The organism is Mesorhizobium sp. B2-3-7 (genome assembly GCF_006442695.1).
Classification (GTDB): Bacteria; Pseudomonadota; Alphaproteobacteria; order Rhizobiales; family Rhizobiaceae; genus Mesorhizobium.
Map to the genome: position 1 here is coordinate 57,188 of NZ_VFVV01000013.1, position 57,170 is coordinate 114,357.

A 57,170-nucleotide genomic window follows, 5' to 3' on the forward strand; every position below is an offset into this window, starting at 1 on the left:
GACGACATGGCGCCCATGGCATCGAACAGGTCCGACATCGTCCAGTCGAGATCTTCGTGGCCGCCGGCGAACACCATGTCCTGCTTGCCCCACTGGATCAGTTCGTAGCCATTGCCGATGCAATGCGCCGAGGTCGAACAGGCCGACGAGATCGAATAGTTGACGCCGTGGATCTTGAACCAGGTGGCCAGCGTCGCCGACGCGGTCGACGACATCGCCTTCGGCACCGCGAATGGGCCGATGCGCTTGGGGCTGCCATTCTTGAGCGTGGTTTCGGCCGCCTCGACGATGGTGCGGGTGGAAGGCCCGCCCGAGCCCATGACGATGCCGGTGCGCTCATTGGTGATGTCGCTCTCGCCAAGGCCGGCATCGGCGATCGCCTGGTCCATGGCGACATGGTTCCAGGCCGCTCCCTGGCTCAGGAAGCGCATCGCGCGGCGATCGATCATGGCGCTGGGATCGAGCGTCGGCGCGCCCCAGACCTGACAGCGGAAGCCGTGCTCGGCGAAGGAGTCGGAGAAGCTGATGCCGGATTTGGCGTCATGCAGCGAGGCTTGCACCTCGTTGGCATTGTTGCCGATCGACGACACGATGCCGAGGCCTGTGACTACGACACGTCTCATTCGCAACTCCTTCCAGGAATGCTGGCCACGAAGTCGGCCAGGGCGACGGTCAAGCGACCGCCGACTGCTTGGACAGACCGACTTTCAGGTCCGTTGCCGCGTATATGGGTTCGCCGTCCGCCTTTAGCCAACCATCGGCGATGCCCAGCACCAGCCGGCCACGCATCACACGTTTGAATTCCACGCCATACTCGACCTTTTTAACCGAGGGCGTGACCATTCCCTTGAACTTGACCTCGCCGGTCGACAGCGCCATGCCTTTGCCGGGTTCGCCCAGCCAGCCGAGATAGAAACCCGTCAGCTGCCACAGGGCATCGAGGCCCAGGCATCCAGGCATGATGGGATTGCCGATGAAATGGCAGGCAAAGAACCACAGGTCCGGCTTGATGTCGAATTCGGCGCGGATGAAGCCCTTGTCGAAAGCCCCGCCCGTTTCGCTGATCTCGGTGATGCGGTCAAACATCAGCATCGGCGGGTAGGGCAACTGGGCATTGCCCGGTCCGAACAGCTCGCCGCGGGCGCAGGCCAGCAATTCTTCGTAGTCGTAGCTGGATTTCGAACCCGCCATCAATCTCGTTCCCATATGTCCCGGGCGCTGGCGCGCCCTTGTCGTTGGTGTCCTAACACAATCTGTTTCAGGCCGGAAACCGGCGTTTGCGCTTAACCCGCCAGTCTTGCCGGGTCAATGCGCGCTATTGATCGCATCCGGACGACAGAATATATGTCGAAAGGGGTCCGGTTTCGGCAGACATCCATTTTTTTGCCATTCTGGACGTGTCTTGAGGCGGAACTGTGAGCTTGGACGACCAGATGGACCGGGGCTGCCGGAAGGAAAATGTCGCTGTGGACAAGCGGGTTCGTGAAGCCGGCCTGAGGCCGACACGGCAGCGCATTGCGCTTGCCGACCTGCTTTTCGCCAAGGGCGACCGCCATCTGTCGGCCGAGGAACTGCACGAGGAGGCCGTCGCCGCCGGCGTGCCGGTGTCGCTGGCCACCGTCTACAACGCCCTTCACCAATTCACCCAGGCGGGACTCCTGCGCATTCTGGCTGTCGAGGGCGCCAAAACCTATTTCGACACCAACACCTCCGATCATCACCATTTCTATATCGAAGGCGAAAACCGGATTTTCGACATCGCCAATGGTCCGGTCACCGTCACCAACCTACCGGAACCACCCGAGGGGATGGAGATCGCCAATGTCGACATCGTGGTGAGGCTGCGCCCCAAACGCGCCGAATGACCGAAGGCCAAGCACGTATGCACGGCCGGGCACGTATGAACGGCCAGGAATGAAACCCCTCGATCTGGCTGTCCGGCTGGAATGGGCCGCTGTCGCGGTGTCCGCTATCGTCTTTTATGCACTCGCCGGTGCGTCCTGGTGGTTGTTCGCCTTGTTGATCCTGGCGCCTGATCTGTCCATGTTCGGCTATCTCGCCGGGCCGCGCGTCGGCACCGCCTGCTACAATGCCTTCCACATCTTGGTCCCACCGGTGTTTTTGGTGCTTGCCGGCAGCCTGTTCGGCAATGCAGCCGCTATAGCGGTTGCATTGATCTGGATCGCCCACATCGCTATCGATCGCGCGCTGGGTTACGGCTTGAAGCTGTCGAGCAGCTTTCAGGATACCCATCTCGGCCGCATCGGCCGCTAAACGGTCCGGCCTGCGGTTCAAACGAATCGGGCAAGGCCAAAAATCAGTCCTTGACCCGCTCGCCGGGATAGGCGCCCCAGACGACGGATTGGGCGAGCCAGCCGGTATGGCCATCGAGCGTCATTTCGCACCACTGGCCGTCGCAGGATTTGATCGTGCCCATGACGCCCGGCTCGACGATCGCCACCACGCTGGCGTCCTTTTCGGGGCTCCTGAGGAGATTGATCTGGGCGCCCTTGCCGCGCTGCCACGGCGCCACGATCGCCGTGCGCCGGCCCGAAAGCAGCGACTGGTTGATCCAACCTTCCGAACCGTCGGCGTCGCGCACGCGGCGCCATGTGTCGAACTCCTGGATGATCTCCATCGGCAGGCCGGCCTTCAGATACATCCAGTCGACCGAGTAGTTGGCGCCCGGCCCGACACGCGAATTGACGCGGCCGGATTTCAGGCTGACGAATCGTGGCAGCGGCAGGCCGCTCGGCCCGAGCGTGACGACGCTCTGGGCGGGAGCCGCTGCACCTTGCGCGCACAGTTGGGGTGAATAGAGCAGAGCGCCGAGAAATGCTGCGCTGAGGGTCAGGCGAAGCGACGCGAAACCAGACACTTTCGTTCCTTTCGGCGCTGGCCTGCCGGCCCCGGCGCCCCTTTTTCTTTGTCTTCGGCGGCACCGCTTGGTACATGGGTAAATCGGCTACCGCGACCGGCTTCCAGTTTCGCCGGTCTTGGTTAAAGAGGTCTCAACGAGGGAAGCAATGGCAGGCAAAAAGAAGCCTCTCGTGGTCATCACGCGAAAACTGCCCGACCCTGTCGAGACCCGCATGCGCGAGCTGTTCGACGCAAGGCTGAATGTCGAGGACAGGCCGATGACGCAGCCGGAACTGGTCGCGGCGGTCAAGGAGGCCGACGTGCTGGTGCCGACGGTGACCGACCGCATCGACGCGGCATTGATCGCCCAGGCCGGCGAAAACCTCAAGCTGATCGCCAATTTCGGCAATGGCGTCGACAAGATCGACGTGGCGGCCGCGGCCAAGAAAGGCATCACCGTAACCAACACGCCCAACGTGCTGACCGAGGATACGGCCGACATGACGATGGCGCTGATGCTGGCGGTGCCGCGCCGGCTGGCGGAGGGCGCCAATGTACTCACCGGCGACAAGAAATGGGCCGGCTGGTCGCCGACATGGATGCTTGGCCGGCGCATCTGGGGCAAACGGCTCGGCATTGTCGGCATGGGGCGTATCGGCACCGCCGTTGCCAGGCGTGCCAAGGCTTTCGGCCTCTCCATCCACTATCACAATCGCCATCGCGTGCTGCAGGCGGTCGAGGACGGGCTGGAGGCGACCTATTGGGAAAGCCTCGATCAGATGCTGGCCCGCATGGACATCATCTCGGTCAACTGCCCCTCGACGCCGGCGACGTTCCATCTGCTTTCGGCGCGGCGGCTGGCGCTGCTTCAGCCCACCGCCTATATCGTCAACACCGCGCGCGGTGACATCATCGACGAGGAGGCTCTGGTCAAGCTGATTCAGGATGGCAGGATCGCCGGCGCCGGCCTCGACGTCTACGAGCACGAGCCCGCATTGAACGGAAAACTGCTCAAGCTCGCGACCAAGGGCAAGGTCGTGCTTTTGCCACATATGGGGTCGGCGACGCTCGAGGGCCGCATCGACATGGGCGAGAAGGTGATCATCAACATCCGCGCCTTCGTCGACGGCCACCGCCCGCCGGATCGCGTGCTGCCGCTCAGGACCTGAGCGGCTTCGCAACGTAATGTAAGTGAAGACTTATTAAAGAGTCTTGCGCATGGTGACCGAAGTCGGTCGCGCATAACCTTCATGCGCCGTTCTCACGGTCTCGCGAAAACCGAGCCGGGCAAAGGCTGCCTGGTTCCCAGCCAGCTCGATTCGCGTCTGCAGCTCGATTGCGACCTTGCCGCGGCTGCGGGCAAAATCCTGGACGGCTTGCATCAACAACCTGCCGATGCCCTGGCCCTGACAGTCCGGCGTGACGGCGAGCTTGCCGACATAGAGGTGGTCGGTTCGTTCCAGGGCGAAGATGCAGCCGACGATCCTGTTGCCGCTGAGCGCCAGCAGGCCGGTCTCGCGGCGGGCTTTGTCGCGCATAGTTTCCGCAGTGAGCAGGTGCGCCGAGGACGGCGGGTCGATGATGCCGTCCATGAAGGCGAATGCGCGCAGGATCAGGGCGAGCACTTCGTTCCAGCGGTCGAAATCGGCCGGAATCCGGATGATGGCGATATCGGCAGTGCGCTTCAACGTCAGTTTCGTCTCTTGTAGCGGATGGTCTCGAAACGCGCGGCCAGCGCGTCGTAGAGCAGCAGTCGTCCGATCAGCGGCTCGCCAATGCCGGTGATCAGCTTGATGGCTTCCATCGCCTGCAACGTGCCAATCACCCCAGTCAGCACGCCAAGCACCCCGGCCTCGGCACAGGACGGCACCAGACCCGGCGGTGGGGCCTCCGGGAAGAGGTCGCGGTAGCCGGGGTTGGAGGTGCCGTCCCTATCGGCTTGGAACGGCATCAGCACGGTCACGGAGCCATCGAAACGGCCCACGGCGGCGTGCACCAGCGGCTTTCCCTCCGCCGCGCAGGCATCGGCCACGACATAGCGCGTCTCGAAATTGTCGGACCCGTCGACGACCACGTCGTAACGGGCGACGAGGGCTTGGGCATTGTCCGCGGTCAGGCGCAATGTGTGGATTTCGACAGCGGTGTTGGGATTGATGCGGGCGATTGCCGCCTTGGCGCTGTGGGTTTTCAGCATGCCGACAGTGTTCGTGCCGTGAATCACCTGCCGCTGCAGGTTGGAGAGCGAAACCGTGTCGTCGTCGATCACGCCGAGCGTGCCGACGCCGGCTGCGGCAAGATATTCAAGCACTGGTGCGCCCAATCCGCCGGCGCCGATGACCAGCACCCGCGCTCGCTTCAGGCGCTGCTGGCCGGCGCCGCCAATTTCGGGCAGCACGATGTGGCGGGCATAGCGTTCGAGTTCTTCGTCGGTGAGGGCGGTGGCGATCATGGCTCGATCATATAGCGGGAGAAAAACCTTGTCAGGTGCTCACACAGCCATCGGCGCGACCGTGCCGTGATCCACGATCAGGAACTGCGCCCGGCCCGCCAGGCTGGAAAACAGCGCAGCATCGGTTCCCGTCATGAAAGCCTGGCAGTTCAATTCCTCCAGGATCGAGAACAGCGCCGCACGCCGGCCACCATCGAGATGTGCCGCGATCTCGTCGAGCAGCAGGATTGGCGTCAAGCCGGACATCTCGCCGGTCAATCTGGCATGCGACAGGACAATGCCGACAAGCAAGGCTTTCTGTTCGCCGGTCGAACACAGCTCCGCCGGCATCGCCTTGGGTCGGTGCCGGACCACGAGATCGGAGCGGTGCGGGCCCTCGAGCGCGCGCCCGGCGGCGCGGTCGCGGTCGCGGCCCCCGGCGAGCGTGCGGCGGAACCGCTCCTCGACGTCGACAGCCGGCATGGTGGCGATCTCGGCTTCCAGATCGCCCGACAGGCCGATATCGGCCTGCGGAAACGGGCCGCTGTCGGGCAGCCTGTCGATCATGGCGGCCAGAAGGCGCACCATTTCGGCGCGCGCCGCGGCGATCGCCACGCCCGTCTCGGCCATCTGCATCTCGATCGCCTCGAACCAGCTCAAATCCCGCGAACCTTCCGTCAGCAACCGGTTCCGGCCGCGCATCGCCTTTTCATAGTCGAGGGCGCGCTGTCCGTGGCCTGGATCGATCGCCAGCACCAGCCGGTCGAGAAAGCGCCGGCGGTCCGCGGCCGGTCCGGTGAACAGAGCGTCCATGGACGGCGTCAGCCACACGACGCGCAGCCATTCCAGCATGTCTTCGGCCGATCGCGCCGTGGCGCCGTTGATACGCACCCGCCTGCCGCCCTCGCCAAGACTGTCGCCACTCGAAATGCCCGTCCCTATCTCGACTTGGCCGTCAGGTCCGTCGAGCCGTGCGTGCAGCGCAAAGCCGCCGTCACCGCCCTCACGCGCGACGTCCGCGTAAGGCGCGCGGCGCAGGCCGCGGCCCGGCGTCAACAGGGAAATCGCTTCCAGCAGATTGGTTTTGCCAGCGCCATTGTCACCGGAAAACACCACCGCGCCCGGCTCAAGCTCGACCGACAGCGCCGCATAGTTGCGGAAATTGGTAAGTGTAAGCTTACTTATATGGGTTTGTGCCGGCAACCGCTACTGCTCTACACCCGCATCGGCATCAGCACATAAAGCGCGGTTTCATCGGCCATGTCGTGGATCAGCGTTGGCGAACCGGCGTCGGCCAACATGAACCGGGCCTCTGAACCGGTCAATTGTGCGGCAACGTCGAGCAGGTACTTGGCGTTGAAGCCGATCTCGATCGGGTCGGCTGAATAGTCGGCGGCCAACTCCTCGGTGGCGCTGCCCGAATCCGGATTGTTGACCGCAAGCGTCACCTGGCCCTCACTGATCGAAAGCTTCACCGCGCGCCCGCGTTCGGAGGAGATGGTCGAGACGCGGTCGACGGCGGCCGCGAAGCTCTGGCGGTCGATGATCAGCTTCTTGTCGTTGCCGGTGGGAATGACCCGCTGATAATCGGGGAATGTGCCGTCGATCAGCTTGGAAGTCAGGATGACGCTGCCGATGGTGAAGCGGATCTTGGTGTCCGACAACTCGGTGGTGACCGCCACGTCGGGATCATCGACCAGCTTCTGCAATTCGCTGACCGTCTTGCGCGGTATGATGATGCCCGGCATGCCTTCGGAACCCGCCGGCGCGTCGATCTCGGCGCGCGCCAGGCGATGGCCGTCGGTCGCCACCGAGCGCAGCTTCAGCTTGCCGCCGACCTCATGTGTGTGAAGATAGATGCCGTTGAGATAATAGCGCGTCTCCTCGGTGGAGATGGCGAACTGGGTCTTCTCGATCAGCCCCTTGAGCGCGACCGAGTCGAGCCGGAAGATATGCGAGAAGGATCCGGCCGAAAGCTCGGGGAAGTCCGATTGCGGCAGGCATTGCAGTCGGAAGCTCGAGCGGCCGGAGGTCACCGTCATGGCGTTGCCGTCCTCGTCCGTCTTCAGCATCACCTCGGCACCGTCGGAAAGCTTGCGCACGATGTCGTAGAGCAGATGCGCCGGAACCGTTGTCGCGCCACCCCGCTCGACCTTGGCCGGCGTCGCTTCCGTCACCTCCAGGTCGAGGTCGGTGGCCTTCATTTCCAGGCTGGCGCCTTCGGCGCTGAGCAGCACGTTGGACAGGATCGGTATGGTGTTGCGCCGCTCGACCACGCGGTGGACGTGGTTGAGCGACTTCAGGAGATTTGACCGTTCCAGGATAACACGCATGACGAACCAGGCTCGCTTGAATGAATGAGCGGGTCTCCGGCTGGCGGCGTCCCGCGAAAGGTCTGAACAGGCTTCAGAATCTGCGTAAACTGACAGGAAAAAACCAGCAAACGCAAGCCCGCGCGACCGGTTCGGGCCGGCTACGCGGGCTTTCTGGGGATAAAGGCGGCGAAGCACGCCGCCAGGCGTTTTCGAACGGCTCAGGCCTGGTCGTTGATCAACCGTCTCAACAGTTCCAGTTCCTGCGCCAGCGTGTTGTCGCCGCCGGAAAGATCCTCGATCTTGCGCACTGCGTGCAGCACCGTTGTGTGGTCGCGGCCGCCGAAGCGCCGCCCGATCTCGGGCAGCGAGCGCGGCGTCATCACCTTGGACAGATACATGGCGACCTGCCTCGGCTTGACGATGGTGCGCGTGCGCCTGTTGGACAGCAACTCGGTCTTCGACACATTGTAGTGCCGCGCGACGATGCGCTGAATATCCTCGATACGGACCCGCTTCGGCTCGCCGGTGCGGTAGATATGGCCGAGGATCTCGTCGATGCGATCGATGGTGATCTGCGGCTCGAACGACTGGCGGAACAGGAGTTGATTGAAGGCGCCTTCCAGTTCGCGGCCGCTGCCGGTCACCGTGCGGGCGACGTGATTGAGGATCTCGTCGGAGATGTCGAGGGAAGCGTCGTCGTGCCTGGCGGTGGCGAGGCGCAGCTTGAGCATGCCCAGGCGCATGGCGAAATCGGGGGCCGACATTTCGAGCGCGACGCCGCCATTGAGGCGCGAGCGGACCCGCGGTTCGAGGGATTCCAGTTCCGACGGGGGCCGGTCGGCGGCGACGACGACCTGCTTGGCGCTGTCGAGCAGCATGTTGATCAGATGGCAGAATTCGTGCTGGATCGACTTGCCCTGCAGGAATTGCATGTCGTCGATGATGAGCAGGTCGATATCGCGAAGCTGTTCCTTGAGCGTCAAGGCATTGTTGTCGCGGATCGCGGTGGCGAAGCGCCACATGAAATATTCCGCCGTCAGGTAGACGACGCGCGATTTCGGGTTCTGCTTCAGCGATTCCGCGGCGATAGCCTGCAACAAATGGGTCTTGCCGAGGCCGACCGTCGCATGAAGGAAGAGCGGGTTGAAGCGCACCGCGCTCGACTGCGATTCCGCCACGGCCTTGGCCGCGGCGAAGGCCACCCGGTTCGACGGCCCTTCGATGAAAGAGGCGAACGTGTAACGCGGATCGAGCGGCGATCCCAGCACATTGTGGCGGAACTCGCTCTCGGCCGGCATGCCCGGGCGCGGCGCCGGAGCCCGCTCCAGCCTGCCGGGGCTTACGGTGCCGGCGGCCAGCGCCGTCTGCGTTTGTCGCGTCATCTTGCGCGCCGGCGCCAATTCCGGTTCGGCATGGCTGCGCCCCTGGCGGGTGGCTGTGCGCACGATGATCTCGATCTTGAGGATCTCCGGATCCTCGTGCTTCCAAAGCTCGCAGATAAGGTCGAGATAGTGGCCGTTGATCCACGAGCGCAGGAAGGCAGTGGGCACCGAAATGCGAACGATGCCCTTTGAAGCCTCCGCGACCTTCATGCGCCCGAACCAGCTCGAATAGACTTCGGTTCCCAACCGCGCCTTCAACTGGGCCTTGACCCGGTCGAACTTCTGTTCCGCGTCGCTGGAAGCCGCCATCTCATCAGCTCCGATCAGATTTCCTGAAAATGGGATGTCATTGGTAAGCTCCCTTTCGACGCCGCTCTGCATGATCGAGTTCCTTGTCTCTGTACCTGTTTTTCCGCCGGGGATGCGCCTCCTGCATCCGTGTTCCAGCGACTGCGCTTTGCTACGACGCCCGCTGCCGCCGCCGGCAGATGAACGTCGCCCATTGTCCAGGGAACCGGTGCCGGCCCATGGAAGCCAGTCCGTGTTGGGTATGTCAGGGCAATGCAACACCGTCCGGCGAAAATCGCCGGCGCTGTCGACCTGCCATGTATAGTTACGCCAGTCCCCTACCGTATCGAAAAAGAGCAAACCAAACCTGTTCGCGGACTTGATCCGCGCCACAAACCCCGCCAATTTAAGCTGGCCCATTCAGGCTGGGTCAGGGCCACCCGGCCCATCCCTTTCGATGGACCGACATTACCGAAATCGCTGTGGATAGGGCAAGGCCACGTCTAACGGATTTTTAAGGAATCTGGTTAGGTCCGGCGCGCCGAAGCGCCATGCGGCAGCACTATAGTTTGACAAAGCCATTGTGATTCAAACCCTTTTCCGGCGAATATGAAAAAGCCGGGCTGGCGCGAAATTTTGTGAAATAAATCGCTTGACAGCCAGTTGTTCTCCTGGCGCTTCGCCGCGCTGTGGACAACGTGTGGATGACTATCTGTAACTAGCTGGGAAATATTGATTATTTCTGCGGAGGGAGAATTTTTTTAGCCGACACTTTTCAAGTATCTGGACCATCAGCCGGCACGCATATGCCGGCAAAGCATTTCGGACCGCAAACTCCGCTTTCGACGCCGTTTCCGAGTATTCTTTTTAAGTGCTTGCCGGCAAACGAAAAAACCCGGCACTATCGGCCGGGTTCTCAGAAGATCAGTCCGGAAAGGGACGTCAGGCCGACAGCACCTTGAGGCGCTGGGCCAGCCGTGAAACCTTGCGGGCCGCGGTGTTCTTGTGGATCACGCCCTTTGTCGCGGCACGCATCAATTCCGGCTCGGCGGCCTTGAACGCCGCCTGCGCGGCGGCCTTGTCGCCGGAGGCGAGCGCCTCCTCGACCTGGCGCACATAAGTGCGGACGCGCGAGCGGCGGTTTTTATTGATCGCCGCGCGGCGGACGATCTTGCGCGTTGCCTTTTTGGCCGAGGATGTATTGGCCATGATGCCTCTCTTCTGATCTGGTCGGCGCATGCGGCATGCCGCAGGGCACAAAAAACAAACGGGCAGCCACAGGGCCGCCTCGGTTGGTGCGGCTTATAGTTCAGCTTTCCCGGCGCGTCAACGCTGGCTGGCGTTCTTTTTGGCTGTCGTCGCGCCGGAGCATTTTTTCAGCCACGCCGAAGCATTTCGCGCCCCGGAGGTGCGCTGTCAGCGATTGGTGAAATTCGGCTTGCGCTTCTCGGCGAAGGCCGCCATGCCTTCCTTCTGGTCGTCGAGCGCAAACAGCGAATGGAACAGTCGACGTTCGAACCGCAGCCCCTCGGCGAGCGTCGTTTCATAGGCTCGGTTGACGGCTTCCTTTGCCATCATCACCGACGGCAGCGAAAAATCGGCGATCTTGGCCGCCGCCTTGACGGCCTCCTCGACAAGCTCGCCGGCAGGCACGACGCGCGAGACCAGCCCGGAACGCTCGGCCTCCGCGGCATCCATCATCCGCCCGGTCAGGCACATGTCCATCGCCTTCGACTTGCCGACGAACCGGGTCAGGCGTTGTGAGCCGCCCATGCCGGGAATGACGCCGAGCGTGATTTCGGGCTGGCCGAATTTTGCCGTGTCGGCGGCGATGATGAAGTCGCACATCATCGCCAGTTCGCAGCCGCCGCCCAGCGCATAGCCCGCCACCGCCGCGATGATCGGCTTGCGCGCCCGGGTCAGTTCTTCCCAGCCGACGAAAAAGTCCTTGATGTAGGCATCGACGTAGGAAATCGACAGCATTTCCTTGATATCGGCGCCTGCGGCGAAGGCCTTCTCGGAACCAGTGACGACCATCGCGCCGATGCCGTCATCTGCCCCGAACACGTTTACCGCGGCCACCAATTCCGCCATGACCTGGGAATTCAGCGCATTGAGCGCCTTCGGCCGGTTCAAGGTGATCAGCCCGACCTTGCCCCTGGTTTCAACGACGATCGTTTCATAGGCCATGGCTTCGGCTCCTCTTCCAGGCAATTGAAGATCGATCTAGCTCACCGCTGACAGGTCCGGCAATAGAAGGTCGAGCGGCCGCTCTGCGTGATGCGCTCGATATGGCCGCCGCAGCCAGGCTTGGAGCAGGGTTCGCCCTCCCGGTCATACACCGCGAAGGAGTGCTGGAAATAGCCCAGCGAACCGTCGGTCTGCATGTAGTCGCGCAGCGACGATCCGCCGGCCGCAATGGCATCTGCGATGACCGAGCGGACCGCCACGGCAAGCCCCCGGCTTTGCTCACCCGCTTTCTTGCCGGCTTTGGCTATCGTGCCCGCCTCGCGCAGCGGCGACAGCCCGGCGCGCCATAGCGCCTCCGAGACATAGATGTTGCCGAGCCCGGCTATCAATCTCTGGTCGAGAAGAGCGGCCTTCAGCGGCGATTTCCGGCCCTTCAGCAGTGAGGCCAGCAGCACTCCGTCAAGCGCATTGCCGGTGGGTTCGACGCCGAGCCCCGCCAGCATCGGATGGGTGTCCGGCGGCCCTTCGCAAAACAGCATGAAGCCGAAGCGACGCGGATCGTTGAAAACCACGCGCGAGCGGGTGCCGTCCCGAGAGGCGACGTCGAAGATGACATGGTCGTGCGTCGAACTCTTCGACCGCTCGTGATGGAACACGCCGGGCATTTCGGCAGCGTCGGCCGTCTCGATGCGAAACGAGCCCGACATGCCGAGATGGCAGATCAGGGCGGGACCGCCTTCGAGATCCATCGTCAGATATTTGGCTCGGCGTCCGAGCGCCGTGATCGTCTTGCCGGTCAGCCGCTCGGCGAATTTTTCGGGGAATGGAAAACGCAGGTCCGGCCGGCGTGCCTCGGCGCGGATGATGCGGGCACCCTCCAGAACCGGCTCCAGCCCGCGCCGGACCGTCTCGACCTCGGGCAATTCAGGCATGGCCGCCCATATCCGGGTAAAAGGAAGTGCCGTAGCGGCCGTGCGCCAACCCGAGATGTTCGGCCACGGTTTCACCAATGTCGCAGAATGTCGTTCTCAGCCCGATGTCGCCGCCCGTCAGACCTGGTCCGATGCCGATCACCGGAATGCGTTCGCGTGTGTGGTCGGTGCCGCGCCAGGTCGGGTCGTTGCCGTGGTCGGCCGTCAGGATCAGCAGATCGCCCTGTCGCAATCTCGCGAATGCTTCCGGCAGTCGCCGGTCGAAGGCCTCGAGCGCGGCGGCATAACCTGCAACATCGCGGCGATGGCCGAACTCGGTGTCGAAATCGACGAAATTGGCGAAGACGAGATCGCCGTCGCGGGCCGCATCCATTGCATCAAGCGCCTGGTCGAACATGGCCATGTTGCCCGCGGCCTTGCGCACTTCCGAAATCCCCCGATGGGCAAAGATGTCGCCGATCTTGCCCACGGCGATGACGCGGCTGCCACGCGCCGTCAGCCGGTCGAGCAATGTCGGCTCGGGTGGCGGCACGGCGTAGTCGTGTCGGTTGTAGGTCCGCTCGAAAGTGGCTGCCGTCTCGCCGACGAACGGTCGCGCGATCACCCTTCCGATCCTCAACGGATCAACCAGGCGACGCACCACCTTGCAGAATTCGTAGAGCCGCTCCAGTCCGAAATGGACCTCGTGCGCGGCGACTTGCAGGACTGAGTCCACCGAGGTGTAGCAGATCGGCTTGCCCGTGCGGATGTGCTCCTCGCCGAACCGTTCGATGACCTCGGTACCAGGCGCATGGCAGTTGCCGAGAATGCCCGGCACCTTGCCCTCGCGGATGATCGCCTCGGTCAGTTCGGCGGGAAAGGCTGGGATCGTGTCGGGAAAATAACCCCAGTCGAAACGCACCGGCAGGCCGGCTATCTCCCAATGACCGGATGGCGTGTCCTTGCCGCTCGAAACCTCCTGGGCGGCACCGTGGAAGGCATTGTCGACGAGATCCGTCCCGAAAGCGGCAAAGCCCAGCCCCGTCGCGGTCTCGGCAGCCTTGCCAAGTCCGAGCGACGCCATGTTGGGAACAAACAACGGCCCTTGGCGAAGTCCTTCGCGATCGGCGCGGCCTTCCGCACAGGCCTCGGTGATATGGGCGAAGGTGTTGGCACCGGCATCTCCGTAGCGTTCGGCGTCGGCGGCGCCGCCTATGCCGAAGGAATCCAGGACGAAGAGGAAAGCACGCGCCATGAGGTCATTGTTGCCGGTTTGAGCACCCAGACATAGGGTTCCACGGCGGCATTGGCAATTCGGAAACCAAACGGCAACCGCTCGGCGCGATAGTCCGGAACCAATTCATTGACGGATCGCAGGACCGGGTCTCCCATGAAAGCTGCCCTGAAGACATGCGCCGCTCTCATGATCGCGCAAGGCGCGGTCTGGTCCGGCTCGGCGCACGCCGACTGGCGTGACGATATCGGCACGTTTCGCATCGGCATCGTCGCCGAACCCGGCGCCGCCAACACCGTTCCAGGCCTGGCGCGGTTGACCGAGGCCTTTACCAACGCGCTGGGCATGAAGGTGGAGTTCGTCGTTGCCCGTGACTATGCCGCGCTGATCGATGCGCAGGCCAATGCTCGCATCGAATATGCCGTCTACTCGGCGACCGCCTATGCAACGGCGTCAAGACGCTGCGAGTGCGTCGAACCGCTTGTGGCACCGGTCGATTCCGATGGCGCGGTCGGCATCCGCGCCGTGCTGCTGACGAAGGATGGCAAGGTGCCCAGCCTGGCCGCGATGGAAACCCACCGGATCGCCATGCCGCCGGCGGACAGCATTGGTTCTCTTTTGCCATTGGCCGGACTGGCTGCCGAGCACGTCAAGATCGCAGAGGACGCATCGTTTCTGGTTCACGCCGGTTCCGCCTCGGCCGCGGAAGGAATGCTGGTCGATGGCCAGGCCGATGCCTTGTTCGGCTGGGCGACGGCGGCGGCCGACGGCGAGCCAAGACTATCGGGCACGCAGGCAAGGCTCGAAGCCGCCGGGCTTTCGGCGACCGCCCTTCAAGTCGTATGGACGTCGGGTTTGCTGAGATACGGTCCTCACGCGGTGCGTAGCGATCTCGACCCGGAAGCCAAGCGCCGGTTGGCGGTTTTCCTGACCAATCTCAAATCGACGACGCCCGACATCTACGACCTGCTGGAATCGAGGCATTCCGGCGGTTTCGCCACCGTGGTTCCCAAGGATTACGAGATGGCGCACGCCATCGTGCGTCTGGTGTCGGACGGTGGCGTGCGGCGATAGGGTCGTCAGCAGTCGCCGCAGGGGATCGTCAGGCTTCTGCGCGGACGCAGATAATAGGTCTCGCCCATCGATATGTTGTTGAAGACCGTCGTCAATCCGGCCGTCTGTGAGCTGTCTGCGGACCAGGTGATGATCGGTTTGTAACCAAGTTTGCTTTCGACACGAATGAGAAAGGTGCCTGCGACCCTGAGCGTTGCCGGAACCGTAGTGGTTGCGGGCAGGGCGGTGCCGATACTGTAAGCACCATTGACCACCTTGCGCGACCACACCACGTTCACCCTGGGCGGCGTGTCGGTTGTGACCTGTATTGCCGTGATGGTGATATCCGGCTTCGAGCGATTGTACGGCTGCAAGGTGGAGGTGCCGATCTTCATGATGGCATCCAGATCCGCCTTGACGATGGTCGGCTGCTGCGTGACCAGATCCGCGACCATGCTGCCGATGCGGCTGACCTTCTTGCTGGTCTCGATGGCCTGCGAAGCCTCCATGGTGATGAAATACATGATCAGCAGGATTGGCACGATGAGAGCGAACTCGACCGCCGCGATGCCACGGCGATCGCGTATGAAACCGACCCACTTCCCCCAGCGTCCTGCAATTTCTGGATGTGCCCCCGCACGCATCATGCCCGTCCCTTTTTCTTGGCTTTGCTTTCGCCGCGAACTCAGTTGTCGAATGGCTCGTTCTGCCAGGTCACCGATGCAAAATGCAGTGTCTTGTTACCGCCCATCGACTGAGCCAGAAGATCGGTCATGACGGGCCATTTGTAGAAGACCCGCAGCATGTTCTTCGATTCTGCCAGGCCCGGCGTGGTCGCGAAGGGCTGCGAGTTGGCGCCTTGCATCAAGATGATCTCGCCATTCTCGATCTTGAAGCTGGCCGTGGCCGCGTCGGCGAACGTGGTATATGCGCGAAGGTCCACGTCCAGCTGATTTGGGCAATCCTGCGAGACGATGATCTTCAGTTTGTCGCAGATCATGGTCTTCAACTTGTCCCCGGCGACGTCGGCCGGTCTCAACTGCCCGGTGCGCAATTTGCGCGCGATGTCGTCGGTGATGTTGGCCATAACTTCCTGGCCGGCAAATGAGATGCAGCTTTCCAGGATGGCGAAGACAAGAACCGCGAACGGCAATGCGAGCAGCGCGAATTCCAGTGCCGTACTGCCGCGGCGGTCGCCGGCGAAGCGTGCGAAAAGCCGTGCCCGTCTTGCCTTGCGGTCGCTTGTCGAGACGAATTCGATGCTCATGCTCTGATCCTGCCCATCCCCAGACGGTCTCGGCAGGTGTACTAGTGCAAACCAGTTGAAGTCCGGTTTGAATGATCGTTAAAGTCGCCGCGGGCGCCTTAACCACCCGCTAACCTGGACCGCGTGCCTACCGGCTGACGCTCATCTCGGCTTCTGAGGATTTTTCGGCTTCGCTCTTGTAGGAGCTTTCGCAATAGGGCGTGCAGGACATGGTCTGAACTTCAGCGCGCCGGTAGATGCGCACCGACGAGGCCGCCTGCCGCACGACGGTGATCTGTTCATCGATGATCGGGCTGCCATCCTGGTCGAGGACGACGAGGTTGGTGACGCCGAAGCCCTTGCCAGTCAGCACGATCGTCGAGGCGTCCTGCACGGACGCGTCGGCGATTGCCGGGTTGCCGACCACGATCGTGTCGGCGGGGCGCGACAGTTTGACGATCTTGGCCTGGTTCATGGTGACCTCGATGCCGGTGTCGGCCCTGGCGGGCATGACAAAGCTCACGGCGGCAAGAAGCACGGCAATCAGGATCGACGATTTCGGCTCGGCCATTGACGCGCTCCAGGCGGGCGGACTGTTCAACGGAACATGAACGAGATTGGTGAACCAACGGTTAAGCAGGCCCGGGCGCCATATGCCGCGATCGTCATACGCGCCGCGGAGCTGTTTCTTTTGCGGCTGCTTGCCTGGGAATTGCGCCTCGGCCGGCGCTTAGCCCATAGTTAACCACGCAATATGTTCCAACCGGGAAAGGAATCGGTAAGGCTGTTTATTAAGTCGATCGAAAGAGCTTCTCCCTAGATTGGCAGCATCCGATCAACCATCACAGAAGTTGACGGAAGTGCTGTAACACGTGGAGTAGGAGCTCTCGAATGTCTAATCTCATTGCACGTTTCGTAAAGGACGAATCCGGCGCGACCGCTATCGAATATGGTCTGATCGCCGCCCTCATCGCGCTCGCCATCATCGTCGGCGCCGGCGCGCTTGGCAACGCCATCAACGCCAAGTTCGAAGCTATCGGAACGTCCCTGAACAACGTCCCGACGCCCTGAACGACGTCAAGTATATTGAGCGCTCGGATTGCGTTCTGGACAAGGGCCGCCACCTGGCGGCCCTTGTTCTATTCAATGTCTTTTTGCCCTGGGCCTCATCAATCGTTAATCGAACATGCTTAGATTGAGTGCGGCTTAATCCGATAATAGGCATAGCGCCGATGCTTGAAGCCCTGATCTTCGTCGTCTTCCCGTTCTGCATGCTGTTCGCCGCGATCTCCGACATGCTGTCGATGACGATCGCCAATCGCGTGCCGGTGCTGCTCGTCGTCGTCTTCGCGCTGGTTGCGCCGCTGACCGGCATGGAATGGGCGGCCTATGGCTGGCATTTCGCCGCCGGCGCGCTGGTTCTTGCCGCAACGTTCGGCCTCTTTGCAATGGGCGGCATGGGCGGCGGTGATGCCAAGCTGCTGGCCGCGACCGCCGTGTGGATGGGACTCAACATCCAGCTCGTCGAGTATCTCGTGGTCTCGACCTTCATAGGCGGCTTGCTGACGCTTGCCATTCTCGTCTACCGGAAGTCGCCGCTTGCGGTTTTTACCGGCCGCAATCCGTTCCTGCGTCACTTCGCGGACGAGACGACCGGGGTTCCCTACGGCATCGCGCTCGGTTTGGGCGGATTGCTGACCTACCCGGATTCGCCCCTGATGGTCTGGGCGCTGGCCAGGCTGGCGGCCTGACCTTACCGATCATTCCTTGGCTGTGTTGCGGCTGGCTCCGCGGAGCGGGGCTGGCTGTTTGTCCGTGGCTGCGCAATACAGCTAATTTATGTAAACCTTAAATTAATCACGATCGTAAGCATTACATTAACCTTGTTTTGACGATTGCCGCTGCAAAGTCCGGCCTGGCTAGGTGGTTTGCCAAGGCGAGGGTTCGGACAGATGCCAGCATCCCGATTGATTATTCTGAGCGTGGCGGTCGCCGCGGCGGGTGGTGCTGGCTATGTCGCGAAGAACATGGTCGCCGCGCCGCCACCGCAGATCGTCGAGTCCGGTCCAGCGGCTCCCGCCGTGGCATTGCAGGACGTGCTTGTCCTGTCGGGTGATGTCACCATGGGCAGCCAGCTCGAGAACAACATTGCCTGGCAATCCTGGCCGGTCGACGGCATCAACGCCAATTTCATCACCAAGGCCACTGCTCCCGACGCCCTGGAGAAACTGAAGGGGTCCATAGCCCGTGTGCCGATGTACGCGGGCGAGCCGGTGCGGCGTTCCAAGCTGATCGGCGAGGGGCAAAGCTTCATGTCGTCGATCCTGCCCTCCGGCATGCGGGCGGTCGCCACGACGATATCGGCCGACACCTCTGCCGGCGGCTTCATCCTTCCGAATGATTTCGTCGACGTCATTATGACCCGCCGGGCCGATGCCAACAGCGGCGGCTCCGGCTTCAACACCGAAACCATCCTCAAGAACATCCGCGTCCTGGCGATCGACCAGACCATCCAGGAGGACGAGGAAGGCAAGAAGACCAGGGTGGGCCAGACCGCCACGCTGGAACTGACGCCCAAGCAGGCGGAGATCATCACCGTCGCCCAGCAGATGGCGGATCGCCTGACGCTCGCGCTGCGCGCGATCACGGACACCCAGGAAAAGAATTTGGATGAGGCCGACTATCTCGTTTCCGGCAATGGCCGCAAGGGAACGGTCAGGCTGATCAAGTCGGGCGAAGTTTCCGAAGTGGGGGCAAGGAAATGAGGCTAAGCGGTAAACTGCCGGCGATCATGGCAGCGGCTTTCGGCCTGCTGCTCATTGGGACAAACGTGCAGAGCGTTGTCGAGGCCAAGAGTGCACAGGTTTCGGCTTCGGCGGCCACCCAGCGCGTCAAGCTCGGCCTCAACAAGTCGGTGGTCATCGACCTGCCGAGTGATGCCTACGACATTCTTGTCGCCAATCCGACCGTCGCCGATGCGGTGACCCGCACCGCGAGGCGCATCTACCTGTTCGGCAAGGCGGTTGGCGAGACCAACATCTTTGTGTTCGGGCCGAATGGCGAACAGATCGTCAGCCTCGATCTGGCCGTCGAACGCGACGTCGCAGGCCTGGAGGATTATATCAAGCGCTTCATCCCGACATCGTCCATCAAGGTCGAACTGCTGAACGACAACGTCGTCCTGACGGGAACCGTCGACACGCCGCTGGACGCCAAACGCGCCGTCGACCTGGCGACGATCTTCGTCTCGGGCGGTGAAGCGACGACGGGACAATATTCGCAGACCGCGGCCGGCGGCTCGGCCCAGAGTGGTGTCGACATCAACAATCCGGACCAGGAACGCCGCGTCTCGAAAATCGTCAATCTTTTGCAGATCATCGGCGACGACCAGGTCACGCTCAAGGTGACGGTCGCCGAAGTCAGCCGCTCCGTGATGAAGCAGCTTGGCGTCAACATGGTGGGCAGCGGCGGTAGCAACGGCATCAGCTATGACGCGATGAGCACCCCGGCATACGGGCTTGGGAAACCGCTCTCGCAATTCTCGGGAGCTTCGATCGGCACCTCGGCGCTTCAGGCGTATCTAAACGCAATGGAGCAAGGTGGCGTCATGAAGACGCTGGCGGAGCCGACCCTCACCGCCGTGTCGGGTGAGAAGGCAACATTCAGGGTCGGTGGCGAGTTCAATCTCATCACCAGCCGTACGAACAATGTTTCGGACGAGAACAAGACAGGGCAGGTCACATACACCAACGACAAACTTGAATACGGCATCGGCCTGGAGTTCCAACCGGTTGTGCTGTCGGCCGGTCGGATCAGCCTCAAGGTCCGGACGTCCGTGTCGGAGCCTACTGCCGAAGGCGCCACCACGCTGGAAGCTGCAGGCAGGTTGCCCGGAACCACGCTGTTGTCTATCCGCAAGAGACTTGCCGACACGACCGTCGAATTGCCGTCAGGTGGTTCGATGATGATCGCCGGCCTCGTCCGCGATGACGTCAGGCAGGCTGTCGCCGGCCTGCCCGGGCTGACAAAGATCCCGGTGCTCGGCACACTGTTCCGAAGCAGAGACTTCGTGCGCAACGAGACCGAACTGGTGATCATCATCACGCCCTATCTGGTGAAACCGGTGGCACGAAACGACCTCGCCAAACCTGACGACAATTTCAACGCCGCCAGCGATGGCGCCGGTATGTTCCTGGGCCGAGTCAATCGCGTCTACGGCACAATGCAGACGGACAAGCCCAGCGGCCGTTATCACGGCGTCGTCGGCTTCATCTACAAGTGAACGGGGAAGCGGACATGTCTCAGTCAGCATTGCAGGCAAGGACCATCGCCATGACCACGCGCTCCGGCCGTTCGCGAATTCTCCGGCGCGCCATTCCTGCCCTGGCGGTGGCGGTGGCGGCATTGCTGGCCGGCTGCGCCCAGCGCGACAGTGTCACCGTCGGCGCCATTCCAGACGACTACCGCACCAACCATCCGATCGTGATCGCCGAGAAGAACCAAAAGATAGATCTACCTGTCGGTGCGGGTGACCGCGGCATGACCGGTTCGCAGCGCGATACGCTCCTGGGTTTCCTCGACGGCTATGACAAGAGTGCTGCCCCGACGCTGACGATCCAGGTTCCGAGCGGCTCGGCCAACGAGATCGCCGCCGCCGCCGCTGCGCGCGATTTCGCCCGGCTCGCGATTGCATCTGGCGTCAAGCGCAACCGGATCGTGGTCGTCTCCTATCAGGCTGCCTCGAGCGAGACATCCGCCCCGATCCGCGTCGCCTACATCGCGGTGAAGGCCCAGACCGATAAATGCGGACGATGGCCAGATGACCTGCTGGAGACGTCTGAGAACAAACACTATGCCGATTTCGGCTGCTCCTATCAAAACAATCTCGCCGCCCAGATGGCCAATCCGGCCGACCTGATCGGGCCGCGCAAGCAGACCACCATCGACGCGGAAAATCGTGGCGCGGTGATCGATGTCTACCGCAGCAGGGGTATTTCGGACGAGTTCCTCGGCAATTCTGAAGTGACGTACTGAGCCGCGCCCTAAGGAAAAGAGAAGTCACGGAAAGATGACCATGAGCAATCTTGCCTATGACACCCCCGTGGACGGCGGTGAGACCTCGCCGCAGGACATCGCCGTGATGCAGGCGCTGCGGCCGGTTCCGCGCATCTCGATCCAGGCATTCTGCGAGACCGAGGGTGTCGCCAATCCAGTCGAGCGCGCCGGCGAGGACCGCCGCATGACCAAGGCCCATCTCAAGGTCCATATGGGCGGCGTCCCCACCGCCATCGAATTCTACCAGTCGGCGCCGACGCCGAACCTGATCCTGCTGGAGTCGCGCAGCGAACCCAAGCAGTTGCTGGAACAGCTCGCGCAGCTCTCGGAATATTGCGACCCGTCTTCCAAAGTGGTGGTAATCGGCCACTACAACGATGTCGGCCTCTATCGCGAGCTCATCCGCTCCGGCATTTCCGAATATGTCATCGCGCCGGTGTCGATGGCCGACATCGTCAGCGTCATATCGTCGATCTTTGTCGATCCGGAAGCCGAGCCGCTCGGCCGCTCGATCGCCTTCGTCGGCGCCAAGGGTGGCGTCGGCTCTTCCACCATCGCCCATAACGTGGCTTGGGCGATGTCCTCCCTGTTCAAATCCGAGGTGGTCGTCGCAGACCTCGACCTCGCTTTCGGCACGGCCAACATCAATTTCGACCAGGATCCCGCGCAAGGCATCGCCGAAGCGGTGTTTTCGCCCGAGCGCATCGATGAAGTCTATCTCGACCGGCTGCTGACCCAGTGCGCCGAACACCTTTCGCTGCTCGCCGCGCCCTCGACGCTCGAACGCGTCTATGATTTCGATCCCGACGCCTTTACGCAGCTTGTCGACACCGCGCAGCGCACCGTGCCGCTCCTGGTGCTCGACGTTCCCCATGTCTGGACGGGTTGGACCAAGAACACCCTGATCAAGGCCGATGAAATCGTCATCACGGCGACGCCGGAACTGGCCAATTTGCGCAATACCAAGAATTTGGTCGACATGCTCAAACGGCTTCGTCCCAACGACTCGCCGCCCAAACTCATCATCAATCAGGCCGGCGTGCCCAAACGTCCGGAGATTTCCCCGTCCGATTTCGCCGAGCCGCTCGGCCTGGCCGCGATGGCGATCATCGGCTTTGACCCGCTGCTGTTCGGCAATGCCGCCAACAACGGACGTATGCTTGGTGAAATGGACGCCAAGAACCCGGTTGTCGCCACGATCAACGAAATTGCCCATGTGCTGACCGGTCGCAGCGAAATCCGGGTGAAGAAAAAAGCGGGTCTCGGAAATCTGCTCGGCAAGCTTTCGCGCAACAAGAAATGATGCTTCTTCAGTGGAATCGGTAGTCGATCATGTTTGGTAAGAGAGGCAGCGACGACGGCAACCGGTTCAAGCCGGAATTCCGCCAGCCGGCACCGGCGCCGACCGCGCCAGCCGTCGCGGATTCGGCCGATACCGCGGTTCTTGCGAGGCCGGCGGCCGCACCTGCGTCGAGCGCTCCTGTTGCACCGCCGGCCCGCCGCGCGGTCGAGGCGCCGCCGATAGCTCCGGAGCCGAAGCGGGCGGCGCGCGAAAAGAGCGAAACCTATTACGACACCAAGAGCCAGGTCTTCGCCGCCCTGATCGACACGATCGACCTGTCGCAACTCGCCAAGCTCGATCCCGAAAGCGCGCGCGAGGAAATCCGCGACATCGTCAACGACATCATCGCGATCAAGAATTTCGCGATGTCGATCGCCGAACAGGAAGAACTGCTCGAGGATATCTGCAACGACGTGCTTGGCTATGGGCCGCTCGAGCCATTGCTCGCCCGCGACGACATCGCCGACATCATGGTCAACGGCTCCAAGAACGTCTACATCGAAGTCAACGGCAAGGTCGAACAGACCGGCATTCGTTTTCGTGACAACCAGCAGCTTCTCAACATCTGCCAGCGCATCGTCAGCCAGGTCGGCCGCCGCGTCGATGAATCCAGCCCGATCTGCGATGCGCGTCTTCCCGACGGCTCCCGCGTCAACGTCATCGCGCCGCCGCTCGCCATCGACGGCACCGCGCTCACCATCCGCAAATTCAAGAAGGACAAGCTGACGCTCGATCAGCTGGTGAAGTTCGGCGCCATCTCGCCGCAAGGAGCCGAGGTTCTCAAGATCATCGGCCGAGTTCGCTGCAACATCGTCATCTCCGGCGGCACCGGCTCGGGCAAGACGACGCTCCTCAACTGCTTGACCAACTACATCGATCGCGAGGAACGCGTCATCACCTGCGAGGACTCGGCCGAACTGCAACTACAGCAGCCGCATGTTGTCCGTCTGGAAACCCGCCCGCCCAACCTCGAAGGGGAAGGCGAGGTGACGATGCGGGATCTGGTCAAGAACTGCCTGCGCATGCGGCCCGAGCGCATCATCGTCGGCGAAGTGCGCGGACCCGAAGTGTTCGACCTTCTGCAGGCGATGAACACCGGCCATGACGGCTCGATGGGAACGATCCACTCGAACAGCCCGCGCGAATGCCTGAATCGTATCGAATCCATGATCGCAATGGGCGGTTTTTCGCTGCCGCAGAAGACCGTGCGCGAAATCGTCGTCGGCTCCATCGACGTGATTATCCAGGCGGCACGCCTGCGCGACGGATCGCGCCGCATCACTCACATCACCGAGGTGATCGGAATGGAAGGCGACGTCATCATCACGCAGGACATCGTCCTCTACAACATCAAGGGCGAGGACGCGAATGGGCGGCTGCTGGGAGAGCATGTATCGACCGGCATCGGTCGCCCGCATTTCTGGGACCGCGCCCGTTACTATGGCGAGGAGCAGCGCCTCGCAATAGCGCTTGAGGCGATGGAGAAACGCGCTGACTGACGCTGCTGCAGGCGTAAGGGTTCTGGTCGATGTTTGGAATTGACGGCACCGTATTGGCGTTTGTCGTGCTCGCCGGCTTCAGCGCCGGCGCGGTCGCCTATGCATTCCTGTTCACCCGGATCAGCAACGAAAAGCAGGCCGGCAAGCGGCTGGAAACGATCAAGACCGCGGAGACGGATCGCTCCGTCGTCAAGGCCTCGCGCGATCGCGTGGCGGAGGCGGCCAAAAGACGCAAGTCGGTCCAGGATTCCTTGAAGGAACTCGACGAGAAGCAGAAATCCAAGGACAGCGCGGTCAAGAAACCGCCGCTGAAAGCCCAACTGCGGCAAGCCGGCCTGAAGGTTTCCATCGAACGCTTCTACATCTATTCCGCCATTTGCGGCCTAGCCCTGACGATCATCGCGTTTGTGGTGGGGGCGCCGCTTTTTGTTTTGCCTGGTGTGCTGCTGGCCGGTGCGCTGGGCCTTCCGCGCTGGTTCGTCTCATTTCGCCGCGCGCGGCGGGTCAAGGCATTCCTCAACGAATTTCCCAACGCGCTCGACATCATCGTGCGCGCGGTCAAATCCGGCCTGCCGCTGAACGATGCGGTGCGCCTGATCGCCAATGAATCTCCCGAGCCCGTCAAGGCCGAGTTTCGCCGCATCGTCGATTCGCAGCAGATGGGCCTGTCGATCCCGGATGCCACCTTGCGCATGCCCGAAACCATGCCATGCACCGAGGCGAGCTTTTTCGGCATCGTCATTCAGATCCAGTCGCAGGCCGGCGGCAATCTCTCCGAGGCGCTGGGCAATCTTTCGCGCGTGCTTCGCGACCGCAAGAAGATGAAGGCCAAGGTCCAGGCGCTGTCGATGGAAGCCAAGGCGTCCGCCGCCATCATCGGCGCGCTGCCTTTCATCGTCGCGTTTCTCGTATATCTCTCCAGCCCCAACTACCTGATGCCGCTGTTCACCACGAGCATCGGTAACCTGATCCTGGGGGTTTCGGCCGTCTGGATGTCGATCGGCATCTTCGTGATGCGCAAGATGATGAACTTCGAAGTCTAGGGCCGCGGCATGACCGAACAAGTCGTCAAATCACTGACGGATCCCGGCCTCCTGATCGCGCTGCTGGTCGGCATTGCCGTGTTCGCGACGGTCTTCACCTTGCTGCCGGCATTTGGCGGAAACCAGCTCAAGGCGCGCATGAAGTCGGTCGCGCTGGAACGCGACGAATTGCGCGCCAAGCAGCGCGCGCGGCTTGCAAGCGAGGCGGATCGCCGCCGCAAGGGCCTGCGCGAAGAACAGTCGATCGGCATGCGCAACATCGTCGACAGGCTCGACCTGCGGCGCGCCCTCGCCGACGAGGGTACCTTGCAGAAGCTCAAGGTTGCCGGTTTCCGTGGACAGAACCCGCTGACGCGGTTTCTCTTCTTCCGCCTCGTGCTTCCGTTTGTCGGCTTCGCACTGGGCGTGATCTACATATTCGTGCTCGGAGGACTGCCGCAGCAGCCATTGTTCATCCGGCTGTTCGTCTGCGTCCTCGTTGCCTATGGCGGCTTCTACGCACCGGTCGTCTATGTCAACAACCGCGCCACCAAGCGCAAGCAATCGATCCAGATGGCATGGCCGGACGCGCTTGACCTGATGCTGATTTGCGTCGAATCTGGCATGTCGGTGGAAGCGGCATTGCGCAAGGTCGCCGACGAGATCGGCGCCCAATCGGTGGCCCTTGCGGAAGAATTCATCCTGACGAACGCCGAGCTCTCTTATCTGCAGGAGCGCAAGCAGGCCTATGAGAACCTCGCCAGCCGCACCGGCCTGGAATCCGTCAAGTCGGTGTCGCAGGCACTCGTCCAGGCCGAGCGTTACGGCACCCCTGTGGCGCATGCGTTGCGCGTGCTCGCGGGTGAAAGCCGGGACCAACGCATGAACGCTGCCGAGAAGAAGGCCGCCGCCTTGCCGCCCAAGCTCACCGTGCCGATGATCCTGTTTTTCCTGCCGGTGCTGTTCGCCATCATCCTCGGCCCTGCCGGCATCCAGGTCAGCCAGCGCGGCATCTTCGGCCAGGCGCACGAAACCAGCAGCCAGTAGGTGAATCTGACCGATCCAAAGAAAAACCGCGCGGCTGACGCAGCGCGGTTCTCTTATGCAGGGTTCGGTGGCCGCGTGCCGCTCAGTTGGTTGCGGCTTTCGCCTTGTCCTGGTCCTTGAGCTGGCTCCAGGCATTTTGCTGAGCCAGCATCTGCCTGAGATAAGCGACATTGGCCTGCGCCTGTTCGGGTGACAGCTCCTGCGAGGCGATCTTCTCGGCTTCGTCGAAGCGGCCCTGCAGGCCGACGACCAGCGCCAGGTTCTGGCGCACGCGGCTGTCGGCATTCGGCTGCTGTGCGGCCGAGCGCATATAGGTTTCGGCGGTGCGCAGGTCGCCTCCCAGCACATAGGACATGCCAAGGTTGGAAAGCACCGAAGGTTCGTTCGGCTTGAGCTCCAGCGCCTTGCGGTAGAGCTGGCGCGCGTCGTCCTTCTGGCTGAGCTGGTCGAGAATGGCCGCTTCCGCCGACACCAGCCTCCAGTCGGGATATTCCGGCGTCTGCGCCCGGCGCACGGCATCAAGCGCCGCCTCGAACTGGCCGTTGGCGGCCAGCGCCTTGCCGTAGGCGGCAAGCACGTCGCGATCCTTGGGATAGGCGATCGCCAGCTTGCGCATCACGGCAAGCGACTGGTCGGCATCGCCATCCATCTGCAGCGCCGCGGCGAAGTTGGTCGCTATCCGCTTATCGTTGGGATTCCTGGAATAGGACTGGCCAAGCGCTGCCGTCGCATTGTGCAATTCTCCCGCCGACATCGTCTCCAGCGGCTTGCCGCTGGTGCGTCCGATCGAGCCTGTGCTGATCTTGTCGGTTCCGCAGCCGGCAACGCCTGCGGCCAGCGCGAGCATGAAGGCCGTGGTGATGAGCCGCTTTCCGCTGGCGTTCATCGTGCGGTTCGTCGACATCGGCACCCTGGGCCTCCATTCGTGCGCGTGGCCATTGCGTGACCATCTTCCCTCTCGAAGAAATATTCTGTTAACCCTAACGGACAGTTAAGAAGCGCCGAATCGACGGACGTCGGCAGGAGAACATCGAATGTCAGTGGAACTGGTCGAGAACAAGCTGAACAACCCGCTTCCTGTCCATCTGGTGGCTAAGGACGGTCTGGAGACGGCCGGTCTGACGTCATCAGCCGTGGCGTGGGCCAGGGCCAACGGCTTCTCCGGCGAAGCGGGCAGGACGCTCATCGTGCCTGCGGAAAACGGCGCGCTCGGCGGTGCCTTGTTCGGCATTGGCGACGGCGAGGGCGCGCTGGCCGTCGGCGCGCTGGCGAAAAGCCTGGCGGAGGGCGACTGGCATTTCGCCTCCGCGCCGGCCGAGCCGGAGCTGGCGGCGATCGCGCTGGCCCTCGGCGGCTATGTCTTTACCCGCTATGGCAAGAAACCGGGCAAGGCGCTGCGCTTCGAATTGCCGGCCGGCGTAGAGGCAAAACGCGTTCGCCGCATCGTCGAAGGCGTCTTCCTGACGCGCGATCTTGTCAACACGCCGACCAGCGACATGGGGCCGGACGAGCTGGAGAAGGCGGTTCGAGCCCTGGCCGAAATTCACAAGGCCGAGGTGTCGGTCATCAAGGGCGACGATCTCATCAAGCAGAATTTCCCGATGATCCATGCCGTCGGCCGGGCTTCGTCCAGCGCACCGCGTCTTATCGGCATGGGCTGGGGGCCAAGGAGCGCGCCGAAAGTGACGTTGGTCGGCAAGGGCGTCTGTTTCGACACTGGCGGCCTCGATATCAAGCCGTCGTCCGGCATGCTGTTGATGAAGAAGGACATGGGGGGCGCCGCCAATGTGCTGGGTCTGGCCTCGATGATCATGGCCTCCGGATTGAACGTGCGGCTGCGCGTGCTGATCCCGGCCGTCGAGAATTCGATCGCCGGCAACGCCTTCAGGCCTGGCGACGTGTTGGCGAGCCGCAAGGGCATGTCAGTCGAGATTGGCAACACCGATGCCGAGGGAAGACTGGTTCTGGGTGATGCGCTGGCGCTGGCCGACGAGGAGGAGCCGCAATTGCTTGTCGACATGGCGACGCTCACCGGGGCTGCTCGTGTCGCGCTAGGTCCGGACCTGCCGCCCTTCTACACCGGCGACGAGGCACTAGCCTCGGAACTGACGACAGCCTCGCTGGCGGTCGAGGATCCGCTGTGGCGCATGCCGCTGTGGCGGCCCTATGATGCGAAGCTATCGTCGAAGATCGCCGACATCAACAATGTCACCACGGATGGGTTCGCCGGTTCCATCACCGCGGCGCTGTTTCTCAAGCGCTTTGTCGAGAAGACGCCAAGCTGGGCGCATTTCGACATATTCGCCTGGAACCCCGCCGATCGTCCGCACGGACCTGCCGGCGGCGAGGCGCAAGGCATCCGGGCACTGGAGCGCGTCATCTCGAAGCGTTTTGGCTGAGGTGGCGGCGACTTTCAGGGCCGGCAGGTTGCCGAAACTGAAACGGAACCGAAACAATTTGCCGTCATTCTCGTGCGATGTCGATTTCGATGCGCCCGAGCCAGGCCTTGCGATTGTGGCAGCAAGTGATGCTGTCGCAGGTGCGCGACGACGCGCCCGACCTCACCATGCGCCAGACGGCTATCCTGTTCACCATCTATCTCGATCCGCCGCCGCACACGGTGCGCGGGCTGGCGGCCCGTCTCAACGTCACCAAACCGGTCATCACCCGCGCGTTGGATACAATGGGTGCGCTCAAACTGGTGTCGCGTCATCGCGACGAGCTCGACAAGCGCAACGTGCTGATCAAGCGCACGGTCGAAGGCGCCCTCTTTGTCGAGCGCTTCGGCGATGGTATCATCGCCAAGGCACAAGAGCTGCCCATCTGACGACCAGCCGCTTCAATGGATAAACTGATTTGACCGCCAGGGATGCCCGCCTCCACGCCTTTCGGCCCGATCTTGCCGATGCGAGATTGAAAGGAGAGGTCGCTGCCGACCGCTTCGTCGCCGGCCGGCCGGCGCGGATTTCGATCCCGGTTGCCGATATCCGCAAGGCTCCGCGTCCAGACGCTGGTGTCAACACGCAAGGCCTGTTCGGCGATGACGTGCTCGTTTTCGAGGACAGAGAGGGCTGGGCCTGGATCCAGGCCGAACGGGACGGTTATGTCGGCTATGTCGCCGACGCCATGTTGGGCGGGCGGGATCATGCGCTCACCCATATCGTCTCCGTGCCCCGAACTTTCCTCTATCCCGGCCCGGATCTGCGCCTTCCGATCGCGGGACAGCTGTCGATGGGGTCCACCGTCACGGTGGCCGGGTCCGCCGAAACGCGCGGCACCCACTATGCCGTCCTGCCCTCCGGTGAGGCAATCATAGCGGGTCACCTGCGGCCGCTCAGTAATGTGGCCGCCGACTATGTTTCGGTGGCCGAGATGTTTCTCGGCACGCCCTATCTTTGGGGTGGTGTCTCCGGCTTCGGCATCGATTGCTCCGGCCTCGTGCAACTGGCGATGCGCATGGCCGGCGCCGATGTCCTGCGCGATTCCGACATGCAGGCGCAGAGCATCGGCGAGCCGCTGGATCCAGGCCCCGATTATTCCGGCCTGCGCCGCGGCGATCTCGTTTTCTGGAAAGGCCATGTCGCCATCATGACCGATGCCGAGACCATGATCCACGCCAACGGCCACACCATGTTGGTGTCGCGCGAAGGCCTGAAGGAAGCCGTCGCCCGCATCGGCTATCTCTACGGCGGGCCGACGGGGTTCCGGCGGCCCTAGCGCCGATCCTCCCTTCTCCCAGGGAGAGAAAAACTGCTCGATCACCTTTTGTTCCGATTGTTCTTGGCGTTAGCGCGCCGTCGCGCTAACTCTGACGCGTGACAGAGAAGCCGCGCCTTGCCGACCAGAATGCCGCCGTCATTCTGCCCGACCCATTCCTCAGATGGTTTGGCGAGAAGGGCTGGGCGCCGCGCGCGCACCAGATCGAATTGCTGGCGAGGGCTCAGGCAGGGCAGTCGGTACTGCTGATCGCACCGACCGGCGCCGGCAAGACGCTGGCCGGGTTCCTACCTTCGCTGACCGAACTGGCCGTCAGGGCCAGGCGAAAACCGGGTCAGGCCCATCGCGGCATCCACACACTCTACATCTCGCCGCTGAAGGCCCTGGCTGTCGACATCGAGCGCAACCTTGGCAAGCCGGTGGAGGAGATCGGGCTCTCCCTCACCATCGAGACCCGCACCGGCGACACGCCGGCGCACAAACGCCAGCGGCAGAAGCTGGTGCCGCCCGACATCCTGCTCACCACGCCCGAGCAGCTTGCGCTGCTGATCGCGGCTCCCGATGCAAGGCGTTTCTTCGAAGACCTGCGCTATGTCGTGCTCGACGAGTTGCATTCGCTGGTGATTTCGAAGCGCGGTCATCTCCTAGCGCTTGGCCTGGCGCGGCTGCGCCAGTTCGTGCCCGAGGTTCAGACCATCGGACTTTCCGCCACGGTGGCCGAACCGGACGAATTGCGCCGCTGGCTGGTCGGCCAGAATCCACCCGGCGATATGGCCGAACTGATCGTCGTTACCGGCGGCGCAAAGCCCGAAATATCCATCCTTGACTCGGAAGAGCGCGTGCCCTGGGCGGGGCATTCGGCGCGCTACGCGACGCCGGAGATCTACCGCGAGATCAAGCGCCATAAGACTACCCTGCTGTTCGTCAATACGCGCAGCCAGGCGGAGTTGCTGTTCCAGGAATTGTGGCGCGTCAACGAAGATACCTTGCCGATCGCGCTGCATCACGGATCGCTCGATGTCGCGCAGCGGCGGCGGGTCGAGAAGGCGATGGGCGACAATGCGCTGCGCGCCATCGTCGCCACCTCTACGCTCGACCTCGGCATCGACTGGGGCGACGTCGACCTCGTCGTGCATGTCGGCGCACCGAAAGGAGCGAGCCGGCTGGCACAGCGCATCGGCCGCGCCAACCACCGCATGGACGAACCGTCCAAAGCCATCCTCATCCCGGCCAACCGCTTCGAGGTGCTCGAATGCCGGGCAGCGCTGGATGCCAACTACCTCGGCGCGCAGGATACGCCTCCACTGGTCGATGGCGGGCTCGACGTGCTGGCGCAACATGTCCTTGGCTGTGCTTGCGGCGCACCGTTCCGCGCGGACGATCTTTACGAGGAGGTGCGGTCGGCGGCCCCCTATGCCGGGCTGGGTCGGCCGACATTCGACCGCGTCGTCGATTTCGTCGCCACGGGTGGCTACGCCTTGAAGAGCTATGAGCGATACGCCCGCATCCGCCTCAACAAGGAGGGATTGTGGCGGGTATCCAATCCGCGCGTGGCCCAGCAATACAGGCTGAACGTCGGCACTATCATCGAGGTGCCGGCGCTCAACGTGCGTTATGTCCAGGCCGGCAGCAAGGGTTCCGTGTCGCGCGGCGGCAGGGTTTTAGGCAAGATCGAGGAGGCTTTCCTCGAGACGCTGACGTATGGCGACACCTTCATGTTCGCCGGCAAAGTTCTTCGCTTCGAAGGCATTCGCGAGAATGAGTGCTTCGTCTCGAACGCGCCCGGCAGCGATGCGAAGGTGCCTTACTATGGCGGCGGCAAGTTCCCGCTTTCGACCTATCTCGCCGAACAGGTCCGCGCCATGCTGGACGATCCGCAGCGGTGGAAGAAACTGCCCGAGCAGGTGGCCGACTGGCTGCGCTTCCAGGCCGACAAATCGGTGCTGCCCAAACGCGATGACCTGCTGATCGAGACCTTTCCGCGCGGCAACCGCCACTATCTGGTCGCCTACCCCTTCGAGGGCAGGCTGGCCCACCAGACGCTCGGCATGCTGCTTACCCGCCGTCTGGACAGGACGGGCGCCAGGCCGCTTGGCTTCGTCGCCACCGACTATGCCTTGGCCATTTGGTCGCTGGGCGACATGGGGGCGATGTTCAAAGCCGGAAAACCCTCGCTCGGCGCGCTTTTCGATGAGGACATGCTTGGCGACGATCTCGAGGCCTGGCTGGCAGACAGCTGGCTTCTCAAGCGCACTTTTCGCAATTGCGCGCTGATTTCAGGGCTGATCGAAAAGCGTCATCCCGGCAAGGAGAAGAGTGGCCGTCAGGTGACTGTCTCGACAGACCTTATTTATGACGTCCTGCGCAGCCATGAGCCGGATCACATATTGCTCCAGGCGACGCGCGCGGACGCGGCGGCGGGCCTGCTCGATGTCAGCAGACTTGCGGACATGCTCTCGCGCATTCAAGGTCGAATCATGCATAAGAACCTCGAACAGATATCGCCGCTCGCCGTGCCGATCATGCTCGAGATCGGCAAGATGCCGGTGCACGGCGAAGCCGATGAAACGCTGCTGATGGATGCGGCCACGCTGGTTGAGGAAGCCATGGGGCCGGAGGTGGCTGAGGAATGAATTTTTCGCTGGCGCGCGCATCGTTGATCGCCGACGCCGATCTGGTCGGCATCGCCGGCGAACGTGCGGTCTGCGATCCGCGCGGCGTGCTCTACTTTCCCGAGCTCAAGCTTCTGGCCGTTTCCGATCTGCATCTGGAAAAAGGCTCATCGCTGGCAAGGCGCGGCATGCTGCTCCCGCCCTATGACACCGGCGCGACCTTGCTGCGATTGCAGGCCGTCATCTCAGACTACCAGCCGGCAATCGTCATCAGCCTGGGCGATTCCTTCCATGATGGCGGCGGCGCCGAGCGCATGCATCGAAGTTTCCGCGAACGGCTGGAGGCGCTGATGGCGGGCCGCGACTGGTTCTGGGTGGCCGGCAACCATGACCCGGAGGCGCCGGCCGACCTGCCGGGCGATACGGTGCGCGAACTCGCCATCGGCTCGTTGCTGTTCCGGCACGAGCCGTCGAAGCTGCGCGTCGAGGGCGAGATATCGGGCCATCTCCATCCCTGCGCCCGCATCGTCCAGCAGGGCCGTTCAGTGCGGCGGCGCTGCTTCGCCGGCGATGGCGGCCGCATGATCATGCCCGCCTTCGGCGCCTATACCGGCTCACTCAACGTGCTCGACCGCGCCTATGCCGGCCTGTTCCGCCTGGAATCGCTGATGGCCTATATGCTCGGCACGGACCGCATCTTTGCGATTTCAGGCTCGATGCTGCGACCCGGCTGAAGCCGCTATTTCCCGTAGTAGAGAGTGACCGTGTGCTTCGCTTCGGCGAAGAACAGCCAACGTTCGACCAGCATGCCGACAAACTGTGCGACCGCGGCGAACACCGATGCGAGCGCCGCGAAAGGTGACGGCAAGGCGAAGGCCCCAATCAGCAGCAAGGCGGGCAGCGCGAAACCTAGGAGCTGGGTGATCCGCCGCAGCTTTGCGCTGTGCTTGCGCGCGATGCGAAAACCCATTTCCTTGAGCAAATAATTTTCCTCGGTATGCGGCCATTCCAGCGATCTAACCGTCCCCCCGGCAAGCCCGGTTGCGGTGTTGGCGTTGGTGGGGATTTCCAATTGGTCGTTGTACCGCCAGGTCGCAAGCTTCCAGGCCCAACCGAGCAGGGTCAGCAGTACGCAGGCTGCCAGAAGCATTTTGGAACCGACGGCAAAGCCTTGGCATAGCGCGGCCAGAAGCACACTGCCGCTCATCGCCGAGAAAATGAGATAGCCGGGCAAGGTGTAAGGGCTGTGCCACTGAGCGATGGGTTTCAGCGAGGCATAGATCATGCCGGTCATGCAGACGGTGATGACGGCGCCAATCGTTGCCAGAAGTCCGGCGGCGGCGACCCAGCCATCGGTGCGGCCAAGAATGACCCAGCCAATGCCGAACAGTCCCGCCGGGACGAACGTGGCGACCGAGGCGACGCCTTCGCGCGACAGCCAGGAACTGCGCCATTGCGAGAAGGCACGCCAGGCGCGTTCGGGGCGGCCGAGATGTCCGGTCGAGGACAACAGGCCGGCGGTGATCAGGCCGAGCGCCAGTCCCATGCCGATGATGCCCAGCCAGAAATCGGGTGCGATAACGCCAAGTGGCGCCAGCACGCCGAGCAGTGCCAGCAGGCCGTAGCCGGCGCCGGTGGCGGTGGTGAAGAAGACGACGGAGAAGGCTGGATGCATGGGGTTTAGTTCGAGAGCATGCGGTCGACCCAGCCGAGGAACCCACCCTCGGCCCTCACCGGCTCCAGGGTTGGCGCAGAAATCTTTGCGGCGCGTTCGGTATGCGCGCGCGGCGGCAGGTATTTGTTGGTCGGGCGGTAGCCGAGTTCCGGCATCAGGTCGACACCGCCACGCTCCTCAACCAGTTGCGACACCGCCGAGGCGGGGTCGCCGAGATCGCCGAAATGCCGTGCGCTAGTCGGACAGGCCGCGACGCAGGCCGGCACGCGGTCCTCCTCGGCCAGATTGTCATTGTAGATGCGGTCGACGCAGAGCGTGCATTTCTTCATTACGCCGACATCGGTGTCGAATTCGCGCGCGCCATAGGGGCAGGCCCAGCTGCATAGCTTGCAGCCGATGCACTTGTCCTCATCGACCAGCACGATGCCGTCCGAGGCTCGTTTGTAGGAGGCGCCGGTCGGACACACAGTGACGCAGGCCGGCGTCTCGCAATGCAGGCACGAGCGCGGGAAGTTCACCGTGCGGCCGCCCATCGCGGTGGTGTGCTCGTAGCTGTGCACGCGATTGAACCAGACGCCGTCGACATGGCCGCCATAGGGGTCGATGTCGGTCAGCGGCGCCATGTGGCCGCCGGTGTTCCATTCCTTGCAGGCGGTGACGCAGGCCTGACAACCGACGCAGGTGTCGAGGTCTATGACCAGGCCTAGTTTTTTGCCCGTGTGGGCGGGGACGCAGGTCATTTGGCGGCTTCCCTGTTCATGCGGAATTCGGCGCCAAAGCGAAGTGTGTCCGGCGATGGCTGGAATTGCGGCGGCTGGTGGAAACGCTCGAATTGCGGCTCGGTGAAACCGGCTTCCTCCGCCGCGCATTTGACGATGCGCACCTTGAGATCGAACCATGCCGCCTGGCCGGTCACCGGATCGGAATTCGAATACCGCCTGCCGTTGGTGTCTGCCGTGGTCTGGTCGCCGATGATGTGGTTGAGCAGGAAGCCGCGATTGCTCTCGGCGGCATCGTCCTTCAGCCCCCAGCTGCCGCGCCTTTTGCCGATGGCGTTCCAGGTCCAGACCGTGCTTTCGTTCACGCCCTCGACCAGCTTGATCTGTCCCTTGACCTTGCCATTGATGCTTTCGATCCACACCCAGTCGTCGTCGGCAAGGCCGAGACCTGCGGCGGTCCTCTCATGCACGAACAGCCGGTTTTGGCTGGTGATCTGCCTCAGCCACGCATTCTGCGAACCCCAGGAATGGTACATGTGCATCGGCCGCTGCGTCAGCGCATGCAACGGATATTTCTGCTGGTCGACGGCCGCTTCCTCGAACGGCACGTACCAGAAGGGTAGCGGGTCCATGTAGGTCTCGATGCGCTGGCGTTCGCTCTCGGGCGGCACGGCCCGACCATGGCCGCGCGCGGCAAGACGAAAGCGCTGCAAGGGTTCGGAATAGAGCTGGAAGACGACTGGTTCGGCCTTCGGGATGAAGCCCATCTGCACCGCGAAATCGAGATAGGACCGGTTGGCCATCTTGTAGTAGCGCTGGTCCTCAGCGAAATCGTGGTGCCAGAAGCCGCCATTGTCGATGTAGCGCTGCAACTGGTCCGGGTTTGGCTCGCCCTTGCCGGTCGAATTGCCGTCCTTGCCGCGCCAGCCGGCAAGCGGGCCGATACCGGGCGTGCGCTCGTGATTGACGATGTAGTCGGCATAGTCGGCATATTTGGCCGCCCCGTCTTCTCTGACGAAACCCGGCAGGCCGAGGCGCGCGCCGAGCTCGATCAGCACCGATTGGAACGGGCGCACGTCCCGGTCCGGCTCGACCACGGGATGGCGTATAGCATCGCCCGGTCCGTCGGCATGGCTGATCGGCCGGTCGAGCAGGCTGATGCAGTCGTGCCGTTCGAGATAGGTTGTGTCGGGCAGCACGAGGTCAGCGAACGGCACGGTCTCGGAATAATAGGCGTCGGAATAGATGATGAAAGGGATCTTGTAATTGCCCGCCTCGTCGCGGTCGGTCAGCATACGAATCGTCTCGACGGTGTTCATCGAGGAATTCCAGGCCATGTTCGACATGTACATCATCAGCGTGTCGATCTTGTATGGATCGCCGGCCCAGGCGTTACGGATGACGGTGTGCATCAAGCCGTGCGCAGCGAGCGGCGCCTCCCAGGAATAGGCCTTGTCTATGCGGATCGGCACCCCTGCCTCATCGACCAGAAGGTCGTCAGGCCCGCAGACGAAGCCGAGCGGAATGCCGTCCAGTGGCGTCATCGGCCGGACGTTCTTGCCGGCAGGCTTCGGTCCTGGCGGCGCGCAACGCGGATAAGGCGGTTTGAAGCGGAAGCCGCCCGGGACGTCCACCGTTCCGAGCAGCACCTGCAGCAGATGAATGGCTCGGCAAGAATGAAAACCGTTGGAATGGGCTGAGATGCCGCGCATCGCGTGCATCGACACGGGCCGTCCCCTAATCGTCTCGTGGCGGCGGCCGGCCCAGTCGGTCCACGCCACCGGCAGTTCGATCGTCTGCTCAAAGGCGACATGTGCGAGCTCGGCGGCGATCCTGCGGATCGTGCCGGCGGCAATGCCGCAGCGCTCCGCGACCGCATCGGGCGAATAGCTCTCATCGAGGTATCGATCGGCGATCAGCTGGAACGCCGGAACGCAGCGACGGCCGTCGATGGTGAAGCTGCCGGTCAGTGCCGGTTTGGCGCTGGCGTCGGTGGCGCGGACAGGCACCTTCGCCACCCTGTCCCAGGCGAGCAGGTTGCCGGCGCCATCGCGGACAAACAGCCCGTCATCGGCCGCACCCGGATCCTGGATGACGAGCACATGGGCGTTGGTGTAGCGCAGGAGATAGTCGAGATCCACGCGGCCTGCCTTCAAGAGCTGGTGGATGAGGGCAAACACGAATAGGCCGTCGGTGCCCGGCCGGATGCCGATCCAGTCGTCGGCGATGGCGTTGTAGCCAGTGCGGCATGGATTGATCGACACCACCTTGGCGCCGCGCGCCTTCAGCTTGCCGAGGCCGATCTTGATCGGGTTGGAATCATGGTCCTCGGCGACGCCGAAAAGCATGAAATACCGGGTATTGTCCCAGTCGGGTTCGCCGAACTCCCAGAACGAGCCGCCGATCGTATAAAGCCCGCCTGCGGCCATGTTCACCGAACAGAAACCGCCATGCGCGGCGAAGTTCGGCGTGCCGAACTGGCTTGCCCACCAGCCGGTCAGGGATTGCGATTGGTCGCGGCCGGTAAAGAAGGCGAGTTTCTTCGGGTCGCTGCGGCGGATGGACGAAAGCCGCTCCGCGGCGATCGTCAGCGCTTCTTCCCACTCGATCTCGCGGAATTCTCCCGAGCCGCGCGAGCCGGTGCGCAGCAGCGGCTTTTTCAGCCGGGCAGGGCTGTAATGCTGCATGATGCCGGAGCTGCCCTTACCGCAGATCACGCCGCGATTGACCGGATGATCCTTGTTGCCGTTGATGTAGCGGACCTTGCCGTCCTTGATGTGCACGTCGATGCCGCAGCGGCAGGCGCACATATAGCATGTGGTCTTGGCGATGCGGTCGGAGACGGCGGGCGAGGTGTCGACGCCATCGTTCTCGTCGGGTGCGTTCGTGTCGGCGAGCGGGCGTTGGGACGGGGCGGAATTCGCGCCGCGCAGAGATCCTTGGGTCATGATCCCCGAGCGCTTCTGCGGTTCGCGGCTTTGGCCCTGGTTTTCGGCCCGGGACCGCGCATGTAATGCTCTTCCGGATGATAGCGATCGCCGGCCAGCCGCCGCCGCAGGCCGCGGGTCCAGTGCGCGAACAGGGACTTGAACCCCCCGATCATTTCATTCTCTGTCAATCGGTAGCGAATTTTTTCTAACTTCGATTGAAAACTTAGAATAAAGCTATCAACCCGTCTAATCAGTTGTTCTTGTAAATTCGATCGATATTGGTTCTTAATGCCTTATGACACTTGACCAGTTGCGGATATTTGTCGCCGTCGCCGAGCGCGGCCACATGACCAAGGCGGCGGAGCTGCTGGGCATCTCCCAATCGGCCGCGTCGGCCGCCATCCGCGCGCTTGAGGAGCAGCATGGCGTCCATCTGTTCAACCGCGTCGGCCGCAACATCGAGCTTGCCCAGACCGGTCACCGGTTCCTGCCAGAAGCCAAGGCCGTACTGGAACGAGCCGCCGCCGCACGCAATGTGCTGGAACATGTCTCGCAGACGGTTGCCGGCAGCCTCTCCATCGCCGCCAGCCTGACGATCGCCAGCTATTGGCTGCCGCGCCGGCTGGCGTCCTTCCACGAAGCCTATCCTGCGGTCAGGCTGAGCGTCAGCATAGGCAACACCAGGCAGGTCGAAGCCAGCGTGCTGGATGGAACCGCCGATCTCGGCCTGGTCGAGGGGCGCACCGAGTCCGACATATTGCGCCGCGCCAAGGTCGATATCGACCGGTTGATGCTGGTGGTTGCCGGTTCTCATCCCGAGATCGCCGAAATCGCGCCGGGCCGCCCCGACATAAAAGGGCTGCGCTGGATCATCCGCGAGGGCGGTTCCGGCACGCGGGAGGTGCTGGAGGATCTGGCGCGCCGCGAAGGGATTTCGCTTGACGACCTGCAGATATTTCTGGTGCTGCCGAGCAACGAGGCGGTTCGCCAGGCGGTCGAGGCCGGTGCCGGCGCCACCATCATTTCGGAGCTCGTCGTCGGACGCGCCGTCGCCGAAGGCAGCCTGCGGTCCGTGCCGCTCGAACTGCCGAAACGCGACTTCGCCATGATTACACATCGCGACCGCCAGGCAAGCTTGGCCCAGATGGCGCTCAAGGCGCATTTGGGGGCCGACGAGAAGGCGTCCGCGCGTTCGTGAATTGTCCGGATATCAGCCGAACTTGCGCTGCGCGTCCAGCGAAAGGCCAAGTCCGACCGAGCCGAACATATCGCCCTCGATGACCGAAGCCTGAGGCATCAGCGACAGGATTTTTTGTCTCGCCAGCGGGATCGCGGTGGATCCTCCGGTCAGGAACACGGCGGTGATGTCGGACGACTTGACCCCGGCGTCGCCGATGGTCTGGCCGACCGTGGCGGCAACGCGCTCGATGTCCCTGGCGATCGTGGCGTCCAGCGCCTTTCGGGTGATCTCGGCGGCGAACTGGACTTCCGGCAGCCTCACCTCGACATCGGCCGAGACCTTGTCGGTCAGCTCGATCTTGGCCCTTTCGACAAGAGCGGCCAGCGCGTGCCCGTACCGGTGCTCGACGATATGGATGAAGCGGTCGACGAGATCGGCGCGCTCGGCCTCGTAGCGGATCTGGCGCAGATGCGTCATCGCCTTGGCCGTGTAGACCAGGTTGATGCGTTGCCATGTGGCAAGATCGATGAAGTAGCTGGCCGGCAGGTTGCGCTTGCCGTCCTTGGTCGGGCTGAGGTAGCCGAGTTCCGGCATCACATGCGCGATGCTGAGCAATCGGTCGAAGTCGGTGCCGCCGATATGGATGCCGCGGCTGGCCAGGATATCGTCCTTGCGGTCAAGCGAGCGGGCACGCTGCGGCGAGACCCTTACGATCGAGAAGTCCGACGTGCCGCCACCCATGTCGATGATCAGCGCCAGTTCCTCGCGCGTCACCTTCTGCTCGTAGTCGAGGGCCGCCGCGATCGGTTCGAACTGGAAGGCGATATGCTTGAAGCCCTGGGCGCGGGCGGCTCCTTCGAGCTCGCTTTGTGCCCTGGCATCGGCCTCGGCGTCGTCGTCGACGAACTGCACCGGCCGGCCGAGTACCACGCTCTCGACGGCGCCGCCGGCATCGTCCTCCAGTCTTTTTCGCAGATGGCCGAGGAACAGGCCGACGATCTCCATGAAGCCGATCGATCGCGCCTTGATGCGCGTCTTTTCCTGCGCGAGCGCGCTGCCGAGCACGCTCTTCAGCGAGCGCATCAGCCGACCTTCGACGCTGTCGGTGTAATTGGCGATTGCGTGGCGGCCGAAACAGGTACGGTTGTCCTCGAAGTTGAAGAACACGGCGCTTGGCAGCGTGACCTCGCCGCCTTCCAGCGCGACGAGGTGCGGCTGGCCGCTCCTGACCACGCCCACGGTGGAGTTGGAAGTGCCAAAATCGATGCCGGCGAATGCTGGTCGCATCGCAGCCTCCTGTCATCTCTGCTAAAGCAGCGGTTCGGCGCCGTCTGTGAAGCGTGCGCTCTCTGTCGTCCGGGGTGATCGGACCGCTCTGCCGAATTGAATTGTGCGTGTTGCCCGGTAGACCGGGAGGTGGCGGTCTATAGCATGATCCGGGAAAGGAAAACCCCTTTGTAGCCGCTTTAGTCCTTGCGGAAGATCAACCTTCCGAGCCAGCCCGTCACCATGGCCAGCGATATGGCGAAGACGCCGTAGAGGAAGGAATAGTCGTGGGCGACACGGAAGATCGACTGTTCGAAACCGGATTTGCGGATCTCGAGCTGGGCCGAGCTCTCCTTGATGAACAGGCCGCTCTTGAACAGGAACGCGCGCGCCTTGTGGGTGCCGACCGGAACGTTCGGCGCCAGCCGCACCGTGGCGCGGAACAGGTTCTGTGACAGGAACTGCACGCCGCCGACATTCTCGCTGTAGAGACCGGTCGCGGCCTTGCGTTCGCGCAACGCCGCGGTGAATTCCTCGATCGTGGCCGGGCTGTCGCCGGCATCGGCCGGCTGCATGTAGAGATTGGAGGCGCCGAGCGACAATTGCCTGTAGCTGTTCGGCTCGGTGATGTCCTGCAACGGCCGCGTCGTCGCCACCGAATAGGACACCGGCACGTTTTCGAAGGTCTCGGATTCCAGGTTGACCCAGACGCCGAGCACCCGGTCCTTGCGGCGCACCACCACCGGCTTGGGTGGGCCTTCGAGCACGACGATGATATCGTAGCGGCCTTGGCGCGCCACCAGCGGATCGGGATTTTCCAGCGAGCCGAAAATGGTCAGATCGGCGCCGGAAAAGCCGGCGGTGATCGAGACTTTGTCGGTGGAAAGGCCGATCTGGATGCTTTCGGTCGGCGGCGTCTGCGCCTTCGCGGGTGCGGCGGCGATCAATGACAGAAGAGCGGCGGTTGCGAGCGCTTTCAGGCCATTCATCAGTTGAAGCCCGCGCCGGACAGCGAATAAAGATTGGGCGGTGTGACGAAGAGGTCGATGGCAAGCCTTATCGCCACCGCCAGCACCAACATCGCCAGCAGCGCTCTCAACTGCTCGCCGCGCAGCCGCTGGCCGGCCTTGGCGCCATATTGCGCGCCGGCGACACCACCGGCCATCAAAAGAAAGGCCAGCATCACGTCGACCGTCTGGTTGGTGGTGGCGTGGACCAGAGTGGTGTAGGCCGAGGTAAAGATGATCTGGAACAGCGAGGTGCCGATGACGACGTTGGTCGGCACTTTCAGGAGATAGATCAGAGCCGGCACCATGATGAAGCCGCCGCCGACACCCATGATAGAAGACAGGAAGCCGATGGCCGCGCCCAGCCCAAGCACGGGGATGACGCTGACGAACAGCTTCGAGGCCCTGAACCGCATCTTCAGCGGCAGGCGGTGGATCCAGTTGTGCTGGCCGGATTTCTTCATCACCGGTGCCGCGCCGCTGCGCGTGGCGCGTAGCGCGTTGATGCTTTCGACCAGCATCAGCCCGCCGACGGTGCCCAGAAGCACGACATAGAGCAGCGAGATGAACAGGTCGAGCTGTCCCAGCCTGCGCAGGAAAGCGAAGACATAGATGCCGCCGGTGGAGCCGACGATGCCGCCGGCAAGCAGCACCCCGCCGAGCTTGAAGTCGAGCGTGCCGCGCTTCATATGCGACAGCGCGCCGGAGAAGGATGAGGCGATGACCTGGTTGGCGCCGGTCGCCACCGCGATTGCCGGTGGGATGTTGTAGAAGATCAGGAGCGGCGTGATGAGAAAACCGCCGCCGACGCCGAACATGCCCGACAGAAAGCCCACCGCAGCGCCCATGGCCAGCAGCACGAAGACGTTGACGGAAATTTCCGCAATCGGGAGATAGATGCCCACCCGTCGGTCTCGATCAGTTTGCCAGTCGGCGAATACCGCCGTTGCGGATAGTATCGCACCGAAAAGCCAATTTTTCCTTGCGCCGAAGCGGCGGCAGGGTCAAACCCCGCCGCCGCGCCGAAACAAAAAACATCTCAAGCAGTTAACAGGCAAATGTGTGGCAGGGGCGTCGCGGATACGACGCTCCTGCCGCTATTTGCGCGCCAGCAACGCCTTGACCAGCTTTTCGTCGACCGCACCGGTCGCGGGCAGCTTGTTGTCAGTCTGGAACGCGACGATCGCATTCTTGGTCTTCGCGCCCATGACGCCGTCGGCGCCGCCGGCGTCGTAGCCGTTCTTGTTGAGGATAAGTTGGATATTCTTGACCGCCTTCTTCATATCGATGCTGGCCGTGGTCTGCGGTGTGCCATCTTGCCAGGATTCGGGAATGTCGGCCGAATTGGCGGCCTGATCGAGCGGCTTGGCCTTCCACAATTCGGTGGCGGCGCGGGCGCGCTCGAGTTGCTCGGGACGCAGCGCGTTGGCGATCTCGTCGCGCTTGGCGGCAGCGTCCTTGTCGCCGGTCTTGGCGACGAGCGCGAACCATTTGTAGGATTCCTCCAGATTCTGCTTCATGCCGACGCCCTTGGCGGCGAGGATGCCGAGATTGAACTGGCTGTCCTTCACGCCGAGATCCGCGGCCTCCTGGAACCAGTGCGCGGCCGATTCATTGTCGGTCACGCCGTCCGCGGCCATGGCGAACAGCACTGCCAGATTGTGCATTGCGCTGGCGTTGCCCTGCTCGGCGGCGAGCTGGTACCAGGTCTTCGACTTCTTGATGTCGCGCGGGACGCCGATGCCCTTCTCGTAGAAATTGCCGATGCGGTACTCGGCCGGAGCGAAGCCGAGTTCCGCGGACTTTTCATACCATTTGGCCGCGGCCGCCATGTCTTCCTTGACGCCGCGCGCCTCGGAATAGCGCGAGCCGATCTCGAACAGCGCCTTGGCGTCGCCGGTGGCTGCGGCGTCGCGCAGGGCGACCGGGCCTGCATCGGCGGGAATGTCGAATTTGGCCGGGGCCGCGGGAGCGCCGGCGGGCACGACGGCGCCGGTGCTGTCATTGGCCATGGCCGGTGCAGCCACTGTCGGTTGGATACCGCTGTCCGCATCCGTCGTTTGCGTTCCGCCGGCAGCAGCGGAAGGTGCCGGAGAAGAAGGAGCCGCTGCGACGGGACCGGCGGAAATGGGTTCTGCCGAAGCCATCGCGTCGGAGCCTGCCGCACCCGCGCCGGCAGGCATGACGGGAGCCATCGCCGTCGGAGCCCGCTCCGCCGTCGGGCCGGCGTTCGTCGGCCCATCGCCGTCCGACGGCATGGCGAGCGCGGTCTGCGCCACCATGTCGTCCTTGACCGCCGGAGCGGAGGGCTCGGCCTGCCTGACCTCACGGGCCGGTTCGCTGTTCGCCGCCGCCAACTGGGTTTCCGGCTTGGGCGGGCTCGCGGCGTCGACGGATGCGGTTTGCAGCGGCTGCGAGGCAACGGCCGGCGCGTCATTGCTTGCCACCTGGGCGGGATCGGCGAGGAACGCCTTGCCAAGCTGCAAGCCGGCAAGCGCCAGCATGATCGCGGCGGCCGCCATCAAAATCGGCTTGCGCCGCGCCTTGAGCAGGTCGCCGATCCTGAGCGCCTTCACCGGTCCCTTCATCGTCGACTGGCGCTTCAAGGCGTCGGCCTCGGCGGCGGCGGCCTGCGCCGCGCGGCGGGCAGCCGCGATGAAGTCCGATTTCGCGGCATCGCTGTCGCTGAGCTTTGCCGGTTGCCCGCGCTCGTCGCGCACGCGCTTCATGATGGCGTTGAGGTCGGGCGCGCCGGAGCCGGGCTCCAGTGGCCGGTTGGCCATTTTCGGGTCGAGCGGCTCGTCGAGATCGACGCTCGGGATTTCCGGGCCCGGCACCGAGCCCGCCAGCGGCGGAACGTCTGCTTCCTTCTTGCCCTTGAAGGCGCGCGCCAAGCCGCCCAGCATCGATTTGCGGCGGCCGGTCGGCTCGCCCTTCCCGGCGATCGGATCGGAACCAAGCGCGGCCATGGCGGCGGCGGCCGCCGCCTCCGCGGGCGAGCGCGCACCCGGCCCGCGTGGCGAAGCGGGCTGGCTGCGCATGATCGCGGCGGCGCGGCCGTCGAGATCGGCCATGTTCCCTGTCAGCGGCATGGGCTCGTCGATATCCATCGACGGAGCGTCCACGGCCATCTTGCCGGCTCGCGCACGGCGCTTGCCGATCGCTTCGTCCGGGCGTGCATCCAGGAGCTCGCTCATCGCCTCGGACGGTTCGCCTGGCTCCAGCGAACCCAGCCTGTCGACGATCTTGAGCAGCGTGTCGTGGATGGCCTCGAACGTTCTCGAGTTACGCTCGTCGGAACGGCGTGTCAGCGTCTCGAGCGTCTTCAGGTCCTGGGCAAGGCCGGAAACCGCCGACGTGTCGGCGCCCGAGCCGGCCAGCGAGCGCACCGCGTTCTCGGCCGCCTCGCGCGCCGCGCCAAGGATGGAGTCGCGCGTTCCCGCCAGCGCCTTCTCGATTTCATTGAGGCGTGGGCTGATGTCCTCGAACTCCGGCAGCGGTGCGCTGGGCCTGGACAGGTGGGCGGACAGGCTGGCGACTTGCGCCTCCAGGCTGCGGATCAGCGCCGGATCGATGCCGGCGACTTGCGCGGCGGACGAGTCCAGGCGGCTCGAAATGTCTTCGAGCCGGCTTTCCAGGCCACGGATCGCGGCTTCGCCGGCGGGGTCGGGAATGCGTGTTTCCATGCGCTTGGCGAGCGCCGTGAAGCGGGCATCGATGGCTTCCATGATGCCGGCGCCGTCGACTTGCGGCATGCGCCGGTCGAGCCGGTCGGCAACCTCGTCCAGTCGGCGCTCAAGATCGCGGAACAACATGTTGCCCTGTTCGATGGCGTCGCCCTGGCGCCGTTCCATCATCGACGACAGCACGTCGAAGCGTTGCTCCAGCCCGTGGAAGATATAGTCGGCGTCTGGCATGGCCGGCGCCTGGTCGATCTTGTCGGCGATGAGCGCGATCTGCTTGGCCAGCCGTTCCATTGCCTGCTCGGGCAGGGCGGCGCGGCCGGCGAGTTCGTCGACCCGGCTAGACAGCGTGTTCAGCCGGTCGACGACGGCGTTGCCGGGGTGGTCCTGCGCCACTTCCTCGATCTGCCGGGCGAGCGAATCGATCCGTTTCTCGATGCGCTCGAAGGCTTCATGGTCGAGCGTATTGGCCTGTGCCGCGACGGTCGAGGCGACGATGGCGCGGGAGATCTCGTCCAGCCGCTCGTCGATCATGGCCAGCGTGCTGCCGCCGCGATTGTCCTGCTGGCTGGCGAAATGATCCACGGCGCTGGCCAGCGTGCGGACCTTTTCCTCCAGCGAGCGCAGGGATAGCGATTCCGGCAGGTTGTTGACGGCGTTGCTGATCTGCTCCAGCCGATCGGTCAGGCCCGAAATGGCGGGGTCCGGTGAGCGGTTGCGCTGGTCGGCGTCGACGCGGTCCTCGAAGGCTGTCCAGCGACGATCGAAATCGTCCCAGCGGCGGTCGACCTTCTGCACGCTCTCCTCGCGCGCCAGCGTGTCGAGCGCGGCTTTGACCTGTTCGAGTTCGAGCCGCAGCATGTTGACGCTTCTGTCGTCGCTTTTTTCCGACAGCGTCTTGATGGCGCCGGAAAGCCGCTCGAATTCGAGGCCAAGTTCGGCGCTGCCCTTGCCCGAAGCGCCTGACTTGGCGTTTGCCAGCAGTGCGCGGTCGATGTCCTTGCGCAGCGCCTCGAATTCGCTCTGCAGCCCGGCAGTCATCTGGTGGCGCAATTCCTCGCGCATGCCGCGCAGCTCGCCGGCTATCTTGCCGACCATGGCAACGCTGTCTTCCTGGCCGCGGATGCGGTCGATATCGCGGGCAAGGTTCTGGTAGTTCTGGCCGACGGCCGGCGCCGGCATCGGGGCCTGCGGATGCGCTGCGGGCTGCGGATCCTGGTACCAGCGCGGCTGAGCCGAAGGCTGTGCGGCGGGATAGCGCGGTTCGGCGCCATATTGGCGGGGATCGGGACGTCCAATCGTGTCCTCGCGCGTTCTCTCCAGGCGCTGTTCCAGCGTCTCCAGCGAGCGGTTCAACTGCTCGAGCGTGGTCTGAGGCCTGCGCTGCCTGCCGGCGTTGAGTGTGTCGAGGTAGGACCGCTTGCTGTTCATCGGTGCGTCCGTCTTTCAGATTGGCCGGTTTGCGACCAGCTCCCCAAATCCTCGCCGGAACGAAGGCGACCGCACCACGGTGGAAGACAAGCTTCCCGGGGTTCACCCGCGCTCCGAAAAACCGTGAAAAAATCGATACAGGATAAACACGGGTAGCCGACATGCGCACAATTCGCCCAACGTGGTAAACAACGCGTTAACCAAGCTTAAGAAGTTGCGACGAAGTTCACGGTGAACCGGCCGCTGCGGCATAAAGCGCCGCCCGCACAACGCCCTTGCGTCATGAGAGGGCTATCGGTATAGAATTGACGTAAACGTAAAAGGCGCATCAAGCGTGCTGTTTGCGATTTGTTTGTCGAAACCACGGCTGGAAGCACGCCCCCGCTTTCAGTCAGGCGTCGCTTGGTCCAGGACCGCGACGCCGCAGACGGGGAAAGCCAGTGACCATGAAGCTTATCTCGGCCGGCGAGACCGCGGCCAATACCAACACTATATCCGTTGACTCGGGCGAGGACCTCGTCCGCATCGGCGAAATGGCCAAGAAATATGGCGTGACGCTGCGCACGCTGCGTTTCTACGAAGACAAGGGCCTGCTCAACCCGCAGCGCGACGGTTCAACCCGCCTCTACACGCGCCGCGACAGGGTTCGGCTGAAACTGATCCTGCTCGGCCGCAAGGTCGGGTTCTCGTTGCGCGACGTCAAGCAGATGATGGATCTCTATGATCCCACCGGCTCCAACACCAAGCAGTTGCGGCTGGCATTGGACAAGTCGGAGAAGCAGCTTGCCCGCCTCCAGAAGCAGCGCACGCTCATCGATGACGCCATAAGCGAGTTGAGCACCTCCATGGCTGCCGTCCGGCAGATGCTGGTCGAGCGCTCGGCGCCGCAGGCGAGCGTCGCCGGCTGATTTGGGCCGCCGCCTTGCGGCGCAACATCCATGATCGAAAAAAGCCGTGTGGCGAGCGCCACGCGGCTTTTGTCATTGAGGGTTCCAACACATGTACTGCATCGCGTGCGGTTTGCTGCGGTGCAGGAGAAATTTTGTCGCATCGGCTGAATTGACGTTTACGCAAACGTCAATTTTTGTTATCTCCCGCTGAACACGGGTCCGCATGCCGCCTGACATGAATTCGGGGGTTTCGGATCAGGTCCGCAGGGTGGAGAAGAGCATGCCGATCTACAGGGCGCCGGTGCAGGATACGCTGTTCGTGCTCAACGAGGTGCTGGGCTACCAGCGCTATTCCAATCTCCCCGGCTTTTTTGATGCAACGCCCGACGTGCTGGAGGCGATCCTCGCCGAGGGCGCCAAGCTCGCGGAAAACGTCATGCATCCGCTCAACCGTGTCGGCGACATGGAAGGCTGTGTGCGCCATGACGATGGCTCGGTGACGACGCCGAAGGGCTTCAAGGAAGCCTTCGATCAGTATCGCGAGGGCGGCTGGATGGGGCTGGCGGCGCCCGTCGAGTTCGGCGGCCAGGGCCTGCCCTATGCCGTTCATACCGCTGTGGCCGAGTATATGGTGTCGGCCAATATGTCGCTGATGATGTATCCGGGCCTGACGCAGGGCGCGATCGCGGCGATCATCACCCATGGCACCGACGAGCAGAAAGCCAAATGGCTGCCGAAGATGGTCGAGGGCGCCTGGACCGGCACCATGAACCTGACCGAGCCGCATTGCGGTACCGATCTGGGCCTGCTGCGCACCAAGGCCGTGCCGAATGGCGACGGCACTTACAAGATCTCGGGCCAGAAGATATTCATCTCGGCCGGCGAGCACGACATGGCGGACAACATCGTCCACCTGGTGCTGGCCCGCATCGAGGGGGCGCCCGAAGGGGTGAAGGGCATCTCGCTGTTCATCGTGCCGAAGCTCAAGCTCGATGCTTCTGGCAATCCCGATGAGAGGAACACCGTCTCCTGCGGTTCGATCGAGGAGAAGATGGGCATCCACGGCAATTCGACCTGCGTCATGAATTATGACGAGGCGCAAGGCACGCTGCTGGGCGAGGCCAATGGCGGCCTCAAGGCGATGTTCACGATGATGAACGAGGCGCGGCTCGGCGTCGGCCTGCAGGGGCTGTCACTGTCGGAGATTGCTTACCAGAATGCCGTCGCTTACGCCAAGGACCGCTTGCAGGGCCGCTCGCTGTCGGGGCCGAAGGCGCCGGACAAGAAGGCCGACCCGATCATCGTCCATCCCGACATCCGCCGCAGCCTGATGACCATGAGGGCCTTCAACGAGGCCGGCCGCGCGCTGGCGCTGTGGACGGCGATCAAGTCGGACATCGCCCATCGCTCCGCAGACGACAGGGACCGCCAGGCGGCCGACGACTACACCGGGCTGATGACGCCGGTGGTGAAGGGCGTGCTCACCGACAAGGGCTTCGATCACGCCGTGATGGCGCAGCAGGTGTTCGGCGGCCATGGCTACATCGAAGAGCACGGCATGAGCCAGTTCGTGCGCGATGCCCGCATCGCCATGATCTATGAAGGCGCCAACGGCATCCAGGCGCTCGATCTCGTCGGCCGCAAGCTGGGTCTGAACGGCGGCCGCGCGGTGCAGGCGTTCTTCAAGGAAGTCGGCGAGTTCTGTGAAGAGAACCGCGCCGACGAGAAGATGGCCCCCTTTACCAAGGCATTGAAGAAGAGCCTCAACGATCTTCAGACGGCGACCATGTGGCTGCTGCAGAACGGCATGGCCAAGCCCGACAATGCCGGCGCCGCCTCGACCGACTACATGCATCTCTTCGGCCTCGTGGCGCTCGGCTATATGTGGGCGCGGATGGCCAGGGCCGCCCAAGGCAAGCCGGGCGCCAACGGCGCGTCGTCCTTCTACCACAACAAGCTGGTGACGGCGCGCTTCTTCATGGAGCGGATCATGCCGGAAACCGCGACGCGTCTCGCCCGCATCTCCAGTGGCGCCGATACGTTGATGGCACTGCCGGCGGAAGCGTTCTAGAAATAGTCCCTCTCCCTTGAGGGGAGGGCGGTCCAAAGGGCCGGGAGGGGTCGCCGCGACAGTGCGCGGATTTCAATTTCGATGGCAGACCTTGGGAGGAAGATCATCGCATGACCAACCCAGCCGAAATCCTTGGCCTGCCGAAGCCCGCCTGGGCGGCGGACGAGGTCGGCATGCTCTACGACATGGCTCACCGCTTCATGTCCGAAGAGATCGCGCCGCGTTACGACGAGTTCGAGAAGAACGAAATGGTCGACCGCGAGAGCTGGCTGAAGGCCGGTGCCGCCGGCCTGCTCTGCGCCTCCATGCCGGAGGAATATGGCGGATCAGGCGGCACCTTCGCCCATGAGAGCGCCATCATCGAGGCCATCGGCCATGTCGGCGTCGACGGCTTCGGCATCGGCCTGCACAATTCGATCGTCGCCCCCTACATCCTCCACTACGGCTCGGAGGAGCAAAAGAAGAAATGGCTGCCGAAGCTCGCCACCGGCGAACTGATCGGCGCCATCGCCATGACGGAGCCCGGCGCCGGCTCCGACCTGCAAGGCGTCAAGACGCGGGCCGAGAGGGACGGCAACCAATACAAGATCAATGGCTCCAAGACCTTCATCACCAATGGCCAGCTCGCCAATTTCATCATCGTCGTCACCAAGACCGATCCGGACAAGGGCGCCAAGGGGACTTCGCTGATCGTCGTCGAGACCGACGAGGTCGACGGCTTCGAGCGCGGCCGCAACCTCGACAAGATCGGCTTGAAGGCCAATGACACGTCCGAACTGTTCTTCAACGATGCGCGTGTGCCGACCTCCAACCTGCTCGGCCACGAGGAGGGACAAGGCTTCATCCAGCTCATGCAGCAATTGCCGCAGGAGCGTTTGCAGATCGGCACCGGCGCGATTGCCATGGTCGAGCGCGCGCTGGCGCTGACCATCGAATACGTCAAGGAGCGCAAGGCGTTCGGCAAGGCGGTCATCGATTTCCAGAACACCCAGTTCAAGCTGGCCGAACTGAAGACCGAGGCCACGATCGGCCGCGTCTTCTACAATGATTGCGTGGCGCGCCACATCGATGGCGGTCTCGATCCGGTGACGGCGTCGATGGCCAAGTACTGGCTTTCCGACCTGCAGGGCAAAGTCGTCGACGAATGCCTTCAATTGCATGGCGGCTATGGCTACATGAATGAATATCCGATCGCCCGCATGTTCCGCGACGCCCGCGTCCAGCGCATCTATGGCGGCACCAACGAGATCATGAAATTGCTGATCGGCCGCTCGCTCTGAGCATCGGTCGGCAAACCCAAGGAGCAGGAAAATGGCCGAAGCTTACGTCTATGACGCCGTTCGCACGCCGCGCGGCAGGGGCAAGAAGGATGGCTCGCTGCACGAAGTGCCGGCAGTGCGGCTCGCCGCCAGGACGCTGGAGGCGCTGCGCGACCGCAACGGGCTCGACACTGCAACTGTCGACGACATCATCTTCGGTTGTGTCGACCCGGTCGGCGAGGCGGGGTCGGTCATTCCGCGCGCCGCGGCCTTCGAGGCCGGCTACGCGACCTCGGCGCCCGGCATGCAGATCTCGCGCTTCTGCGCCTCCGGCCTCGACGCCATCAATTTCGGCGCCGCCAAGATAGCCCAGGGCGCCGATGAGATCGTCATTGCCGGCGGTGTCGAATCGATGTCGCGCGTCGGCATGGGCGCCTCGGGTGGCGCGTGGTTCATGGACCCTTCGGTCGGCCTGCCCGGCTGGTTCGTGCCGCAAGGTATTTCGGCCGACCTGATCGCCACAAAATACGGCTTCAGCCGGGACGATGTAGACGCCTACGCCGTCGAGAGCCAGAAGCGCGCGGCAAAATCCTGGGCCGATGGCCGCTTCAGGAATTCGGTGATCCCGATTAAGGACCAGAATGGTCTCACCATCCTCGACCATGACGAGCATATGCGCCCATCGACCGACATGCAGTCGCTGGCCTCGCTCAATCCCTCCTTCGTCATGCCCGGCGAAATGGGCGGCTTCGACGCCGTGGCGGTGCAGAAGCATCCGGAAGTGGAGGAGGTCAATCACGTCCACCATGCCGGCAATTCGTCGGGCATCGTCGACGGCGCGGCGGCCGTGCTGCTGGGCTCGAAGAAGGCCGGCAAGGCCATGGGCCTGAAACCGCGCGCGCGCATCCGCGCCTTCGCCAACATCGGCTCCGAGCCGGTGCTGATGTTGACCGGCCCCGTTGACGTCACGGAGAAGCTGTTGAAGCGCGCCAAGATGAAGCTGTCGGACATCGATCTGTTCGAGCTCAACGAGGCCTTCGCCTCCGTGGTGCTGCGCTACATGCAGGCCTTCGATATCGAGCACGACAGGATCAACGTCAATGGCGGCGCCATCGCCATGGGCCATCCGCTGGGCGCCACCGGCGCGATGATCTTCGGCACCGTGCTGGACGAGCTCGAGCGCCGCGATTTGAACACCGCGCTGGTGACGCTGTGCATCGGCGCCGGCATGGGCACCGCAACCATCATCGAACGCGTCTGACGGGGAGAGAAACGATGAGCTACACCAATTTCACTCTCGACATCGACGCCGATGGCATTGCGCTGGTCACCTGGAACATGCCGGACCGCTCGATGAACGTCTTCACCGAGGAGGTGATGCGCGAGCTGAACGCCATTGTCGACAAGGTGGCGGGCGACGCCGCCATCAAGGGCGCGGTCATCACCTCCGGCAAGGATACCTTCTCAGGCGGCGCCGACATCACCATGCTCCAGAAGATGCTGACGACCTTCGCGGCTGAAAAGGGCAAGGATCTCGAAAAGGCCACCAGGGCGCTATTCGAAAACGCCGGCACCATGACCGGCCTGTTCCGGAAGCTGGAAACATCGGGCAAGCCGTGGGTTTCAGCAATCAACGGCACCTGCATGGGCGGTGCATTCGAAATGTCGCTGGCCTGCCATGGCCGCGTCGCCGCCGATTCCGACAAGGTGAAGATGGCGCTCCCCGAGGTGAAGATCGGTATTTTCCCGGGCGCCGGCGGCACCCAGCGGGTGCCGCGTCTCACCGACCAGCAGCAGGCGCTGCAAATGCTGACCTCCGGCCAGAACCTGTCGCCGCAGAAGGCGAAGGCGATGGGCCTGATCCACGAGGTCGCCGAGCCGGCCAAGCTGGTCGAGACTGCGAAGGCCATGATCAGGAACGGCCTCAAGCCGGTAGCGCCGTGGGACGAGAAGGGATTCAAGTTGCCCGGCGGTCCGGTCTATTCGGCGGCGGGCGCCAATTTGTGGCCCCCGGCCATCGCCATCCTGCGCCGCGAGACCTATGGCAATTATCCGGCCGCCGCGGGGATCCTGAAATGCGTCTATGAGGGCCTGTTGGTGCCGTTCGACACCGCCCTCAGGATCGAACAGCGCTATTTCACGGAGATCATGCAGACCAAGGAAGCGGCGGCGATGATCCGCTCGCTGTTCGTGTCGTTGCAGGAACTCAACAAGGGCGCGCGCCGCCCGGCCGGCGTGCCGGAAACTAGGTTCAAGAAGATCGGCGTCCTTGGCGCGGGCTTCATGGGCGCCGGCATCGCCTATGTCACGGCCAGGGCCGGCATTCCGGTGGTGCTGCTCGACCGCGACATGGAGTCCGCCGAGAAGGGCAAGGCCCATTCGGATGGCCTGATCTCGGATCAGGTGAAGAAGGGGCGTGCCAAGCCCGAGGACAAGGACAGGCTCCTGTCGCTGATCACGCCGACATCGGACTATGCCGACCTTGCCGGCTGCGATCTCGTGGTCGAGGCGGTGTTCGAGGATTCCGCGGTGAAGAAAAGCGCCACCGAACAGGCGGAAGCGGTGCTGAAGTCGTCGGCGATCTTCGCGTCGAACACCTCGACCATTCCGATCACCGCCCTGGCCAAGAATTCGGCGCGGCCGAAGAATTTCATCGGCATCCATTTCTTCTCGCCGGTCGACAGGATGATGCTGGTCGAAATCATCCTTGGCAAGAAGACCGGTGACAAGGCGCTGGCCACCGCGATCGACTTCGTGCGCGCCATCAAGAAAACGCCGATCGTCGTCAACGACACGCGCGGTTTCTACGTCAACCGCTGCGTGCTGCGCTATATGTCGGAAGCCTACAAGATGTTGATCGAGGGCGTTCCGGCGCCGATGATCGAGAACGCCGCCAAGGCCGCCGGCATGCCGGTCGGCCCGCTCGCGTTGACCGACGAGACGGCCATCGACCTTGCCCAGAAGATCATGAAGCAGACCATCAGGGATCTCGGCGACAAGGCGGTCGACCCGAAGCAGATGGCGCTGATCAACACCATGGTCGACGACCACGGCCGCTTCGGCCGCAAGAACGGCAAGGGCTTCTACGACTATCCGGCCAAGCCGGCCAAGAAGAAGCTGTGGCCGGGCCTTAAGGAGTTCTACCCGCAGCTCAAGCCGGAGAAGGTCGACTATGCGGAATTGCAGCAGCGCCTGCTGGTCACCATCGCGTTGGAAGCGGCTCGGGTGATGGAGGAGGGCATCGTCACCGATCCGCGCGAGGCCGATGTCGGCTCGATCCTGGCCTTCGGCTTCGCGCCCTATACGGGCGGCGCGCTGTCCTACATCGACGGCATCGGCGCCGGGCAGTTCGTCAAGATCGCAAAGGGCTTGCAGAAGAAATACGGCGCCGAGTTCAAGGTGCCCAGGCTGCTGCTCGACATGGCCGAAAAGGGCGAGACTTTCTACCAGCGCTTCGACCCCTACGCGAAGGGCGACGTGAAGCAGGCGGCCTGAGCGTGGTCGGAATCAAAGGTGCCGCGGCGTCCCTTGCGCGTCCGAAAAGACGCGCCGCGCCGTAATGTATGTCTGGGGGCGCCTTGCGCGTATGATGGCCACGGCGGGCAGCCGTGGCTCCTACCAGATGGGTGATGAAAGCCGGTTGGCCTTTCGCTGCCTGCCGACGGACATCGATTTTAACCGCCATCTCAACAATGCCCGCTATATGATGCTGGCGGACCTTGGCCGCATCGATATCTTCATCCGCGCCGGCCTCATCACTCTGGCGAGAACGAATGGCTGGGCGCCGATGATCGGCGGGCTGCAATCGGCCTATGTGCGTGAGATCAAACTGTGGCGGCGTTTCGAAGTGGTGTCTTCGATCGAGACCTGGGAAGGCAGCCAGGTTATCGGCAAGCACCGTTTCGTCCTCGACAATGGCGAGACCGCCGCATTGATCATGACGACGGCCGGCGTCTACGACCGCAACGCCCGGCGCTTTCTCGATATTGACGAGGTCGTCGCCGCGCTTGGCCGCTCCGCACAGCCGCGTCCGCCCGGCGAAGCCGAGCGGGCATTCATGGCCTCGCATCAAAACCTGCGCGATCAGGCCAAGCGGACCGGTTGACCTGGAAGCCCGGAATTGGCGCGGCCAGCAAAGATGTGGTGCGATGGCACAGTCTGTGGACAAACCTTCATTCGAAGACTAGAAAGGAAAGGCATTTTTTCCTTTTTGCAAGGAGAGCGGAATTGCTCTCGCATGACCGTGTTTGGGCCGCCATCGACGCTCTGGCCGAGCGGTATTCGCTCTCGGCTTCCGGCCTGGCGAAGCGGGCCGGCCTTGATTCGACTGCCTTCAACAAGTCGAAGCGACTGTCGTCGGACGGCAGGCCGCGCTGGCCCTCGACCGAATCGCTGGCCAAGATCATCGAGGCGACGGGCGCTTCGCTCGACGAATTCACCGGGCTGATAGAAGGTCGGGCCGGCCACGGCGCGATGCCCGCCCGCGGGCGTGCCGTTCCGTTGCTCGGCTTTGCCCAGGCCGGCGCCGGCGGTTTTTTCGACGATGCCGGCTTCCCGGCCGGTCAAGGCTGGGATCTGGTGGAACTGCCGGCGCAATCGACCGAGAGTTCCTATGCGCTTCAGGTGCAAGGCGATTCCATGCTGCCGCTCTACCGCAATGGCGACGTGCTCATCGTCGAGCCGGCAGCCCTCATCCGCAAGGGCGATCGCGTCGTCGTCAAGACGACGGGCGGCGAGGTGATGGCCAAGGTGCTCGATCGCCAGACCGCCAGGTCGATCGCACTGGTTTCGCTCAATCCCGATCATCCGGACCGCGACATTCCCATGCGCGAGGTTGAATGGGTGGCGCGGATCGTCTGGGCAAGCCAATAGGGTGCGGGCTGGTGCGGCTTCCTCATCTTGTCCTTGCGGTTCTGATGGTCCCTGGAATGGCCGCGCTGGTAGTCGCCGGCGGCCGCGCGCTGATGAGCGGCGAAGCTGCCGTCGGGGTGGAACAGATCGATCCGAGCGCCGATACGGTCTCTCAGCCAGGCACCGACGGTGTGCCGGAGGAGCCGGCCACATCGGCCATTGCCGCTCCGCCGCCCCCCGCCGCTAGCCCGCACTCGCGTGCGATCGATCCCCAAGTCGTGGCGCCGCCGGAGCTTCCCAGCAAGGAGCTGGAGCGGGTGGAGCCGCGCGCGCCGTTGAGCAAGCTGGCGCTGGCCATGCCGCCCAAGCCGAAAATGCCGGACGACTGGAAAGGGACGAAGCTGTTCCAGCCGGTCGCGCCCGCCGCCGGACTGATCGAGGCGAAGGGCTATTCTGTCGCGGTTTCCGGCGTCGACATTGTCGGGCAGGACGAGACCTGCACCTCGGACGGTAAATCCTGGCCCTGCGGCGTCCGCGCGCGCACGGCGTTCCGCGCCTTCCTGCGCGGCCGGGCGGTGGTCTGCGCCGTGCCGCCGGAAGGCGGCCGCGACCTGATCGCCGCCGACTGCCGGATCGGCAAGCAGGATGTCGGCCGATGGCTGGTCGAGAACGGCTGGGCGCGCGCCGCCAAAGGCGGCCCTTACGTCGAAGTCGGGGAAAAAGCGCGCAGCGAAAGGAAAGGCATTTTCGGATCGGCGCCAAGCCTTTCAGGCGTGCCTTCGATGCCGGCCGCCCGCGCCCCGGCGCCGCAAGCGCCGGGCTCGATCTTGGAAGAGGTCGGCGGCATTCTCAAGCCAGCTGACCAGCCAACGCCTTCTGAATGAGCCCGCGCGTCTCGGCGATGCCGTAGAGTGCCGCGAACGAGCCGAAGCGCGGTCCGCGCTCCTGCCCGATCAGCACCTGGTAGATCATCTGGAAGAAGGCGCCCGAAACGCCCGGACCACCTTCGGGGCTCTTCTTGGAATGATCCTGATAGCGTTCCACCTTGCGGGCGACGTTGAGCGCGGCATTCTGGATCGCCTCGCCGTCCGAGCCCGCCGGCAGGGCGCCAAGCGCCTGATCCAACGCTTCCAGCGCCTCCCGCTCGACGTCGTCGGGCGCGCGGAAGGTCTTCGTCGGCTTCACGAAATCGTCGAAATAGCGGATCGCATAACCCGTCAGCCTGTCGAGCTCAGGGTGGGTCGCCGGCGTCACGCCCCGCACATGGCGCGAGATGAAGCCCCACAGCACGTCCTTGTTCTGCGCATTGGAGGCGCTGACCAGGTTGAGCAGCAGCGAGAACGGCACGGGCATATCGATGGCGGGCGGATTGCCGTCGTGCATGTGCCAGACCGGGTTGCCCAGCCGTTCCTTCCAGTCCTGCCTCCGATAGGCTGCAAGGAAGGTGTAATATTCGTCCACGGCCCGGGGGATGACGTCGAAATAGAGCTTCTTGGCCTGTCGCGGCCGCTGGTACATATAGAGTCCCAGGCTCTCCGTCGGCGCGTAGGTCAGCCATTCGTCGATGGTCAGCCCATTGCCCTTGGATTTGGAGATCTTCTGGCCGTTCTCGTCCAGGAACAGCTCGTAGACGAAATGTTCCGGCGCGTGCCCGCCGAGGATGTTGCAGATGCGGTCATAGACCACCGCATTGGTCTGATGGTCCTTGCCGAACATCTCGAAATCGACGCCAAGGGCCGCCCAGCGCATGCCGAAATCGGGCTTCCACTGCAGCTTCACCTTGCCGCCGGTAACCGGCAGCGTGGTCTCGGTACCGTCATCGTCGAAGGTGATGGTGCCCGCCCTGGCATCGACATGCTTCATGGGAACGTAGAGCACGCGGCCGCTCTTCGGCGAGATCGGCAGGAACGGGCTGTAGGTCGCCTGCCGCTCCTCTCCCAGCGTCGGCAGCATCACCGCCATGATCTGGTCGTAGCGTTCGGCCGCGCGCAACAGCATCGCGTCGAAG

The 57,170-nt window shown here is 63.3% G+C and carries 51 protein-coding genes (2 of these 51 running past the window's edge); 27 read left to right on the top strand and 24 right to left on the bottom strand.

Annotated elements, in window-relative coordinates:
* Positions 1–623, bottom strand: the 5' portion of a protein-coding gene (gene fabB / locus FJ940_RS23115) for a beta-ketoacyl-ACP synthase I (RefSeq protein WP_140496770.1). Its footprint begins 598 nt before the window's first position; the window shows 623 of its 1,221 coding nt (coding positions 1–623); the start codon lies at positions 621–623; the stop codon falls past the left edge of the window.
* A 49-nt stretch (positions 624–672) separates the two neighbouring features.
* Positions 673–1,191: a 3-hydroxyacyl-[acyl-carrier-protein] dehydratase FabA gene (fabA, locus tag FJ940_RS23120; protein ID WP_140496768.1), complete on the bottom strand. Its 519-nt coding sequence runs from the start codon at positions 1,189–1,191 to the stop codon at positions 673–675.
* Positions 1,192–1,433: 242 nt separating this feature from the next.
* On the opposite strand from fabA, the gene irrA reads away from it, so the two are divergent.
* Together irrA and FJ940_RS23130 are read left to right on the top strand one after the other, a co-directional pair.
* Positions 1,434–1,865 (top strand): iron response transcriptional regulator IrrA, encoded by a 432-nt coding sequence (irrA, locus tag FJ940_RS23125; RefSeq protein WP_181165297.1) that lies wholly within the window; start codon positions 1,434–1,436, stop codon positions 1,863–1,865.
* A gap of 49 nt (positions 1,866–1,914) precedes the next feature.
* Positions 1,915–2,274 (top strand): DUF4260 domain-containing protein, encoded by a 360-nt coding sequence (locus FJ940_RS23130; RefSeq protein ID WP_140557599.1) that lies wholly within the window; start codon positions 1,915–1,917, stop codon positions 2,272–2,274.
* Positions 2,275–2,317: 43 nt separating this feature from the next.
* On the opposite strand, the gene FJ940_RS23135 is transcribed toward FJ940_RS23130, so the two are convergent.
* On the bottom strand, positions 2,318–2,878 hold the full coding sequence (locus FJ940_RS23135) for an SH3 domain-containing protein (protein ID WP_140496762.1): 561 nt from the start codon (positions 2,876–2,878) through the stop codon (positions 2,318–2,320).
* Positions 2,879–3,026: 148 nt separating this feature from the next.
* Between FJ940_RS23135 and FJ940_RS23140 the strand changes: the two genes are divergently transcribed.
* Entirely contained in the window at positions 3,027–4,028 is a 1,002-nt protein-coding gene (locus tag FJ940_RS23140; protein WP_140496760.1) for a D-glycerate dehydrogenase, read from the top strand.
* A 33-nt stretch (positions 4,029–4,061) separates the two neighbouring features.
* On the opposite strand, the gene FJ940_RS23145 is transcribed toward FJ940_RS23140, so the two are convergent.
* The 9 genes from FJ940_RS23145 to FJ940_RS23185 form a co-directional block, all read right to left on the bottom strand.
* Positions 4,062–4,547: a GNAT family N-acetyltransferase gene (locus tag FJ940_RS23145; protein WP_246671081.1), complete on the bottom strand. Its 486-nt coding sequence runs from the start codon at positions 4,545–4,547 to the stop codon at positions 4,062–4,064.
* A gap of 2 nt (positions 4,548–4,549) precedes the next feature.
* On the bottom strand, positions 4,550–5,308 hold the full coding sequence (locus FJ940_RS23150) for a molybdopterin-synthase adenylyltransferase MoeB (RefSeq protein ID WP_140496755.1): 759 nt from the start codon (positions 5,306–5,308) through the stop codon (positions 4,550–4,552).
* Between the two features lie 39 nt (positions 5,309–5,347).
* A complete protein-coding gene (gene recF, locus FJ940_RS23155) occupies positions 5,348–6,490 on the bottom strand; it encodes a DNA replication/repair protein RecF (RefSeq protein WP_140658053.1) in 1,143 nt (380 codons plus the stop codon).
* 11 nt (positions 6,491–6,501) lie between these two features.
* A complete protein-coding gene (gene dnaN / locus FJ940_RS23160; protein WP_140496751.1) occupies positions 6,502–7,620 on the bottom strand; it encodes a DNA polymerase III subunit beta in 1,119 nt (372 codons plus the stop codon).
* Positions 7,621–7,820: 200 nt separating this feature from the next.
* Complete coding sequence (dnaA, locus tag FJ940_RS23165) at positions 7,821–9,365, bottom strand: chromosomal replication initiator protein DnaA (protein ID WP_140496749.1); 1,545 nt, start codon at positions 9,363–9,365, stop codon at positions 7,821–7,823.
* A gap of 849 nt (positions 9,366–10,214) precedes the next feature.
* Positions 10,215–10,481 carry a 30S ribosomal protein S20 gene (rpsT, locus tag FJ940_RS23170; protein WP_140496747.1) on the bottom strand — a complete coding sequence of 89 codons (267 nt, stop codon included), beginning with the start codon at positions 10,479–10,481 and terminating at the stop codon, positions 10,215–10,217.
* A 207-nt stretch (positions 10,482–10,688) separates the two neighbouring features.
* Positions 10,689–11,462, bottom strand: coding sequence for an enoyl-CoA hydratase (locus tag FJ940_RS23175; protein ID WP_140564841.1), 774 nt, complete (start codon positions 11,460–11,462; stop codon positions 10,689–10,691).
* 41 nt (positions 11,463–11,503) lie between these two features.
* Complete coding sequence (gene mutM / locus FJ940_RS23180) at positions 11,504–12,394, bottom strand: bifunctional DNA-formamidopyrimidine glycosylase/DNA-(apurinic or apyrimidinic site) lyase (protein WP_140496743.1); 891 nt, start codon at positions 12,392–12,394, stop codon at positions 11,504–11,506.
* Positions 12,387–13,628: a phosphopentomutase gene (locus tag FJ940_RS23185; RefSeq protein ID WP_140557604.1), complete on the bottom strand. Its 1,242-nt coding sequence runs from the start codon at positions 13,626–13,628 to the stop codon at positions 12,387–12,389. The genes mutM and FJ940_RS23185 overlap by 8 nt, the downstream gene beginning before the upstream one ends.
* A 135-nt stretch (positions 13,629–13,763) precedes the next feature.
* Here FJ940_RS23185 and FJ940_RS23190 point away from each other — a divergent pair, with 135 nt between their 5' ends.
* Positions 13,764–14,681: a PhnD/SsuA/transferrin family substrate-binding protein gene (locus FJ940_RS23190; protein WP_140557605.1), complete on the top strand. Its 918-nt coding sequence runs from the start codon at positions 13,764–13,766 to the stop codon at positions 14,679–14,681.
* 5 nt (positions 14,682–14,686) lie between these two features.
* On the opposite strand, the gene FJ940_RS23195 is transcribed toward FJ940_RS23190, so the two are convergent.
* The 3 genes from FJ940_RS23195 to FJ940_RS23205 form a co-directional block, all read right to left on the bottom strand.
* On the bottom strand, positions 14,687–15,307 hold the full coding sequence (locus FJ940_RS23195) for a TadE/TadG family type IV pilus assembly protein (protein WP_140523898.1): 621 nt from the start codon (positions 15,305–15,307) through the stop codon (positions 14,687–14,689).
* Positions 15,308–15,345: 38 nt separating this feature from the next.
* Positions 15,346–15,927, bottom strand: coding sequence for a TadE/TadG family type IV pilus assembly protein (locus FJ940_RS23200; protein WP_140513202.1), 582 nt, complete (start codon positions 15,925–15,927; stop codon positions 15,346–15,348).
* Between the two features lie 127 nt (positions 15,928–16,054).
* On the bottom strand, positions 16,055–16,477 hold the full coding sequence (locus FJ940_RS23205) for a pilus assembly protein N-terminal domain-containing protein (protein ID WP_140496732.1): 423 nt from the start codon (positions 16,475–16,477) through the stop codon (positions 16,055–16,057).
* Positions 16,478–16,797: 320 nt separating this feature from the next.
* On the opposite strand from FJ940_RS23205, the gene FJ940_RS23210 reads away from it, so the two are divergent.
* The 9 genes from FJ940_RS23210 to FJ940_RS23250 all read left to right on the top strand — a co-directional run bounded on the left by FJ940_RS23210 (position 16,798) and on the right by FJ940_RS23250 (position 25,871).
* Positions 16,798–16,977 carry a Flp family type IVb pilin gene (locus tag FJ940_RS23210; protein ID WP_140496730.1) on the top strand — a complete coding sequence of 60 codons (180 nt, stop codon included), beginning with the start codon at positions 16,798–16,800 and terminating at the stop codon, positions 16,975–16,977.
* Positions 16,978–17,138: 161 nt separating this feature from the next.
* Positions 17,139–17,657, top strand: a complete 519-nt coding sequence (locus FJ940_RS23215; protein WP_140513204.1) for a prepilin peptidase — start codon at positions 17,139–17,141, stop codon at positions 17,655–17,657.
* Positions 17,658–17,858: 201 nt separating this feature from the next.
* Positions 17,859–18,671 carry a Flp pilus assembly protein CpaB gene (cpaB, locus tag FJ940_RS23220; RefSeq protein ID WP_140523901.1) on the top strand — a complete coding sequence of 271 codons (813 nt, stop codon included), beginning with the start codon at positions 17,859–17,861 and terminating at the stop codon, positions 18,669–18,671.
* The gene (locus FJ940_RS23225) at positions 18,668–20,188 is read left to right on the top strand and encodes a type II and III secretion system protein family protein (protein ID WP_140513208.1); all 1,521 of its coding nucleotides are present in this window, start codon (positions 18,668–18,670) and stop codon (positions 20,186–20,188) included. The genes cpaB and FJ940_RS23225 overlap by 4 nt, the downstream gene beginning before the upstream one ends.
* A gap of 14 nt (positions 20,189–20,202) precedes the next feature.
* Positions 20,203–20,940: a CpaD family pilus assembly protein gene (locus FJ940_RS23230; RefSeq protein ID WP_140564837.1), complete on the top strand. Its 738-nt coding sequence runs from the start codon at positions 20,203–20,205 to the stop codon at positions 20,938–20,940.
* Positions 20,941–20,980: 40 nt separating this feature from the next.
* The gene (locus FJ940_RS23235; RefSeq protein ID WP_181167618.1) at positions 20,981–22,264 is read left to right on the top strand and encodes a CpaE family protein; all 1,284 of its coding nucleotides are present in this window, start codon (positions 20,981–20,983) and stop codon (positions 22,262–22,264) included.
* 29 nt (positions 22,265–22,293) lie between these two features.
* The gene (locus tag FJ940_RS23240; RefSeq protein ID WP_140496710.1) at positions 22,294–23,802 is read left to right on the top strand and encodes a CpaF family protein; all 1,509 of its coding nucleotides are present in this window, start codon (positions 22,294–22,296) and stop codon (positions 23,800–23,802) included.
* Positions 23,803–23,831: 29 nt separating this feature from the next.
* Positions 23,832–24,845, top strand: a complete 1,014-nt coding sequence (locus tag FJ940_RS23245) for a type II secretion system F family protein (RefSeq protein WP_140496708.1) — start codon at positions 23,832–23,834, stop codon at positions 24,843–24,845.
* 9 nt (positions 24,846–24,854) lie between these two features.
* Complete coding sequence (locus FJ940_RS23250; RefSeq protein WP_140496706.1) at positions 24,855–25,871, top strand: type II secretion system F family protein; 1,017 nt, start codon at positions 24,855–24,857, stop codon at positions 25,869–25,871.
* Positions 25,872–25,953: 82 nt separating this feature from the next.
* On the opposite strand, the gene FJ940_RS23255 is transcribed toward FJ940_RS23250, so the two are convergent.
* The gene (locus FJ940_RS23255; protein ID WP_140523904.1) at positions 25,954–26,775 is read right to left on the bottom strand and encodes a tetratricopeptide repeat protein; all 822 of its coding nucleotides are present in this window, start codon (positions 26,773–26,775) and stop codon (positions 25,954–25,956) included.
* 130 nt (positions 26,776–26,905) lie between these two features.
* Between FJ940_RS23255 and FJ940_RS23260 the strand changes: the two genes are divergently transcribed.
* The 5 genes from FJ940_RS23260 to pdeM all read left to right on the top strand — a co-directional run bounded on the left by FJ940_RS23260 (position 26,906) and on the right by pdeM (position 32,934).
* Entirely contained in the window at positions 26,906–28,270 is a 1,365-nt protein-coding gene (locus tag FJ940_RS23260) for a leucyl aminopeptidase family protein (protein ID WP_140658055.1), read from the top strand.
* Positions 28,271–28,347: 77 nt separating this feature from the next.
* Positions 28,348–28,698, top strand: coding sequence for a MarR family winged helix-turn-helix transcriptional regulator (locus FJ940_RS23265; RefSeq protein ID WP_140513216.1), 351 nt, complete (start codon positions 28,348–28,350; stop codon positions 28,696–28,698).
* A gap of 29 nt (positions 28,699–28,727) precedes the next feature.
* Positions 28,728–29,588 (top strand): NlpC/P60 family protein, encoded by an 861-nt coding sequence (locus tag FJ940_RS23270; RefSeq protein WP_140658056.1) that lies wholly within the window; start codon positions 28,728–28,730, stop codon positions 29,586–29,588.
* 98 nt (positions 29,589–29,686) lie between these two features.
* The gene (locus FJ940_RS23275) at positions 29,687–32,221 is read left to right on the top strand and encodes a ligase-associated DNA damage response DEXH box helicase (protein ID WP_140658058.1); all 2,535 of its coding nucleotides are present in this window, start codon (positions 29,687–29,689) and stop codon (positions 32,219–32,221) included.
* Positions 32,218–32,934 carry a ligase-associated DNA damage response endonuclease PdeM gene (gene pdeM / locus FJ940_RS23280; RefSeq protein ID WP_140496693.1) on the top strand — a complete coding sequence of 239 codons (717 nt, stop codon included), beginning with the start codon at positions 32,218–32,220 and terminating at the stop codon, positions 32,932–32,934. Before FJ940_RS23275 ends, pdeM begins: the two co-directional genes overlap by 4 nt.
* A gap of 5 nt (positions 32,935–32,939) precedes the next feature.
* On the opposite strand, the gene FJ940_RS23285 is transcribed toward pdeM, so the two are convergent.
* From FJ940_RS23285 to FJ940_RS23295, 3 genes are read right to left on the bottom strand one after another with little or no spacing between them, the layout of a single operon-like run.
* Positions 32,940–33,875 (bottom strand): DmsC/YnfH family molybdoenzyme membrane anchor subunit, encoded by a 936-nt coding sequence (locus tag FJ940_RS23285; protein WP_140658060.1) that lies wholly within the window; start codon positions 33,873–33,875, stop codon positions 32,940–32,942.
* Between the two features lie 5 nt (positions 33,876–33,880).
* The gene (locus FJ940_RS23290) at positions 33,881–34,615 is read right to left on the bottom strand and encodes a 4Fe-4S dicluster domain-containing protein (protein WP_140496689.1); all 735 of its coding nucleotides are present in this window, start codon (positions 34,613–34,615) and stop codon (positions 33,881–33,883) included.
* Positions 34,612–37,542, bottom strand: a complete 2,931-nt coding sequence (locus tag FJ940_RS23295) for a molybdopterin oxidoreductase family protein (RefSeq protein ID WP_140658062.1) — start codon at positions 37,540–37,542, stop codon at positions 34,612–34,614. Before FJ940_RS23295 ends, FJ940_RS23290 begins: the two co-directional genes overlap by 4 nt.
* Before the next feature lie 277 nt (positions 37,543–37,819).
* On the opposite strand from FJ940_RS23295, the gene FJ940_RS23300 reads away from it, so the two are divergent.
* Positions 37,820–38,722, top strand: a complete 903-nt coding sequence (locus tag FJ940_RS23300; protein WP_140496685.1) for a LysR family transcriptional regulator — start codon at positions 37,820–37,822, stop codon at positions 38,720–38,722.
* A 12-nt stretch (positions 38,723–38,734) separates the two neighbouring features.
* Here the strand turns inward: FJ940_RS23300 and FJ940_RS23305 are convergent, their stop codons facing one another.
* The 4 genes from FJ940_RS23305 to FJ940_RS23320 all read right to left on the bottom strand — a co-directional run bounded on the left by FJ940_RS23305 (position 38,735) and on the right by FJ940_RS23320 (position 46,091).
* Positions 38,735–39,991, bottom strand: a complete 1,257-nt coding sequence (locus FJ940_RS23305) for an Hsp70 family protein (RefSeq protein ID WP_140513226.1) — start codon at positions 39,989–39,991, stop codon at positions 38,735–38,737.
* Positions 39,992–40,170: 179 nt separating this feature from the next.
* Positions 40,171–40,959 (bottom strand): TIGR02186 family protein, encoded by a 789-nt coding sequence (locus FJ940_RS23310; RefSeq protein WP_140496681.1) that lies wholly within the window; start codon positions 40,957–40,959, stop codon positions 40,171–40,173.
* Entirely contained in the window at positions 40,959–41,882 is a 924-nt protein-coding gene (locus FJ940_RS23315; protein WP_140560874.1) for a sulfite exporter TauE/SafE family protein, read from the bottom strand. Before FJ940_RS23315 ends, FJ940_RS23310 begins: the two co-directional genes overlap by 1 nt.
* A 192-nt stretch (positions 41,883–42,074) precedes the next feature.
* The gene (locus FJ940_RS23320; protein WP_140658064.1) at positions 42,075–46,091 is read right to left on the bottom strand and encodes a peptidoglycan-binding protein; all 4,017 of its coding nucleotides are present in this window, start codon (positions 46,089–46,091) and stop codon (positions 42,075–42,077) included.
* A 446-nt stretch (positions 46,092–46,537) separates the two neighbouring features.
* Between FJ940_RS23320 and FJ940_RS23325 the strand changes: the two genes are divergently transcribed.
* The 8 genes from FJ940_RS23325 (at position 46,538) to FJ940_RS23360 (ending at position 56,046) form a co-directional block, all read left to right on the top strand.
* Positions 46,538–46,999 carry a MerR family DNA-binding transcriptional regulator gene (locus tag FJ940_RS23325; RefSeq protein WP_140497287.1) on the top strand — a complete coding sequence of 154 codons (462 nt, stop codon included), beginning with the start codon at positions 46,538–46,540 and terminating at the stop codon, positions 46,997–46,999.
* 262 nt (positions 47,000–47,261) lie between these two features.
* Positions 47,262–49,052 (top strand): acyl-CoA dehydrogenase, encoded by a 1,791-nt coding sequence (locus tag FJ940_RS23330; RefSeq protein WP_140658066.1) that lies wholly within the window; start codon positions 47,262–47,264, stop codon positions 49,050–49,052.
* 110 nt (positions 49,053–49,162) lie between these two features.
* Positions 49,163–50,332: an acyl-CoA dehydrogenase family protein gene (locus FJ940_RS23335; RefSeq protein ID WP_140496673.1), complete on the top strand. Its 1,170-nt coding sequence runs from the start codon at positions 49,163–49,165 to the stop codon at positions 50,330–50,332.
* 31 nt (positions 50,333–50,363) lie between these two features.
* A complete protein-coding gene (locus tag FJ940_RS23340; protein WP_140523939.1) occupies positions 50,364–51,572 on the top strand; it encodes an acetyl-CoA C-acetyltransferase in 1,209 nt (402 codons plus the stop codon).
* Between the two features lie 14 nt (positions 51,573–51,586).
* On the top strand, positions 51,587–53,806 hold the full coding sequence (locus tag FJ940_RS23345; protein ID WP_140580402.1) for a 3-hydroxyacyl-CoA dehydrogenase NAD-binding domain-containing protein: 2,220 nt from the start codon (positions 51,587–51,589) through the stop codon (positions 53,804–53,806).
* 64 nt (positions 53,807–53,870) lie between these two features.
* Complete coding sequence (locus FJ940_RS23350; RefSeq protein ID WP_140580400.1) at positions 53,871–54,416, top strand: thioesterase family protein; 546 nt, start codon at positions 53,871–53,873, stop codon at positions 54,414–54,416.
* 122 nt (positions 54,417–54,538) lie between these two features.
* Positions 54,539–55,183 (top strand): helix-turn-helix transcriptional regulator, encoded by a 645-nt coding sequence (locus FJ940_RS23355; protein WP_140496665.1) that lies wholly within the window; start codon positions 54,539–54,541, stop codon positions 55,181–55,183.
* Positions 55,184–55,194: 11 nt separating this feature from the next.
* Positions 55,195–56,046 carry a thermonuclease family protein gene (locus FJ940_RS23360; RefSeq protein ID WP_348640414.1) on the top strand — a complete coding sequence of 284 codons (852 nt, stop codon included), beginning with the start codon at positions 55,195–55,197 and terminating at the stop codon, positions 56,044–56,046.
* On the opposite strand, the gene FJ940_RS23365 is transcribed toward FJ940_RS23360, so the two are convergent.
* A protein-coding gene (locus FJ940_RS23365; protein WP_140523947.1) for a lysine--tRNA ligase crosses the window boundary here: on the bottom strand, positions 56,012–57,170 show its 3' portion. 488 nt of this gene lie beyond the right edge of the window; the window shows 1,159 of its 1,647 coding nt (coding positions 489–1,647); its start codon lies off the right edge, out of view; the stop codon is at positions 56,012–56,014. The two genes, FJ940_RS23360 and FJ940_RS23365, sit on opposite strands and share 35 nt — an antisense overlap.

Excerpts from the sequence above, each read along its gene's own strand:
- fabA (WP_140496768.1), bottom strand. The coding sequence starts at position 1,191 with ATGGCGGGTTCGAAATCCAGCTACGACTACGAAGAATTGCTGGCCTGC.
- FJ940_RS23185 (WP_140557604.1), bottom strand. The coding sequence starts at position 13,628 with ATGGCGCGTGCTTTCCTCTTCGTCCTGGATTCCTTCGGCATAGGCGGC.
- dnaA (WP_140496749.1), bottom strand. The coding sequence starts at position 9,365 with ATGCAGAGCGGCGTCGAAAGGGAGCTTACCAATGACATCCCATTTTCA.
- FJ940_RS23345 (WP_140580402.1), top strand. The coding sequence starts at position 51,587 with ATGAGCTACACCAATTTCACTCTCGACATCGACGCCGATGGCATTGCG.
- FJ940_RS23335 (WP_140496673.1), top strand. The coding sequence starts at position 49,163 with ATGACCAACCCAGCCGAAATCCTTGGCCTGCCGAAGCCCGCCTGGGCG.
- FJ940_RS23200 (WP_140513202.1), bottom strand. The coding sequence starts at position 15,927 with ATGAGCATCGAATTCGTCTCGACAAGCGACCGCAAGGCAAGACGGGCA.
- cpaB (WP_140523901.1), top strand. The coding sequence starts at position 17,859 with ATGCCAGCATCCCGATTGATTATTCTGAGCGTGGCGGTCGCCGCGGCG.
- FJ940_RS23285 (WP_140658060.1), bottom strand. The coding sequence starts at position 33,875 with ATGCATCCAGCCTTCTCCGTCGTCTTCTTCACCACCGCCACCGGCGCC.
- FJ940_RS23215 (WP_140513204.1), top strand. The coding sequence starts at position 17,139 with ATGCTTGAAGCCCTGATCTTCGTCGTCTTCCCGTTCTGCATGCTGTTC.
- FJ940_RS23140 (WP_140496760.1), top strand. The coding sequence starts at position 3,027 with ATGGCAGGCAAAAAGAAGCCTCTCGTGGTCATCACGCGAAAACTGCCC.
- FJ940_RS23245 (WP_140496708.1), top strand. The coding sequence starts at position 23,832 with ATGTTTGGAATTGACGGCACCGTATTGGCGTTTGTCGTGCTCGCCGGC.
- FJ940_RS23260 (WP_140658055.1), top strand. The coding sequence starts at position 26,906 with ATGTCAGTGGAACTGGTCGAGAACAAGCTGAACAACCCGCTTCCTGTC.
- FJ940_RS23265 (WP_140513216.1), top strand. The coding sequence starts at position 28,348 with ATGTCGATTTCGATGCGCCCGAGCCAGGCCTTGCGATTGTGGCAGCAA.
- FJ940_RS23190 (WP_140557605.1), top strand. The coding sequence starts at position 13,764 with ATGAAAGCTGCCCTGAAGACATGCGCCGCTCTCATGATCGCGCAAGGC.
- FJ940_RS23210 (WP_140496730.1), top strand. The coding sequence starts at position 16,798 with ATGTCTAATCTCATTGCACGTTTCGTAAAGGACGAATCCGGCGCGACC.
- FJ940_RS23305 (WP_140513226.1), bottom strand. The coding sequence starts at position 39,991 with ATGCGACCAGCATTCGCCGGCATCGATTTTGGCACTTCCAACTCCACC.
- FJ940_RS23225 (WP_140513208.1), top strand. The coding sequence starts at position 18,668 with ATGAGGCTAAGCGGTAAACTGCCGGCGATCATGGCAGCGGCTTTCGGC.
- irrA (WP_181165297.1), top strand. The coding sequence starts at position 1,434 with ATGGACCGGGGCTGCCGGAAGGAAAATGTCGCTGTGGACAAGCGGGTT.
- FJ940_RS23230 (WP_140564837.1), top strand. The coding sequence starts at position 20,203 with ATGTCTCAGTCAGCATTGCAGGCAAGGACCATCGCCATGACCACGCGC.
- mutM (WP_140496743.1), bottom strand. The coding sequence starts at position 12,394 with ATGCCTGAATTGCCCGAGGTCGAGACGGTCCGGCGCGGGCTGGAGCCG.
- FJ940_RS23350 (WP_140580400.1), top strand. The coding sequence starts at position 53,871 with ATGTATGTCTGGGGGCGCCTTGCGCGTATGATGGCCACGGCGGGCAGC.
- FJ940_RS23240 (WP_140496710.1), top strand. The coding sequence starts at position 22,294 with ATGTTTGGTAAGAGAGGCAGCGACGACGGCAACCGGTTCAAGCCGGAA.
- FJ940_RS23310 (WP_140496681.1), bottom strand. The coding sequence starts at position 40,959 with ATGAATGGCCTGAAAGCGCTCGCAACCGCCGCTCTTCTGTCATTGATC.
- FJ940_RS23320 (WP_140658064.1), bottom strand. The coding sequence starts at position 46,091 with ATGAACAGCAAGCGGTCCTACCTCGACACACTCAACGCCGGCAGGCAG.
- FJ940_RS23295 (WP_140658062.1), bottom strand. The coding sequence starts at position 37,542 with ATGACCCAAGGATCTCTGCGCGGCGCGAATTCCGCCCCGTCCCAACGC.
- rpsT (WP_140496747.1), bottom strand. The coding sequence starts at position 10,481 with ATGGCCAATACATCCTCGGCCAAAAAGGCAACGCGCAAGATCGTCCGC.
- FJ940_RS23290 (WP_140496689.1), bottom strand. The coding sequence starts at position 34,615 with ATGACCTGCGTCCCCGCCCACACGGGCAAAAAACTAGGCCTGGTCATA.
- FJ940_RS23195 (WP_140523898.1), bottom strand. The coding sequence starts at position 15,307 with ATGATGCGTGCGGGGGCACATCCAGAAATTGCAGGACGCTGGGGGAAG.
- FJ940_RS23325 (WP_140497287.1), top strand. The coding sequence starts at position 46,538 with ATGAAGCTTATCTCGGCCGGCGAGACCGCGGCCAATACCAACACTATA.
- FJ940_RS23255 (WP_140523904.1), bottom strand. The coding sequence starts at position 26,775 with ATGTCGACGAACCGCACGATGAACGCCAGCGGAAAGCGGCTCATCACC.
- dnaN (WP_140496751.1), bottom strand. The coding sequence starts at position 7,620 with ATGCGTGTTATCCTGGAACGGTCAAATCTCCTGAAGTCGCTCAACCAC.
- FJ940_RS23235 (WP_181167618.1), top strand. The coding sequence starts at position 20,981 with ATGAGCAATCTTGCCTATGACACCCCCGTGGACGGCGGTGAGACCTCG.
- FJ940_RS23205 (WP_140496732.1), bottom strand. The coding sequence starts at position 16,477 with ATGGCCGAGCCGAAATCGTCGATCCTGATTGCCGTGCTTCTTGCCGCC.
- FJ940_RS23250 (WP_140496706.1), top strand. The coding sequence starts at position 24,855 with ATGACCGAACAAGTCGTCAAATCACTGACGGATCCCGGCCTCCTGATC.
- FJ940_RS23340 (WP_140523939.1), top strand. The coding sequence starts at position 50,364 with ATGGCCGAAGCTTACGTCTATGACGCCGTTCGCACGCCGCGCGGCAGG.
- FJ940_RS23130 (WP_140557599.1), top strand. The coding sequence starts at position 1,915 with ATGAAACCCCTCGATCTGGCTGTCCGGCTGGAATGGGCCGCTGTCGCG.
- FJ940_RS23330 (WP_140658066.1), top strand. The coding sequence starts at position 47,262 with ATGCCGATCTACAGGGCGCCGGTGCAGGATACGCTGTTCGTGCTCAAC.
- pdeM (WP_140496693.1), top strand. The coding sequence starts at position 32,218 with ATGAATTTTTCGCTGGCGCGCGCATCGTTGATCGCCGACGCCGATCTG.
- FJ940_RS23175 (WP_140564841.1), bottom strand. The coding sequence starts at position 11,462 with ATGGCCTATGAAACGATCGTCGTTGAAACCAGGGGCAAGGTCGGGCTG.
- FJ940_RS23300 (WP_140496685.1), top strand. The coding sequence starts at position 37,820 with ATGACACTTGACCAGTTGCGGATATTTGTCGCCGTCGCCGAGCGCGGC.
- FJ940_RS23150 (WP_140496755.1), bottom strand. The coding sequence starts at position 5,308 with ATGATCGCCACCGCCCTCACCGACGAAGAACTCGAACGCTATGCCCGC.